General features: G+C 69.8%; 54 protein-coding genes (1 of these 54 running past the window's edge). 19 read left to right on the top strand and 35 right to left on the bottom strand.

Features of this window, described 5'->3' with window-relative positions; translation table 11 throughout:
• The first annotated feature begins 69 nt into the window (after window positions 1-69).
• Together ACZ69M_RS18245 and ACZ69M_RS18240 are read left to right on the top strand one after the other, a co-directional pair.
• Entirely contained in the window at window positions 70-1,701 is a 1,632-nt protein-coding gene (locus tag ACZ69M_RS18245; protein ID WP_470050926.1) for a phospho-sugar mutase, read from the top strand.
• Between the two features lie 183 nt (window positions 1,702-1,884).
• A complete protein-coding gene (locus ACZ69M_RS18240; protein ID WP_470050924.1) occupies window positions 1,885-3,123 on the top strand; it encodes a hypothetical protein in 1,239 nt (412 codons plus the stop codon).
• A 277-nt stretch (window positions 3,124-3,400) separates the two neighbouring features.
• Here ACZ69M_RS18240 and ACZ69M_RS18235 read toward each other — a convergent pair whose 3' ends face one another.
• From ACZ69M_RS18235 to ACZ69M_RS18190, 10 genes are all read right to left on the bottom strand, one after another.
• The gene (locus ACZ69M_RS18235) at window positions 3,401-4,225 is read right to left on the bottom strand and encodes a hypothetical protein (protein ID WP_470050922.1); all 825 of its coding nucleotides are present in this window, start codon (window positions 4,223-4,225) and stop codon (window positions 3,401-3,403) included.
• Window positions 4,226-4,255: 30 nt separating this feature from the next.
• Window positions 4,256-5,089, bottom strand: coding sequence for a phosphate ABC transporter ATP-binding protein PstB (gene pstB / locus ACZ69M_RS18230; protein WP_470050985.1), 834 nt, complete (start codon window positions 5,087-5,089; stop codon window positions 4,256-4,258).
• 75 nt (window positions 5,090-5,164) lie between these two features.
• The gene (locus ACZ69M_RS18225) at window positions 5,165-6,106 is read right to left on the bottom strand and encodes a sortase (RefSeq protein ID WP_470050920.1); all 942 of its coding nucleotides are present in this window, start codon (window positions 6,104-6,106) and stop codon (window positions 5,165-5,167) included.
• 88 nt (window positions 6,107-6,194) lie between these two features.
• A complete protein-coding gene (locus tag ACZ69M_RS18220) occupies window positions 6,195-7,613 on the bottom strand; it encodes an Ig-like domain-containing protein (RefSeq protein WP_470050918.1) in 1,419 nt (472 codons plus the stop codon).
• A gap of 165 nt (window positions 7,614-7,778) precedes the next feature.
• On the bottom strand, window positions 7,779-8,777 hold the full coding sequence (locus ACZ69M_RS18215; RefSeq protein WP_470050916.1) for a hypothetical protein: 999 nt from the start codon (window positions 8,775-8,777) through the stop codon (window positions 7,779-7,781).
• A gap of 170 nt (window positions 8,778-8,947) precedes the next feature.
• Window positions 8,948-11,392 carry a hypothetical protein gene (locus ACZ69M_RS18210; RefSeq protein WP_470050914.1) on the bottom strand — a complete coding sequence of 815 codons (2,445 nt, stop codon included), beginning with the start codon at window positions 11,390-11,392 and terminating at the stop codon, window positions 8,948-8,950.
• Window positions 11,389-13,122, bottom strand: coding sequence for a phosphate ABC transporter substrate-binding protein PstS (gene pstS / locus ACZ69M_RS18205; RefSeq protein WP_470050912.1), 1,734 nt, complete (start codon window positions 13,120-13,122; stop codon window positions 11,389-11,391). The genes ACZ69M_RS18210 and pstS overlap by 4 nt, the downstream gene beginning before the upstream one ends.
• Window positions 13,119-14,435, bottom strand: a complete 1,317-nt coding sequence (gene pstA / locus ACZ69M_RS18200) for a phosphate ABC transporter permease PstA (RefSeq protein WP_470050910.1) — start codon at window positions 14,433-14,435, stop codon at window positions 13,119-13,121. Before pstA ends, pstS begins: the two co-directional genes overlap by 4 nt.
• Before the next feature lie 14 nt (window positions 14,436-14,449).
• Window positions 14,450-15,454 (bottom strand): phosphate ABC transporter permease subunit PstC, encoded by a 1,005-nt coding sequence (gene pstC, locus ACZ69M_RS18195; protein WP_470050908.1) that lies wholly within the window; start codon window positions 15,452-15,454, stop codon window positions 14,450-14,452.
• Between the two features lie 233 nt (window positions 15,455-15,687).
• On the bottom strand, window positions 15,688-15,969 hold the full coding sequence (locus tag ACZ69M_RS18190; RefSeq protein ID WP_352049157.1) for a hypothetical protein: 282 nt from the start codon (window positions 15,967-15,969) through the stop codon (window positions 15,688-15,690).
• Between the two features lie 600 nt (window positions 15,970-16,569).
• Between ACZ69M_RS18190 and ACZ69M_RS18185 the strand changes: the two genes are divergently transcribed.
• Window positions 16,570-17,331, top strand: a complete 762-nt coding sequence (locus tag ACZ69M_RS18185) for a calcium-binding protein (RefSeq protein ID WP_470050906.1) — start codon at window positions 16,570-16,572, stop codon at window positions 17,329-17,331.
• Between the two features lie 477 nt (window positions 17,332-17,808).
• Here ACZ69M_RS18185 and ACZ69M_RS18180 read toward each other — a convergent pair whose 3' ends face one another.
• Window positions 17,809-18,450, bottom strand: a complete 642-nt coding sequence (locus ACZ69M_RS18180; protein ID WP_470050904.1) for a PH domain-containing protein — start codon at window positions 18,448-18,450, stop codon at window positions 17,809-17,811.
• A gap of 451 nt (window positions 18,451-18,901) precedes the next feature.
• On the opposite strand from ACZ69M_RS18180, the gene deoC reads away from it, so the two are divergent.
• From deoC to ACZ69M_RS18165, 3 genes are read left to right on the top strand one after another with little or no spacing between them, the layout of a single operon-like run.
• Complete coding sequence (deoC, locus tag ACZ69M_RS18175) at window positions 18,902-19,852, top strand: deoxyribose-phosphate aldolase (protein ID WP_470050983.1); 951 nt, start codon at window positions 18,902-18,904, stop codon at window positions 19,850-19,852.
• Between the two features lie 5 nt (window positions 19,853-19,857).
• The gene (locus tag ACZ69M_RS18170; protein WP_099920961.1) at window positions 19,858-21,306 is read left to right on the top strand and encodes an aldehyde dehydrogenase family protein; all 1,449 of its coding nucleotides are present in this window, start codon (window positions 19,858-19,860) and stop codon (window positions 21,304-21,306) included.
• The gene (locus ACZ69M_RS18165) at window positions 21,299-22,207 is read left to right on the top strand and encodes an aldehyde dehydrogenase family protein (RefSeq protein WP_470050902.1); all 909 of its coding nucleotides are present in this window, start codon (window positions 21,299-21,301) and stop codon (window positions 22,205-22,207) included. Before ACZ69M_RS18170 ends, ACZ69M_RS18165 begins: the two co-directional genes overlap by 8 nt.
• A gap of 65 nt (window positions 22,208-22,272) precedes the next feature.
• Here the strand turns inward: ACZ69M_RS18165 and ACZ69M_RS18160 are convergent, their stop codons facing one another.
• Window positions 22,273-22,686, bottom strand: coding sequence for a hypothetical protein (locus tag ACZ69M_RS18160; protein WP_470050900.1), 414 nt, complete (start codon window positions 22,684-22,686; stop codon window positions 22,273-22,275).
• 221 nt (window positions 22,687-22,907) lie between these two features.
• On the opposite strand from ACZ69M_RS18160, the gene ACZ69M_RS18155 reads away from it, so the two are divergent.
• On the top strand, window positions 22,908-23,534 hold the full coding sequence (locus ACZ69M_RS18155; RefSeq protein ID WP_403689825.1) for a uridine kinase family protein: 627 nt from the start codon (window positions 22,908-22,910) through the stop codon (window positions 23,532-23,534).
• A gap of 221 nt (window positions 23,535-23,755) precedes the next feature.
• Here the strand turns inward: ACZ69M_RS18155 and ACZ69M_RS18150 are convergent, their stop codons facing one another.
• Window positions 23,756-24,508, bottom strand: a complete 753-nt coding sequence (locus ACZ69M_RS18150; protein ID WP_075028321.1) for a SigE family RNA polymerase sigma factor — start codon at window positions 24,506-24,508, stop codon at window positions 23,756-23,758.
• A gap of 309 nt (window positions 24,509-24,817) precedes the next feature.
• Here ACZ69M_RS18150 and afsQ1 point away from each other — a divergent pair, with 309 nt between their 5' ends.
• The 5 genes from afsQ1 to ACZ69M_RS18125 all read left to right on the top strand — a co-directional run bounded on the left by afsQ1 (window position 24,818) and on the right by ACZ69M_RS18125 (window position 28,808).
• The gene (gene afsQ1 / locus ACZ69M_RS18145) at window positions 24,818-25,495 is read left to right on the top strand and encodes a two-component system response regulator AfsQ1 (RefSeq protein WP_352049150.1); all 678 of its coding nucleotides are present in this window, start codon (window positions 24,818-24,820) and stop codon (window positions 25,493-25,495) included.
• Complete coding sequence (locus tag ACZ69M_RS18140; protein ID WP_470050898.1) at window positions 25,492-27,063, top strand: ATP-binding protein; 1,572 nt, start codon at window positions 25,492-25,494, stop codon at window positions 27,061-27,063. The genes afsQ1 and ACZ69M_RS18140 overlap by 4 nt, the downstream gene beginning before the upstream one ends.
• A complete protein-coding gene (locus tag ACZ69M_RS18135; RefSeq protein WP_470050896.1) occupies window positions 27,060-27,698 on the top strand; it encodes a hypothetical protein in 639 nt (212 codons plus the stop codon). The genes ACZ69M_RS18140 and ACZ69M_RS18135 overlap by 4 nt, the downstream gene beginning before the upstream one ends.
• Window positions 27,699-27,925: 227 nt before the next feature.
• Window positions 27,926-28,477 (top strand): VanZ family protein, encoded by a 552-nt coding sequence (locus ACZ69M_RS18130; protein ID WP_470050894.1) that lies wholly within the window; start codon window positions 27,926-27,928, stop codon window positions 28,475-28,477.
• A gap of 130 nt (window positions 28,478-28,607) precedes the next feature.
• A complete protein-coding gene (locus tag ACZ69M_RS18125; RefSeq protein WP_054233643.1) occupies window positions 28,608-28,808 on the top strand; it encodes a PspC domain-containing protein in 201 nt (66 codons plus the stop codon).
• Between the two features lie 103 nt (window positions 28,809-28,911).
• Here ACZ69M_RS18125 and ACZ69M_RS18120 read toward each other — a convergent pair whose 3' ends face one another.
• Both ACZ69M_RS18120 and ACZ69M_RS18115 read right to left on the bottom strand, forming a co-directional pair.
• A complete protein-coding gene (locus ACZ69M_RS18120) occupies window positions 28,912-29,265 on the bottom strand; it encodes an ATP-binding protein (protein WP_470050892.1) in 354 nt (117 codons plus the stop codon).
• A 141-nt stretch (window positions 29,266-29,406) separates the two neighbouring features.
• Entirely contained in the window at window positions 29,407-30,561 is a 1,155-nt protein-coding gene (locus ACZ69M_RS18115; RefSeq protein ID WP_470050890.1) for an adenosine deaminase, read from the bottom strand.
• A 112-nt stretch (window positions 30,562-30,673) separates the two neighbouring features.
• Between ACZ69M_RS18115 and ACZ69M_RS18110 the strand changes: the two genes are divergently transcribed.
• Window positions 30,674-31,435 carry a dienelactone hydrolase family protein gene (locus tag ACZ69M_RS18110; protein WP_470050888.1) on the top strand — a complete coding sequence of 254 codons (762 nt, stop codon included), beginning with the start codon at window positions 30,674-30,676 and terminating at the stop codon, window positions 31,433-31,435.
• A 23-nt stretch (window positions 31,436-31,458) separates the two neighbouring features.
• Here the strand turns inward: ACZ69M_RS18110 and ACZ69M_RS18105 are convergent, their stop codons facing one another.
• Window positions 31,459-32,421, bottom strand: a complete 963-nt coding sequence (locus ACZ69M_RS18105; RefSeq protein WP_351702310.1) for a LysR family transcriptional regulator — start codon at window positions 32,419-32,421, stop codon at window positions 31,459-31,461.
• Between the two features lie 62 nt (window positions 32,422-32,483).
• Here ACZ69M_RS18105 and ACZ69M_RS18100 point away from each other — a divergent pair, with 62 nt between their 5' ends.
• Both ACZ69M_RS18100 and ACZ69M_RS18095 read left to right on the top strand, forming a co-directional pair.
• A complete protein-coding gene (locus ACZ69M_RS18100; RefSeq protein ID WP_470050886.1) occupies window positions 32,484-33,773 on the top strand; it encodes an MFS transporter in 1,290 nt (429 codons plus the stop codon).
• A gap of 192 nt (window positions 33,774-33,965) precedes the next feature.
• On the top strand, window positions 33,966-34,955 hold the full coding sequence (locus tag ACZ69M_RS18095) for a sigma-70 family RNA polymerase sigma factor (protein WP_470050885.1): 990 nt from the start codon (window positions 33,966-33,968) through the stop codon (window positions 34,953-34,955).
• Here ACZ69M_RS18095 and ACZ69M_RS18090 read toward each other — a convergent pair.
• Window positions 34,857-35,243: an STAS domain-containing protein gene (locus tag ACZ69M_RS18090; protein ID WP_470050883.1), complete on the bottom strand. Its 387-nt coding sequence runs from the start codon at window positions 35,241-35,243 to the stop codon at window positions 34,857-34,859. The two genes, ACZ69M_RS18095 and ACZ69M_RS18090, sit on opposite strands and share 99 nt — an antisense overlap.
• Window positions 35,244-35,388: 145 nt before the next feature.
• Between ACZ69M_RS18090 and ACZ69M_RS18085 the strand changes: the two genes are divergently transcribed.
• Window positions 35,389-36,309 carry an AEC family transporter gene (locus ACZ69M_RS18085; protein ID WP_470050881.1) on the top strand — a complete coding sequence of 307 codons (921 nt, stop codon included), beginning with the start codon at window positions 35,389-35,391 and terminating at the stop codon, window positions 36,307-36,309.
• Between the two features lie 101 nt (window positions 36,310-36,410).
• Here ACZ69M_RS18085 and ACZ69M_RS18080 read toward each other — a convergent pair whose 3' ends face one another.
• The 9 genes from ACZ69M_RS18080 to ACZ69M_RS18040 form a co-directional block, all read right to left on the bottom strand.
• A complete protein-coding gene (locus tag ACZ69M_RS18080; RefSeq protein ID WP_470050879.1) occupies window positions 36,411-37,694 on the bottom strand; it encodes a thymidine phosphorylase in 1,284 nt (427 codons plus the stop codon).
• 88 nt (window positions 37,695-37,782) lie between these two features.
• The gene (locus ACZ69M_RS18075) at window positions 37,783-38,196 is read right to left on the bottom strand and encodes a cytidine deaminase (RefSeq protein ID WP_470050878.1); all 414 of its coding nucleotides are present in this window, start codon (window positions 38,194-38,196) and stop codon (window positions 37,783-37,785) included.
• A complete protein-coding gene (locus ACZ69M_RS18070; protein ID WP_470050876.1) occupies window positions 38,193-39,455 on the bottom strand; it encodes an ABC transporter permease in 1,263 nt (420 codons plus the stop codon). The genes ACZ69M_RS18075 and ACZ69M_RS18070 overlap by 4 nt, the downstream gene beginning before the upstream one ends.
• The gene (locus ACZ69M_RS18065) at window positions 39,452-40,579 is read right to left on the bottom strand and encodes an ABC transporter permease (protein WP_470050874.1); all 1,128 of its coding nucleotides are present in this window, start codon (window positions 40,577-40,579) and stop codon (window positions 39,452-39,454) included. The genes ACZ69M_RS18070 and ACZ69M_RS18065 overlap by 4 nt, the downstream gene beginning before the upstream one ends.
• Complete coding sequence (locus tag ACZ69M_RS18060; RefSeq protein WP_470050981.1) at window positions 40,576-42,390, bottom strand: ABC transporter ATP-binding protein; 1,815 nt, start codon at window positions 42,388-42,390, stop codon at window positions 40,576-40,578. Before ACZ69M_RS18060 ends, ACZ69M_RS18065 begins: the two co-directional genes overlap by 4 nt.
• A 111-nt stretch (window positions 42,391-42,501) precedes the next feature.
• A complete protein-coding gene (locus tag ACZ69M_RS18055; RefSeq protein ID WP_352049135.1) occupies window positions 42,502-43,551 on the bottom strand; it encodes a BMP family lipoprotein in 1,050 nt (349 codons plus the stop codon).
• A gap of 479 nt (window positions 43,552-44,030) precedes the next feature.
• Window positions 44,031-45,098: a BMP family lipoprotein gene (locus ACZ69M_RS18050; RefSeq protein ID WP_470050871.1), complete on the bottom strand. Its 1,068-nt coding sequence runs from the start codon at window positions 45,096-45,098 to the stop codon at window positions 44,031-44,033.
• Between the two features lie 303 nt (window positions 45,099-45,401).
• Entirely contained in the window at window positions 45,402-46,688 is a 1,287-nt protein-coding gene (locus ACZ69M_RS18045; protein ID WP_470050869.1) for an amidohydrolase, read from the bottom strand.
• A gap of 707 nt (window positions 46,689-47,395) precedes the next feature.
• Complete coding sequence (locus ACZ69M_RS18040) at window positions 47,396-47,836, bottom strand: ATP-binding protein (protein ID WP_470050867.1); 441 nt, start codon at window positions 47,834-47,836, stop codon at window positions 47,396-47,398.
• A gap of 238 nt (window positions 47,837-48,074) precedes the next feature.
• On the opposite strand from ACZ69M_RS18040, the gene ACZ69M_RS18035 reads away from it, so the two are divergent.
• Window positions 48,075-48,956, top strand: a complete 882-nt coding sequence (locus tag ACZ69M_RS18035) for a helix-turn-helix domain-containing protein (protein ID WP_470050865.1) — start codon at window positions 48,075-48,077, stop codon at window positions 48,954-48,956.
• A gap of 5 nt (window positions 48,957-48,961) precedes the next feature.
• Window positions 48,962-49,156 carry a DUF397 domain-containing protein gene (locus tag ACZ69M_RS18030; protein WP_470050863.1) on the top strand — a complete coding sequence of 65 codons (195 nt, stop codon included), beginning with the start codon at window positions 48,962-48,964 and terminating at the stop codon, window positions 49,154-49,156.
• A gap of 14 nt (window positions 49,157-49,170) precedes the next feature.
• On the opposite strand, the gene ACZ69M_RS18025 is transcribed toward ACZ69M_RS18030, so the two are convergent.
• The 6 genes from ACZ69M_RS18025 to ACZ69M_RS18000 all read right to left on the bottom strand — a co-directional run bounded on the left by ACZ69M_RS18025 (window position 49,171) and on the right by ACZ69M_RS18000 (window position 53,685).
• Window positions 49,171-49,857, bottom strand: coding sequence for a contact-dependent growth inhibition system immunity protein (locus ACZ69M_RS18025; protein WP_470050861.1), 687 nt, complete (start codon window positions 49,855-49,857; stop codon window positions 49,171-49,173).
• Window positions 49,858-49,870: 13 nt separating this feature from the next.
• Window positions 49,871-50,170 (bottom strand): RNase A-like domain-containing protein, encoded by a 300-nt coding sequence (locus tag ACZ69M_RS18020; protein WP_060900024.1) that lies wholly within the window; start codon window positions 50,168-50,170, stop codon window positions 49,871-49,873.
• A gap of 22 nt (window positions 50,171-50,192) precedes the next feature.
• Window positions 50,193-50,921 (bottom strand): hypothetical protein, encoded by a 729-nt coding sequence (locus ACZ69M_RS18015; RefSeq protein ID WP_470050859.1) that lies wholly within the window; start codon window positions 50,919-50,921, stop codon window positions 50,193-50,195.
• Window positions 50,922-50,931: 10 nt separating this feature from the next.
• Window positions 50,932-52,863: an RNase A-like domain-containing protein gene (locus ACZ69M_RS18010; protein WP_470050857.1), complete on the bottom strand. Its 1,932-nt coding sequence runs from the start codon at window positions 52,861-52,863 to the stop codon at window positions 50,932-50,934.
• The gene (locus tag ACZ69M_RS18005; protein WP_355425535.1) at window positions 52,863-53,177 is read right to left on the bottom strand and encodes a WXG100 family type VII secretion target; all 315 of its coding nucleotides are present in this window, start codon (window positions 53,175-53,177) and stop codon (window positions 52,863-52,865) included. Before ACZ69M_RS18005 ends, ACZ69M_RS18010 begins: the two co-directional genes overlap by 1 nt.
• Before the next feature lie 73 nt (window positions 53,178-53,250).
• Complete coding sequence (locus ACZ69M_RS18000) at window positions 53,251-53,685, bottom strand: WXG100 family type VII secretion target (protein ID WP_470050854.1); 435 nt, start codon at window positions 53,683-53,685, stop codon at window positions 53,251-53,253.
• 172 nt (window positions 53,686-53,857) lie between these two features.
• Here ACZ69M_RS18000 and ACZ69M_RS17995 point away from each other — a divergent pair, with 172 nt between their 5' ends.
• A complete protein-coding gene (locus tag ACZ69M_RS17995) occupies window positions 53,858-54,046 on the top strand; it encodes a DUF397 domain-containing protein (protein ID WP_355425541.1) in 189 nt (62 codons plus the stop codon).
• A gap of 13 nt (window positions 54,047-54,059) precedes the next feature.
• On the opposite strand, the gene ACZ69M_RS17990 is transcribed toward ACZ69M_RS17995, so the two are convergent.
• The 3 genes from ACZ69M_RS17990 to ACZ69M_RS17980 form a co-directional block, all read right to left on the bottom strand.
• Window positions 54,060-54,884 (bottom strand): poly-gamma-glutamate hydrolase family protein, encoded by an 825-nt coding sequence (locus ACZ69M_RS17990; protein WP_470050852.1) that lies wholly within the window; start codon window positions 54,882-54,884, stop codon window positions 54,060-54,062.
• 17 nt (window positions 54,885-54,901) lie between these two features.
• On the bottom strand, window positions 54,902-55,705 hold the full coding sequence (gene pstB, locus ACZ69M_RS17985) for a phosphate ABC transporter ATP-binding protein PstB (protein WP_470050979.1): 804 nt from the start codon (window positions 55,703-55,705) through the stop codon (window positions 54,902-54,904).
• Window positions 55,706-55,848: 143 nt separating this feature from the next.
• Window positions 55,849-55,993, bottom strand: partial view of a sortase gene (locus tag ACZ69M_RS17980; RefSeq protein ID WP_470050850.1) — the 3' end only. It continues 764 nt past the right edge of the window; 145 of the gene's 909 nt are visible here — the last part of the coding sequence; its start codon lies off the right edge, out of view; the stop codon is at window positions 55,849-55,851.

Below are 55,993 nucleotides of genomic sequence, written 5' to 3'. Positions count from 1 at the left end.
CGCGGTCGACCATCGCACCCCTGGCCGGGTACACAGCAAGGGCAGCACAAACAGAGAGGTTCACCCGACGTGCAGGACGAACTCATCGCACGGGCCGAGGCGTGGCTCGCCGAGGACCCCGACCCGGACACCCGCGAGGAGCTCGCCGAGCTCATCGCCGCCAAGGACGTCCCCGAGCTCACCGCACGCTTCAGCGGCACCCTCCAGTTCGGCACCGCCGGCCTGCGGGGCGAACTCGGCGCGGGCCCGATGCGCATGAACCGCGCGGTGGTCATCCGTGCCGCCGCCGGCCTGGCCGCGTACCTCAAGAAGCAGGGCGAGACGGACGGCCTCGTCGTCATCGGCTACGACGCCCGCCACAAGTCCGCCGACTTCGCCCGCGACACCGCCGCGGTGATGACGGGCGCGGGCCTGCGCGCCGCCGTCCTGCCCCGCCCCCTGCCCACGCCCGTCCTGGCGTACGCCATACGGCATCTCGGCGCCGCGGCCGGCGTGGAGGTCACCGCCAGCCACAACCCGCCCCGCGACAACGGCTACAAGGTCTACCTGGGCGACGGTTCGCAGATCGTCCCCCCGGCGGACGCCGAGATCGCCGCCGAGATCGCCGCCGTCGGCAGCCTCGCCGACGTCCCCCGCCCCGACTCCGGCTGGGAGACCCTCGACGAGGGCGTCCTGAACGCCTACCTGGCCCGTACGGACGCCGTCCTCGCCCAGGACTCCCCCCGCACCGCCCGCACCGTCTACACGGCGATGCACGGTGTCGGCAAGGACGTCCTGCTCGCCGCCTTCGCCCGGGCCGGCTTCCCGGAGCCCGTGCTCGTCGCCGAGCAGGCGGAAGCGGACCCCGACTTTCCCACCGTCGCCTTCCCCAACCCGGAAGAGCCCGGCGCGATGGACCTGGCCTTCGCGAAGGCCCGCGAGACCGGCCCCGACCTGATCATCGCCAACGACCCGGACGCGGACCGCTGCGCGGTGGCCGTCAGGGACGGTGCCGACTGGCGCATGCTGCGCGGCGACGAGGTCGGCGCGCTGCTCGCCCAGCACCTGGTGAACCGCGGCGCGCGCGGCACCTTCGCGGAGTCGATCGTCTCCTCCTCCCTCCTCGGCCGGATCGCCGGGAAGGCGGGCCTCCCCTACGAGGAGACCCTCACCGGCTTCAAGTGGATCGCCCGGGTGGAGGGCCTGCGCTACGGCTACGAGGAGGCGCTCGGGTACTGCGTCGACCCGGACGGCGTACGCGACAAGGACGGCATCACAGCGGCCCTGCTCATCACGGAGCTCGCCTCCGAGCTGAAGGAAGCGGGCCGCAACCTCCTCGACCTCCTCGACGACATCGCCGTGGCGCACGGTCTGCACGCCACCGACCAGCTCTCGGTCCGCGTGGAGGACCTGTCGGTCATCGCGAACGCGATGGGCCGGCTGCGCGAGCAGCCCCCGACGGAGCTGGCGGGCCTGTCCATCACCAGGTCCGAGGACCTGACGAAGGGCACGGACACGCTTCCGCCGACCGACGGGCTGCGCTACACGCTGGACGGCGCCCGCGTCATCGTCCGCCCGAGCGGCACCGAGCCGAAGCTGAAGTGCTACCTCGAGGTCGTGGTCCCGGTCGGCTCGCACACCGAGCTGCCCACCGCCCACGCGAAGGCCGCCGAGCTGCTCGCGGGGATCAAGCGGGACCTGTCGGCGGCGGCCGGCATCTGATCCCGCGCCTCGGATCCCGCATGATCCCGCATCTCGGATCCGGGGCTCCGCGAGGGCCCAAGTCCAGGGCCGAGCCACGTACGGGTGATTTACGCCCGGCAGTTGACGCAGCGCTCCGGTGCGCCACCATCCGACCGAGGAACGGTTGGCGGTAGCGCACCGCCGAGCCCCAGGAGCTGCCGCGTGTCCTCGACCGCTTCCCGGCCGACATCCTCCCCACCCCGGAACGCTCCCGGCGAACTCCCCGCGCCCGCGAACACGGACGCGAGTACGGGCACGGGTGCGGGGACGAGCAGCAGCACAGGCATCCTGTGCTCCCTCCGCACCCAGCTGCGCCGGGCGGCCCCCGCCCTGCTCGCCTACGGGGCCGTACGCCTCGTAAGTCTGCTGCTCCTCACCCTGTGGGCGCACCATCAACACCACGGCGTGTGGCCCGTCCTGGCCACGCAGTGGGACGCGGACTGGTACCTGGGCATCGCCCAGCACGGCTACACCCATCATCTGGGCACCCGGTACGACGCGAACAACCTCGCGTTCTTCCCGCTGTACCCGTTCCTGGTCAAGGCGGCCGCGGTCCTGACCCCGGGTACGCGCGCCACGACGGGCCTGGCGATCTCGATCGTCGCCTCCTTCCTCGCCGCGTGGGGGGTCTTCGCCGTCGGCCACCATCTCCACGGCCGGCGCGTGGCCCTGCTGCTGACGTTCCTGTGGGCGGCTCTCCCGGTCGGCCTGGTCCAGTGGATGGGTTACACGGAGTCCCTCTTCACGGCGTTCGCCGCCTGGTCGCTGTACGCGGTGCTCACCGGCCGCTGGCTCTGGGCGGGCACCCTGGCGTCGTTGTCGGGCCTGACCCGCCCGACGGGCATCGCGGCGGCGGCCGCGGTCACCGTCACGGCCCTGCTCTCCCTGCGGCACCGCTTCTCGCCCCGCGTCCTCGCGGCCGCGGCCCTCGCCCCGGCGGGCTGGTTCGCCTACGTCGGCTGGGTGGGCGTGCGCCTGGGCCGATGGGACGGCTACTTCGCCGTGCAGCGGCTGTGGCACAACGACTGGGACGGCGGCGCGGAGACCCTGCGCCGTGTGCGGGAGGTCCTCACGCAGGACTCCAGGCCGGAGCTGTTCCTGGTGATGGTGACGCTCACGCTGATCGTGTCCGTGGTCCTCCACGCCCTGGGCGCCCTGGACCGGCAGCCGCTCCCGCTGCTGGTCTTCACCGGCGTCCTGCTGCTGATCGTGCTGGGCAGCGGCGGCGTCTACTTCCCCCGTGCCCGCTTCCTCCTGCCGGGCTTCCCGCTCCTGCTCCCGCTGGCCCTCCATCTGTCCCGCGCCTCACCCCGCTTCCGGGCCCTCGCCGTGACCACGGCGCTGCTGGGTTCGGCGTACTGGAGCGCGTACATGGCGCTGGTGTGGCCGAGCGCGCCCTGAGCGGGCGTCTGCACGGCACCGCCCCTGGATTCGGTCGTCTCTCGATTCACGGGGAGTTGGGCTGTCGCATGCTCCTCGGCTGCCTGCTCCGTCCCCGCGCGTCTCACGCTGGAGGGAAGCGCGGATGTGCTCCTCACCCCCCCTTGGACGCATCCGCCCGCCAGGTGTCCCGCGCCCCCATCACTGCGATTGGCGGGATGCCGCGCATGGGCCGGACACGGGGTTCAGCCCGCCCCTCAGGCAACTGAACCCCGTGTCGGGCTCCGGTCGCGCCGCCTCACACGCGCATGAGGTAGCTGAATCCCGTGTTCGGGCCGACGCAGGACTGGAGCGTGAGGTCGCCCCAGTACAGGCCCTGGGACGGGGTGCCGCGGCCGGGGCTGACGTAGTGGGCGTACACGCGGTACTCGAACGTGCCGCGTGGCGTCGTGGCCGTGACGACGGTGCCCACGGGCAGCTTGGCGAACCGCTCGAAGCCGCAGTAGTCGTGGCCGACGACGACGGCGGTACGCAGCGCGTAGCCGTCCTCCGTCCCCAGGTCGGGCCCCGTCCACTGGACGGCGTCGCGGCACGCGTCCACCGCCTCCTGCCCACCGCGTACCACCCGGGCCGACCAGGAGCCGATGCGCAGGGTGGTCGAACCGTCCTGGCCACGCCGACCGAACGTCTCGGCACCGGCACCGGCCCTGGCCGACGGCTTCGGTGACGGCTTCGCGGGCGTGGTGCCGGGGCGCGGCGAGTGGGACGTGGGTGGTGTGCGCGACAGGTCCGGGAGCTTCGTCGTCGGTGACACGGTGGGCGCGCTGGGGGACGGCGAGGCCTGCGGAGCGGGGTCGCGGGGCGGTGGGGTGGGAGTGGGTCCGGGCGTGCCGGGGCGGGCCGCTGTCGCGAGCGGGGTGGGCCCGGCCGGGTCCGGGGCAGTCCGCTCGGCGGACGGAACGGACGCGGGTGGGTCCGCCAACGTCTTCTCGGGCGCTCCGGGGACGGCGCAGCCGGCGAGAGCGACGGAGGCGACGAAGGCGACAGCGGCCAGGAAGGCCGCGGTACGGGCCGCCGCGCGGCGGGATCGTCCCTCGCTCGTCGCCCGGAGGGTGTCTGGCATCCGACGCCTCCGTTGGTGTGGTCGGTCGTCCTATCCGAAGCGTCCGTTCACGTAGTCCGTCGTACGCGGGTCCTGCGGGTTGTTGAACATCGCGTCCGTGGTGCCGTGTTCGACGATGGCGCCGGGGGTGCCCTGCTCGGCGAGGAAGAACGCGCACTGGTCGGAGACCCGGGCGGCCTGCTGCATGTTGTGGGTGACGATCACGATGGTGACCTCTTCGGACAGCTCGTGGATCGTCTCCTCGATGCGCCGCGTCGAGGTCGGGTCCAGCGCCGAGCACGGCTCGTCCATGAGCAGGACCCGCGGCCGTACGGCCAGGGAACGCGCGATGCACAGACGCTGCTGCTGGCCGCCGGAGAGCGCGCCGCCGGGCTGCCTGAGCCGGTCCCGGACCTCTTTCCACAGGCCCGCCTTCGTCAGGCACTCCTCGACGAGCCAGTCCTTGTTCTCCCGGCCGGCCTTGATGCCGCCGAGTTTCAGACCTGCGGTGACGTTGTCGTAGATGGACATCGCCGGGAAGGGGTTCGGCTTCTGGAAGACCATGCCGATCTGGCGGCGGGCGTGGGTGATGCGGCGGCCGCGGTCGTAGATGTCCTCGCCGTCCAGCAGCACCCGGCCCGCGAGGGAGGCGGAGCCGATCAGTTCGTGCATGCGGTTGAGGATCCGCAGGAACGTGGACTTGCCGCAGCCGGACGGGCCGATGAGCGCGGTGACCTTGCGGGCGGGCATGGTGAGCGACACGTGCTCCAGGACCTTGTGGTCGCCGAACCAGGCCGAGATGGAGTCGGCCTCCAGGGTCGCCGGGTTGCTCTCGCCGGGGCCGGCGCCGGAGACGGCGGGCCTGCTCGCCTCGGTGCTCCGCATCTTCACCGTCGGGTCGAGGATCTCGTCGACGAGCGTCGGGTTCGTGTCGGACATGATGGTGGAACTCCTCGTCGGTCAGAGCAGGTTGGGCAGCAGGCGGGTGGCGGCGCCGGAGACGGCGAGGCCGAGGGCGGTCAGCACGGGCACGCAGACGATCCAGGTCTGCCAGCGGCCCCACACGCGATACGCGGCCATGGTGAGCAGGGCCGCGCCGAGCAGCCCCTGCGACCAGAGGAAGACCGGGAGCCAGGCGGCGTTCTCCGTGCCCAGGGCCTGCTCGGACTCGCCGATCCAGCCGAACGTCAGCGGGCGGGGCGGGGCGGGCTGTACGGCACTGGCCAGGGTCGCGTCGACGCGGAGGGTGCCGGAGGGGGTGTAGGGCGCGCCGTCGGCGGTGATGAGCGTGAGCCGGCCCTGGCCCTCCTTGAGCGTGGGCGGCAGCGGGTCGCCCTTGCGGCGGATGGAGGAGACCTTGTAGGTGGCGGTGCCCTGACCGGTCGTCAGCCGGATCTCGGAGCCGAGGGGCAGTTGGTGCACGTCGTTGAAGGGGCTGCCGTACCCCCACTGCCGGCCCATGATCACGCTGGTGCCGGCCTGTCCCGGCAGCGGGGTGTCCCGGCGGTGGCCGGGGCCGGACATCAGTACCCCGGAGGTGGTGCCCTCCCCCACGACCTCTTTCAGACCCAGCGCCGGGATGCGCAGCAGGGCGACGGGCGCGCCGGGCTCCAGCATCTTGCCGTCGTACCCCCGCTGGCCCACCGGTGCGGTTCCGAGGGCGAGTTGACGGCGGAACTCGTCGTACGCGGTCTGCTGGTCACGCGCGTGCTGGAGGTGGCCGACGATGGTGAGGTTGGCGGCGAAGCCGAGCAGCAGCGCGGCGAGCACGCACAGCGCGGCCCCGGCGAAGGCGAAGCCGGGGCGCTCGGCCCGCGGCGGCCCCGCGGCGGGCCTGGGCTCGGGTGCGGGCGCCGGCACCGGCGGCGCGCCGGCCGGCGGGGGCGGGGACAACACGGTCACGGGGAGCACTCCTGTGCAGAGGTGTGTGGTGGAGATACGAAGGCGCGGGCGGCGGGGTGGGGGCCCCGCCGCCCGTGCTCCCGAGCCGCTACGAGCGGGGGTCGCCGAACTTCAGCAGCCCCTCGCGGCGGCCGTACCGCACGGCGAGAACGCCGGCCGTGACGAGGATGACGGCTCCGAGTCCGGAGAACAGCGCGATCTGGCTGCCGGTGGAGGCGAGGCCCCCGGTGGGCGAGGTCCCGCCGGAGGTGGAGGCGCCGCCGGTGCCGCTGCCGCCGGAGGTGGTGGTGCCGGACGTGGTGCCGGACGAGTCGCCCGAAGAGCCGTCGGTCGGTTCACTGCTGGAACCGTCCGTGGGCTCGTCGGAGGGATTGTCCGTCGAGGAGCCGGTCGGGCTCGGCGACGGGGACTCGGAGGACGGCTCGGGGACGGTGAAGTCCACTGCGGGCACCGGGTTCTTGCCGCCCGTGCAGTCCGGGCTGTAGTCCCAGTTGCTCGCGCCTGCCACGGCGTCGTCCGGCACCTTCAGAGTGGGCCAGGTCACCGTTCCGCTCGCGTCGGCCGTGGCGGCGGGGAAGGTGGCGTCGTTGTGGAACATGGTCATCGAGTACGTCGCGCTCGGCTGGCAGCCGCGGATGAGGACCTTCACGGTCTGGCCGCGCTGCAACTCGGGGTTGTAGGCCAGCAGCTTCCCCGCGGCGTCGCGCATCTCGTACCTCGGCAGCTGCACGGTCACCTCGGAGGGCGCCGATTCCGAGGCTCCCCACTCGGCGGAGTTCCCCGGAGTGAAGCGGGCCGTGATGCTGTGGCTCCCCTCGGCCAGCGTCGACGTCTTGAACTCGGCCTTGCCGCCTGCGACCGTGGCCTGGCCCAGCGTGGTCGCGCCCTCCAGGAAGGTGACGGTGCCGGCCGCCGCCGCGGGCGACACCGCCGCGGTGAGCGTGGTCTCCTCGCTGGGCGCGACCACCGCAGGGGCGGCGGTCAGGGCGACCTGGGTGGCCTCCGCGCCTTCGCCGACCACCCAGTTGTCGCCGGTGACGGTGATCTTCTGGGTCCAGTACGGGTCGCCCGGCACGATCGAGTCGGGCGGAACGGCCCAGTCGTAGTTGTCCACGCAGCGCAGGCGCAACTCGTAGGTGCCGTCGCCCGTGATGGCGTTCGACAGGCTGCTGACCACCATCCCCGGGTTGTCCGCCGCGACCAGCGAGACCGCCGAGGTCGCCGCGGTGTAGGGGGCCTTGCTGGTGATCCCGTTGAGCGCCTTCACCTCGGTGCCGTCGGCCTTGACGACGTACAGGGCGAGGACGCTGTTCCAGTTGAGGTCTTCGATGGTGGCGGCGGGACACGCGCCGGGGATCGCGATCGAACCGGCGATGGGCTGCGGGTCACTCAGCTTGCCGCCGGTGGGCGTCATGGTGAACTCGCCGACGGACGCCGCCCGGGCAGGCTGGGACTGGGACATGGCCAGGGCCACGAGGCCCAGGGCGAGTAAGGCACAGGCGGCCACGATCGCGGCCGCTCTTCGGAATGGTTGTGGCACTGTCACGGCGATGCCCCCCGGGGGACGGTTGACGGATGACGTTGACGGACGACGTTGACGGACGACAGCGCGTGGGGCCGGGCACCTGGAGGGTGCCCGGCCGTCACGCGAGGATCAGCAGACGATCACGGATCAGCGCTCGCCCTTGAGGGACGCGGTGGTGCTGTCGCCGCAGTTGGACGCGGCGCCGAAGCCGTAGGTCGCGATCGTGGAGGTGGCGGTGCAGACCTTGGAGCCCGTACCGACGAAGGTCTGCGCGATGACGGAGTCGGAGAGGTTGGCGGTCGGGACGACGTTGTAGACGTCACGGAGGAAGCCGGGGTCGAAGGCCGTGTTCAGCGCGATCGCGGAGCCCGTGCCCGTGGTGGGGGCCAGGCTGTTGATGCTGCGCAGACGCGACTCACCGCGACGGTTCGGGACGTCGGAGAGGCCCTTGCCCTGGGCGATCCACTGGGCGATCGAGTACGGCATGAGCTGGTTGCCGTTGGCGATCGCCTCGCCGTTGTGCTCCTGGATGGTGCCGTTGACGCAGGAGCCGACCTGCGCCTCGGTGATGCCGATGGCCGACAGCCAGAAGGTCCGGGTACCGGAGCCGGACTGCGGCAGCAGCGGCTGCGCGTTCGGGAACTCGGTGGAGTTGCACTGGTAGATCGCGGCCAACTGCGCCTTCGTCAGGTTCGTCGGCAGCGTGCTGCCCAGGTCGGTGGCGTAGGTCACACCGTCCTTGGCGTACGGGATCCACGTGAGGTCCGTGGTGGTGGTGTCCACCGGGCCACGCGAGGAGCGGGCGAAGTCGATGCAGTGGGTGCCGGCGGTGATGTCGGCGTTCAGCGCGTTGATACCGGCCGAGGAACCGTCCGGGCGGGCGACGGTGTCACAGCCGGTCGCCTTGGTCTTCACGGTGGCGGTGCCGGTGGCGTTCCACGACGCGACGATCTTGCCGCCCGCGTTCGTGACGGCGTCGCCGATGCCGTTCATGACGTACTGCGTGGTGTCCGAACCGACACCAGCCAGCTGACGGTAGTCAGTGACCGGGCTCGGGTCCGCCGAAGCGGGGGAGGCCAGGATGCCGAGACCGAGAGCCGCGACACCGAAAGCAGCGCCGACCTTGGCGCGAGACTTGACGTTCACTTCTGAACCCCTTGTTTTCTGGATTTCGAAGGCTGGCCGTTCAAGCAAAATCCGGATCTTTTTCCTGCCGGCCCGTCGGTCGGCCACCGCAAACAATTCCAGGATTTCCGCGCGGTGACCAACCAATTCCCCGTGAGAGAAAGGTTACGGGCAGGCTTCCTAGGTGTCTCCTAGGGAGTCCGACGCTGCGCGAAATGCAGCATTATCGGACCCGAAAGTCCTGCCGCTCCACCCAGGAACAGGACGACGAGAAGAATCCAGCGAATAACTCCCAGGATCTCTCCGGGGGTAAATCCCGCCTTGGCTTCCGCGACATTCTGCTGCGGCCCCGAGGAGGGTGGCGCGGAGCTGTTCACGGCTGCGGCGGAGTCCGAGGCCGAGGGGGTGGCACCGCCCCCCGCGCCGCCCGCGGACGCTCCGCCGGTCCCCCCGCCGGAGGAGGTTCCTCCGGTGCCGGCTCCGGATCCGAGCCCTCCCGAGGCACCCTGGTTCGACTCGTCGGACGGGGGGCTGGTCACGGCCTCGCCGCGCTCCAGGGCGTCGGCGGCGGTCCGGGCCTGCAGACGCTGCTGGGCAGGCAACGGCGCGTAGCCGAAGGGCAGCTGGCCCGCCGACACGCCGGGCGTCTGGCCCGATCCCGCGACGTACCTGATGAACTGGGCATACGCCTTGCGGGCCTTCGCGTCCTGGTTCAGCGAGGCCGCGGCGTAGGCGACCGCCGTCAGCGGATACGCCTGCCCCTTGGCGCGCGCCGGGTCGGGCTTGAGCACCGAGGCGTCCGCGGACGAGGGCCGCATGGTCGCGACGTCGGCCGCGAGTGTGGCGGCCGAGGGCTTCACGAAGTTGCCGTCCGCGTTGCGCAGGGCCGCGGTCGTCAACCCGTAACGCTCCGCCGACGCGGCGTCGACGATCGCCATCACGGCACGCTGGCCCGACATGGGCGCGTCGTTGATGAGCTTGGCCGGCGACTGGGCGGTGTCCCCCGACTGCCACTGGATGGTGCGGGTGTTGTTGCCCCGGCGGGTTCGTACGGCCCCGTCGTGCAGGTCGGCCGTGTACGGGTCCAGGTCGGTGATCGCGTAGCTGAGAGGGGGTGTCCCGTTGCCGAGGGCCGGCGTCGTCGTCGGGTCCACCTTGGGGTAGTCGGTCAGCGTGGTGTTCTCCGCCAGCTTCAGGTCCTGGAAATAGCGATTCACCCGCATCCCCCACCGGTCCTTCGTCCCGGAGAGGAAGCCCCGGGCGTCCGTGTCCGACTGGAGCCAGTTCCAGACGATCCGCGTCATGTCGGAGGACTGCAGCGGGACCATGAGGCTCCTCAGCTGGTGATTGCTCAGCTGGGGGAATCCTGGATTCAATTCCCTGAATTCCGGATCCTCGACGAGAGAAGCACTGTTCCCTTTCAGATAATCAGGGGTGGCGCCCAGCGTCACGTCTTCCACATAGGAGTGAGTGAGCATCTTCGCGACGAGCCGCGGGTTCAGTTTCATTCCCTGTACCACGCCGGACGGACCTTCTATGAAGAAGGCGATCGCGAGTCCGGACACCGCCACCGGCGCGTGCACGACCTTGGCTCCGTCTGCCGGCTGGGCGACCGGGTCGACGGTGAAGCCCAGCAGGGGCGCGTCGGCCGATGTGCTCAGGACCTGGCCCCTGGCCTCCTCCTCGCCGCCCTGCGTGAAGGCGAACGTGCTCCCCGTGGACGAGCACAGCTTCGGCTGCCAGGAAGTGACGGCGTCCGTCATCAGTTCGGAGCCGACCGTGGGCAGCTCCGGCTGGCCCTCCGGACAGAACGCGTCGACCGGCTGGAAGTCCAGCCGGACGACCATCCGCTGAGCCCAGTTCGTCGCGGACAGCGGCGAGCTCTGCAGTGAGTTGCCCGACTGGTTCGGTTTGGTGATCTCGGTGCCGTCCGCGTCGTGCGTGCCGCGCGGGACGACGACCAGCCAGCAGTGCCGCGGAACGGGGTCACTCGCGGCGGGCGCCGTGTTCATGCCGCAGCCCAGGTGGGACGCCTGGATGCCGTCCTGCGCCTCGAAGGTCACCTCGCCCGTGCCGTCGGCATAGGTTCTGGCGAACCGCTGCTCGTTGGTGTCCAGCGGACCGAAGTAGGTGAAGTCGTGGGAGGACTTGGTGGGGGGCAGGTCACCGACCGGGCGGAACGGGACGAAGCCACCGGGGTACTGGGTCTCCCCCGGATCGGTGCCGACCAGCCGGCCGTTTCCGGCCCCGAGTATCGAGCCGTCGCCGCCGAAGACGCACTGATCACGGTCGGGCCCGGCCGGATCATCGCCCCAGCACTGCATGATCTGCAGGAAGTTGACGGCGGCGTTCTGCCCGTCGATCGTCGGCGCCCCGCCTTGCCAGGTGACCCGCACGCCCTGCGACCGCAGGTTCTTCGTCTGGTGGACGGTCACCTTCAGCTTGGAGAAGTCGTCGTACTTGCCCTGCTTCCCCGTCACCGTGACCGCGGAGTCCTCCCCCGTGCCGTCCGCCGCGGCGGCGGACGGGGTGGCGGACGGCAGCGGGAGCAGGGCCAGGATCAGCGCGGCCAGCAGCGCGCTCACGGCGGCGACGACACGCCGCCGGGACCGGGGCACGGCGGTGATGGCGGTCATGCCACACCCCCCTTGCGGCGGGCGCGGCTGGACATCATGCGCCCGATCAGGGGTGGCCCGACGACCACGCCGATCAGGAGCACGGCCGACAGTGCCATCAGCGCGGTGCGCAGACCGAGGGCGTCGCCGACGCCGAGGGAGACCGGACTGGCGGCGACCGAGGTGTCGCCGGTGCCTCCGTTGCCGTTGAGCACCTGGCCGGTGTCGGGGTCGACGACGCTGCCTCCCGTCGTCCCGCCCGTACCGCCGGTGCTGCCCGCCGTACCGCTGCCGCCGGTGGTGGTACCGGCCGTTCCCGTCGCGCCCGAGCCGCCCGTCGAACCGGAACCGCCGGACGTGCCCGAGCCGCCGGACGTGCCGGAGCCGCCCGAGCCCGAACTGCCGCCGGACGTACCGGAGCCGCTCGGCGAGGTGTTCTGCTTGGCGCCGCCGGTGCCGGTGGCGCACTGGTCCGAACCCTGCTTGTCGCACGCCGCGGGATACGGGGCGTTCTGGGCCAGGAGGTTCTTCCCGCTGCTGGAGAACGTCGGGTTGTTGCAGTTCTTGATGTTGATGCTGTCCGTCACGGCGCCGGGGATCTTGCGCACCTGCTCCATGGCCGCCTGCACGAGGTTGATCGGCAGCGGCGAGTAGCCGAGCCGGTCGGCCAGTTGCTGGCCCTCACAGAGGAAGTAGTTGTCGAACGCGCTCAGCGTGGCGCCCTTGGCCTTGGTGAACCCCATCTCCTCCTTGGTCGGGACGATCATGTAGCTGTAGCTGGACAGCGGGTAGGTGCGCCGGTCGCCGTACGTGTAGACCCCGTCCAGGTTCTGGGTGAGGTAGTTCGCGGACCGCGAGTCGTTGTTGATCTGCGCCTGGGTCAGGGCGACGGCCACACTGGAGGCGGTCGGCTCGACGTAGTACCCGGACTTGTTGAGGACCTTGACGACCGGGAAGCCCGCGTTCCTGGCGTAGGAGTACTCGACGTAGGTGATGGCGCCCTCGGCCTGGGGCTGCTTGGTGTAGCCCGCGACGCCGAGCGAGCCGGACTGGGCGACGAAGCCCGAGCCCGGGATGTTCGGGAAGTACGAGGTCAGACCACAGGGCGTGGGCTTGCCCGCCCGACGGCAGTAGTCGTCCCACAGGCTGCCGTACTGCTTGGACATCCACAGGGTGAACTGCGCGGTGGTGCCGGAGCCGTCGGAGCGGATGACCGGGACGATACGGCGGGCGGGGAGGGCCAGCTTGGGGTTGTCGGCCTTGATCTCCGGCGCGTTCCACATCGTGAGCTTGCCGGTGAAGATCTTGCTGAGGACCTCACCGGACAGCCGCAGGTTGGTGACCCGGTTGCCGCCGATCCTCAGGTTGTACATGAACGACGTACCGCCGGCCACGATCGGCATGTAGGCGTACTTGCGCTGCGGCGGAGTGTCGGTCGTGCCGAACTCCTTGAGGCCGTAGGGGATCTCGGACACACCGAAGTCGGATGTGCCGTTCGCGAACTGGGTACGTCCCACCGACGAGCCCACCGACGCGTAGTTCACGGTCATGCCCTGCTGGCGTACGTTGCGTCGCCACTGCTCGATGGCGTTGGCGCTCCATGTCGAGCCGGAGCCACTGATCTTCACGTAGGTGACCGCGAAGGCACCTGGCGGATGTACGGCCATGAGCGCGCAGACCAGTGCGACGACCAGCGCCAGCGCCTGGTACACGCGCACGCTGCGCGGACGACGGACGGGTGCGGATATCACGGGGTGCTCCTCGTCGATGCGGGACTGGTCGAGGCGGGGCCGGCCGACGGCCGGCCGGCGGTTGCGTACACGTCGAAGCGCTGCGCGTCACGGCGGGACGCCCTGACCCGGCGGTGTTCCTGGCGGCGGGTCAGCTTGCCCGGCCCACGGCCACCGACGACGCGGGCCGCGACGAACAGGACGAGCACCAGCACCAGAAGCACCGCCGCGGTGCCGAAGCCGCGGGCGATGTAGGCGGGCTCGGGGGACTCGACGAGCTTGAAGGCCGCCAGCGGCAGCGACACCATCGGGTCGTGGAGCGGGTTGGTGTTGAGCTCCTGGGTGAAACCGGCGGTCAGCAGGACCGGCGAGGTCTCGCCCACACCGCGCGCGGTGCCCAGGATGACCGCCGTGGTCAGCCCGGACCGCGAGGTGGGGAGCACCACGTGCCAGACCGTGCGCCACCGTGAGGTGCCGAGCGCGTAGGACGCCTCGCGCAGCGTGCCGGGGACCAGTCGGATCACCACGTCCGCCGCGCGGATGATGATCGGCAGCATCATCACGGAGATCGCGAGCCCGGCGGCGAGGCCGGACTGGCCGAAACCGAGGCTCAGGATGAAGGTCGCGTAGATGAACAGGCCCGCCACGATGGATGGCAACGCTGTCATCGCTTCGACGATGGTGCGGACGAACCGGCTGAAGGCGCCCGGGACCTCGTTGAGGAAGACCGCGCACACCAGCCCGGTCGGTATGCAGATGACCAGGGCGATGGAGATCTGCCACAGCGTGCCGACGATGGCGTGCGCGATGCCGCCGACGCTGAGGGGCTCCAGCGGACCCGCGTCGGCCATCGACTCGGTGTAGAAGTTCAGGTGCGGCAGCGCCTCGCGCCCCTCGTAGAGGGTGTAGACGACCACGAAGGCCAGCACGGTCAGCATCACCAGGCCGAGGCTCTGGACGATCGCGGCGGCCACCCGGTCACGGACCGCGGGACCGTCCTCGTCGAAGGAGACCAGCAGCGCGTACAGGCCGATGAAGAGCGCGTAGGCGATGACGACGAAGCCCAGGGCGCCGTTGAAGGGCAGCAGCCGGTCGAAGATCAGCCAGGTGAGGGCGAGGGACGCGGCACCGGCGCCGACCATGGCGTACACGTCGGTGGCGCGCAGCGTGGAGAGGTTCCGGCGCGAGTCTCCGCGCGTTGAACTCCCGCCTGGCCGGCGTCCGGGCAGGTGCGTGGCCAGGGCCGGGGACGGCGCTTTCGGCGCCCCCGCGGGGCTCGGATCGGCCCCCTGCCCCTGGTCGCCGGGCGGGCTCTGTGGAGCGGTGACGGTCATCGGGCTCGGTCTCCTCAGGAGTCGCTCGTCGCGCCGGAACGGCTGCGGGCGACGATCGACGAAGCGGCGAAGTTGACCACGAGGGTCATCAGGAAGAGCGCGAGGCCTGCGGCCATCAGCGCCGACATGCCCATGGGGCTCGCCTCGCCGTAGCGCAGGGCGATCAGGGACGAGACCGAGCTGGTGCCGTTCTGCAGGATGTGCGGCTGGATCACGAACACCGGCGAGATGATCAGGTACACGGCGATGGTCTCGCCGAGTGCCCGGCCCAGGCCCAGCATGGTGCCGCCGATCATGCCGCCCTTGCCGAAGGGCAGGACGACGCTGCGGATCATGCCCCAGCGGTTGGCGCCGAGCGCGTACGCGCCCTCCCGCTCGCCGACCGGAGCCTGCGAGAAGACCTCCCGCACCACCGAGCAGATGATCGGCGCGACCATCAGGGACACGACCATGCCCGCGATGAAGGTGGACGAGGTGTAGACCGTCGCGGTGGCGAGGGGGTCCTTCGGATCGGCGCCGTCGACCTTGAAGAGGGGGATCCAGCCGAAGTAGGTCGAGATCCAGCGGGACACCGTGACCACGTGCCCCTGGAAGAAGAACAGGCCCCACAGGCCGTAGACGACCGACGGCACGGCCGCCATCAGGTCCACGACGCTGATGAGGGTCTGGCGGATCCGCGGCGGCGCGTACTCGGAGATGTAGAGCGCGGTGCCGAGTGCCAGCGGTACGGCGAACACGATGGCGACCATGGCGATCAGCACCGTTCCGACGAGCACGGCCGCGATGCCGAAGTGCCCGCCTTCGGGCTCCCACGCCTCGGTGGTGACGAAGTCCCACTTCGCGACCGACAGCGCCTGCCAGGCCCGGTACGTCAGGAAGCCGCCGACCAGGAGCATGATCGCGAGGACCAGCCCGCCGCCGCCGCGCAGGACGCCCCTGAACACGCGGTCGGGCAGCCCCCGATCGGGGTGCAGGCGTCTCGGCGGGTCGTCCGCCGGGGCCACAGCTCGCTCAAACATTCGCGTTGTCACATGGGACGACACTCCTGACGCGTGATGGACGCACGCACACACGAACGTGAACGAGACGCCCCCGAGGGGCAACTTCCGATGTTGACGTGAACGCGGCGACAGAAGAACGCGTGAGGGGCCGGGGTGCGCTCTTGTGGCGCACCCCGGCCCCTCACCTTCATGGTCGAGCCGTCAGCCCCGTCCGCTCGCTCGGGGTCGTCCCGTCGCTCGGCGTCGTCCCCTCACTCGGCGTCGTCCCACGGAATCACCCCACCCGACCCGAGCTCGGCCAGAAGAGCCCGGAAACGTTCATAGGCGGCCTGGCACGTCGAGTGCCGCTCGTAGGCACGCGAGGACACGGCCACGGCACCGCCGGTGCCGTCACGCAGCCGCCAGACCCATCCACTGCCTTCCGCGGTGTGATGCACCGCGCCGGGTAATTTCCCGATGTCGGCACACAAGCGCTCGAACGCGGCGCGGCACTCGCCGTAGTTCCGGTACGTCCTCGCGGCCACGGCGATCACCCGCCCGTTCGTGGCAGTGAGCCGCCACGAGTAAGTGCCATCTGCACCTATATCTATTTGGCAGCGCGTGCCCGGTACGGCCGCGCCCCCCATTCTTGCCGCCATCCATCCCCACTCCTGTATCCCCATATCAGGAAGCCGCATGAGTCGACGCGGATTCGTCGGTCATGCGGCACACGCAGATTAGTGAGACTAAAGAGAAACTTGATCCACACGTGAAACACATTTCACGCGAAGGTTGCCCCTCGTTCATACAGTTGACCAACAGGCCACCTCAAGAGTGGGCGAACTCCCCGACGCGCCGGCGGGGTGCCGCCCCCGGGACGCCCGCCCTCCCGGCCCGCCACGAAGAGGGGCGGTACACGTAGGTGGCCTCCAGGTCCGCTGAAATTTGAACCGAATTTCCCCTTCGGCTTTCCACGGAAACGGCACACTCGATATTCGCGCGCATTCCCTTCGGCGGGAAATCAGCGACTTCACTCGGCCCTCATACAAACGTTCCGAAATCCCATGGCAACGAGTACGCTGCACACGTCAATTCGGGCCTGCCGGTGTGAAATTGACAGGCCGCGGCATTCACATTGGGGAATTCGCATGCGTATGAGTTCAGCTGTCGCCGCTGCGTGTGGCGTCGTCGCCCTGTCCGCCCTCACCGTTCCGGCCGCGCACGCGGACGAGAGGTTCGGCGACACCGACATCACCAGCGTGGTCGTCAACGACGGCAACCCCGTCGTCGTCGGCACCGGCGCGAGAACCGTCACCGCCGAGGTCACCGCGACCGACCCGTCCGGTCTCCAGCAGGTCAACGCCACGCTCTACCACGGCCCCTTCGGCACCCCGGACAGCACCGTGGCCTCGACGGCTGCCTGCGGTCCGACGGTCGCCACCACGACCACCTGCACCCTGACCTTCACCCTGACCCCCGGCACCGCCCCGGCCGACAACTCGCTGGCCGGCGACTGGCACCTCAGCGCCTACGCGATCGCTCCCGACAGCGACGCCGTGTTCCTGGACAGCGCCGCCACCGTCAGCGTGCTGCGCGACAGTCAGGTGACCGTCGACGCCACCCCCAAGCCGGTGAAGCGGGGCCGCGTCCTCACCGTCACGGGCGGCGTGCGCAACGCGGACTGGGCGACCGGCACGTCCGTCGGCGCCGAGGCCGGCCGGCCCGTGAGCCTGCAGTTCCGCCCGAAGGGCAGCAGCACGTACTGCACGCTCAAGACCGTGCCGACCACGGCCGGCGGCACCCTCTCCACCACCGTCCGCGCCTACACCGACGGCTCCTACCGCTGGTCCTACGCCGGCACGGCCGACACGGCGTCCGCGGTGTCGACGGGCACCTTCGTCGACGTGGTGCGCTGACCCCCGAGCAAACGGCGCCGGGCCCCTCACGGGCGACCCGGCGCCGTACGGGGCCGGGGGCGCGGGGGCCTGACGGTGTGCGGGACCGGGGGGCGGGGGCGGTATGACGTCGTGCGGGGCCGGGAACACGAGCGGCCTTACTGCGTACGGGACCGGAACACGAGCGACCTGACCGCGTACAGGGCCGGATCACGGGCGGCCTGACCGCGTACGGAACCCGGGCGCGGGGGGCCTGACCGCGTACGGAACCCGGGCGCGGGGGGCCTGACCGCGTACGGAACCCGGGGCGCGGGGGGCCTGACCGCGTACGGAACCCGGGGACACGAGCGGCATGACGGCGTACCGAACCGGAAACACGGGCGACCGGGCGTCGAACGGGACCCGGAACACGGGCCGGCCTGACGCCCAACACCTCGACGGGTCAGGGTCCGCCCCGCGCGACGACGGACACCGGTCCGCCCCCGCACCGCCCTGGCGTCACCCCACCGCCAGCAGGATCGCCAGGACCACGGCCCCCGCGAGCGCGGGACCCATGACCTCGTACGCCCACCGCACGCTCACCTCGCCCTGCGCGCCCTCCGAGGCCGCCCGGGCCTCGGCGAGTTCGCGCAGGTCGTCCATGACCTGGTCGGAGTGCGAACGGGTGGGCCCGCTCGCCACCGAGGAGGTGCGCCCGCTGCTGTCCGCGGCGGCGTTGCGCGCCTGCCGTCGGGCCGCGGCCTTGCGGGCGCGCAGGGAGACGGGGATCGCCCAGAGCTGGAACTTGTTGCCGTCGGCGTCGACCACCTCGTTGGAGTACCCGGAGCGCAGTGAGCCGACCTTGCTCCAGGGCAGCACGACGACACGGAACGGGTTACGGACGCGCAGCCGGTCCTCGTTGGCGTAGACGGCGGGGCGCAGGGTGAAGGCGGCCACCAACGGGACCAGGAGAATCAGCGCGGCGAGTGCCAGCCAGGGGGTGCGGCCGTGACCGGAGACCAGCGCGTCGATGCCGAGCCAGCCCGTGATGCCGAGCAGCAGTACGCCGCCCGCGATACCGGCGTGCGACCGGTAGATCCGGTCCTGCGACTCGGGTCGCGAGGCGTCCGGCACGGGTGGCTGGTCATCCGGGGTCGTCATGCCTCCGATTCTGCCCGACGCCCTCTGAACACTTCCGTCACCCCCGCCCCACGCCGCCGCGTCGCCACGGGCGGGCGGGGATTCGTTCGTCTGCGGGTGGAGGAGGGCTGATCACGCAGTTCCCCGCGCCCCTGGGCACGGGGCCGCGCCCCGAACCCCGTCCGGGCCGAGTGCCTTGCCCGCGGGCCGACGGGCCGACGGGCCGACGAGAACTGATCGCACGGTTCCCGCACCCGGACGGGGCTGCGCCCCGAATCCCCCGCCGCTCCTGGTCGCCCGGCTGCGGGCGGATGGGGACCGGTCGCGCAGTTCCCCGCGCCCCTGAAAGCCTCGGCACCCCCGGCGTTCAAGGGCGAGCCCTCCGGCGGGAACCGCCCGGGCGTGCGCTCCCCCACACGCACCCCTGGGGCTGTACAGCCGCTACGCGCGTAGATATGCTCAGCTCGTGACCATGCCCACCTCTGCACCCGCACTCGGCGACGTAACCGCGTCGGACAGCACGCTGCGCCGCTTCCTCCACGGGCTCCCCGGCGTCGACACGGTCGGCCTGGAGGCGCGCGCCGCCTCGCTCGGCACCCGTTCCATCAAGACGACCGCGAAGGCGTACGCCATCGACCTCGCCATCTCGATGGTCGACCTGACGACGCTGGAAGGCGCGGACACCCCCGGCAAGGTCCGGGCGCTCGGCGCCAAGGCGGTCCACCCCGACCCCACGGACCGTACGACGCCCACGACCGCTGCCGTCTGCGTGTACCCCGACATGGTGGCCACCGCCAAGGACGCCGTCGCCGGCTCCGGCGTGAAGGTCGCCTCGGTCGCCACCGCCTTCCCGGCCGGCCGCGCCGCCCTCGACGTGAAGCTCGCCGACGTCCGCGACGCGGTCGCCGCCGGTGCCGACGAGATCGACATGGTCATCGACCGCGGGGCGTTCCTCGCGGGCAAGTACATGAAGGTGTACGACGAGATCACCGCTGTGAAGGAGGCCTGTGGGACCAGCGCCCGCCTGAAGGTCATCTTCGAGACCGGCGAGCTCTCGACGTACGACAACATCCGCCGCGCGAGCTGGCTCGGCATGCTGGCCGGCGCGGACTTCATCAAGACCTCGACCGGCAAGGTCGCCGTCAACGCGACCCCGGCGAACACGCTCCTGATGCTGGAGGCGGTCCGTGACTTCCGCGCCCAGACCGGCGTCCAGGTCGGCGTGAAGCCCGCCGGCGGCATCCGCACCACCAAGGACGCCATCAAGTTCCTGGTCCTGGTGAACGAGACCGCGGGCGCGGACTGGCTGGACAACCACTGGTTCCGCTTCGGCGCGTCCTCGCTCCTGAACGACCTGCTGATGCAGCGTCAGAAGCTGGCCACCGGCCGCTACTCCGGCCCCGACTACGTGACGGTGGACTGATCACCATGGCATCCGCATCCGCATCCGCTTTCGAGTACGCACCGGCGCCCGAGTCCCGCTCCGTCGTCGACATCGCGCCCTCCTACGGCCTGTTCATCGACGGCGAGTTCACCGAGGCGGCGGACGGCAAGGTCTTCAAGACCGTCTCCCCCTCCACTGAAGAGGTCCTGTCCGAGGTCGCCCAGGCGGGCGCGGAGGACGTGGACCGCGCGGTGAAGGCCGCCCGCAGGGCCTTCGAGAAGTGGTCGGCCCTGCCGGGCTCCGAGCGCGCCAAGTACCTCTTCCGCATCGCCCGGATCATCCAGGAGCGCAGCCGCGAGCTCGCCGTCCTGGAGACCCTCGACAACGGCAAGCCGATCAAGGAGACCCGCGACGCCGACCTCCCCCTGGTCGCCGCGCACTTCTTCTACTACGCGGGCTGGGCCGACAAGCTCGACCACGCCGGCTTCGGCGCGAACCCCCGCCCCTTGGGCGTCGCGGGCCAGGTCATCCCCTGGAACTTCCCCCTCCTGATGCTGGCGTGGAAGATCGCCCCGGCGCTGGCGACCGGCAACACCGTCGTCCTCAAGCCCGCCGAGACGACCCCCCTGTCCGCCCTGTTCTTCGCGGACATCTGCCGCCAGGCGGGCCTGCCCAAGGGCGTCGTCAACATCCTTCCGGGATACGGCGACGCGGGCGCCGCGCTCGTCGAGCACCCCGACGTGAACAAGGTGGCCTTCACCGGCTCCACCGCCGTCGGCAAGGCGATCGCCCGCCAGGTCGCGGGCACGGACAAGAAGGTCACCCTCGAACTCGGCGGCAAGGGCGCGAACATCGTCTTCGACGACGCCCCCATCGACCAGGCCGTCGAGGGCGTCGTCACCGGCATCTTCTTCAACCAGGGCCAGGTCTGCTGCGCGGGCTCGCGTCTCCTCGTCCAGGAGTCGATCCACGACGAGCTGCTGGACTCGCTCAAGCGCCGCCTGTCCACCCTCCGCCTCGGCGACCCCCTGGACAAGAACACGGACATCGGCGCGATCAACTCCGCCGAGCAGCTGTCCCGTATCACCTCGCTCGTCGAGCAGGGCGAGGCCGAGGGCGCCGAGCGCTGGTCCCCGGCCTGTGAACTCCCCTCCTCCGGCTACTGGTTCGCCCCGACGCTCTTCACGAACGTCACCCAGGCGCACACCATCGCGCGCGACGAGATCTTCGGCCCTGTCCTGTCCGTCCTCACCTTCCGGACCCCCGACGAGGCCGTCGCCAAGGCCAACAACTCCCAGTACGGCCTCTCCGCCGGCATCTGGACCGAGAAGGGCTCCCGGATCCTCGCCGTCGCGAGCAAGCTGCGCGCGGGCGTCATCTGGTCCAACACGTTCAACAAGTTCGACCCGACCTCGCCGTTCGGCGGTTACAAGGAGTCGGGCTTCGGCCGCGAGGGCGGTCGCCACGGCCTGGAGGCGTACCTCGATGTCTGAGAAGACCGACAAGACCGAGCAGCAGCGACTGAGCGTCTTCAAGACCTACAAGCTGTACGTGGGCGGGAAGTTCCCGCGTTCCGAGAGCGGCCGGGTGTACGAGGTGACGGACTCCAAGGGCAAGTGGCTGGCCAACGCGCCCCTCTCCTCCCGCAAGGACGCCCGTGACGCGGTGGTCGCCGCCCGTAAGGCGTTCGGCGGCTGGTCCGGTGCGACGGCGTACAACCGCGGTCAGATCCTCTACCGCGTCGCCGAGATGCTGGAGGGCCGCAAGGACCAGTTCGTCCGTGAGGTCGCCGACGCGGAGGGCCTGTCGAAGTCCAAGGCCGCCGCGGTCGTCGACGCGGCGATCGACCGCTGGGTCTGGTACGCGGGCTGGACCGACAAGATCGCCCAGGTGGTGGGCGGCGGCAACCCGGTCGCGGGTCCCTTCTTCAACCTGTCCACCCCGGAGCCGACGGGCGTCGTCACCGTCCTCGCGCCCCAGGAGTCGTCCTTCCTGGGCCTGGTCTCCGTGATCGCCCCGGTGATCGCGACCGGCAACACGGTGATCGTGATCGCGAGCGAGAAGTCCCCGCTCCCGGCGCTGTCGCTGGGCGAGGTGCTGGCCACGTCCGACCTGCCGGGCGGTGTCGTCAACGTCCTCTCCGGCAAGACGGCGGAGATCGCCGCTCCCCTCGCCGCGCACCAGGATGTCAACGCGATCGACCTCGCGGGCGCGGACGACGCACTGGCGAAGGAGCTGGAGATCGCCGCGGCCGACAACCTGAAGCGGGTCGTCCGTCCACAGGCTGTGGATTATTCACGGACGCCCGGCATCGAGCGCCTGACGGCCTTCCTGGAGACGAAGACGGTCTGGCACCCGACGGGCGCGCTCGGCGCCTCCGGCTCGTCCTACTGAGTGGTTCCCCCGTGCCCCGTCCCGGGGCACGGGGCCACGGGGAAGCTCACGCACCCCCCGGTGACTCACGCACCCCCCAGCAACCCCAACGCCCGTCCCACCACCGGCACGCTCCCTACCGACGGCGCCTGCGCCAGCGGCCCCGTCAGGGCCTGCGAGGTCAGCGGCTTGAAGTCCGCGAGCTGGGCGCCGACCCCGTTGTCGAGCGGGTCGGCCCCCGTGCCGGCGAGCGGGTTGGGCTTGAGGCCCGCGATCGGACCGGTGACGTATCCCACCGAGCCGGTCACGACCCCGAGGCCCGACTGCGGGTCGAGGTTGCCCAGCGAGGTGGGCTGGGTGCGCATCAGATCCACGGCGGGGGCCGTGTCCGCGACGGCCGGACTCGCGGCGGCCGCACCGGCGGCGACCACCCCGAGCGCGACGGCGATGCGCGTGGTGGTGCGGGCCAGGGGGGTCTGCTGGTGTGCGTGTCGCGCCATCGGATGTCCTCTTCGGTGAACGTAACGAATGCGAGCGGAGAGCAACGGAGCTCGCACGCAGAGTAGTTGACCCTGATGCCGTTCCGGGCGACGATGGCGGCGGATTCCCCTGTGCGGGTCAACAGACATACGGACGTAACCGCGATAATCCTTCGGGATAATGTTCCGGAGGCCTGCCGAAGCGCGGCGTGGCCCGGCCGAGTCACAGAAGGTACAGAGAATTGGGTTCCCATCCTCCGATACCCACCCGTGTGGTGCTGCTCTGCGGCCCCTCCGGCTCTGGAAAGTCCCTTCTCGCGGCCGACTCCGGACTTCCCGTGCTCCGCCTCGACGACTTCTACAAAGAGGCCACCGACCCGACGCTCCCCCAGGTCGAGGGCAGCTCCGACATCGACTGGGACCATCCGCAGTCGTGGGACGCGGACATCGCGGTCGCGGCGATCGAGGAGCTGTGCCGTACGGGACGTACGACCGTCCCCGTCTACGACATCGCGCAGAGCGCCCGTACCGGCGCGGAGGCGCTGCACATCGAGCGGACGCCGCTGTTCATCGCGGAGGGCATCTTCGCCGCCGAGATCGTCGAGCGCTGCCGTGAACTGGGGATGCTGGCCGACGCGCTGTGTCTGTCGCGCGGCCCGCTGACCACGTTCCGCCGCCGCTTCCTGCGGGATCTGCGGGAGGGCCGCAAGTCGGTCCCGTTCCTGCTGCGTCGCGGCTGGCGCCTGATGCGCACCGAACGTTCGATCGTGGCCCGGCAGAGCGCGCTGGGCGCCCACCCCTGCGACAAGGCCGAGGCCCTGGGCCGACTGGCCGCGGCGGCCGCCGGACGCTGCACGACGCCGGCGTAACCGGGGGCCCTGCGCGAAGACACGCGAAGAGGCCACTCGCCGAAAGGGGCCACCGCACGAAAAGAGGCCCAGGCGAACCCCCCGTCCGCCCGGACCTTTTCTCGTTTCCCCCGTGCTCCCCCGTGCTCCTCAGGGGTCCCCCGACCCCGTTGGTTTTCCCCCCGGTACTGCTCCCCCGTTACCAACCGGTGTCACCGGTTTCCTGCTCCCCCCACAGACCTTCAGGCGACGAGCTCCCCGAAGGACTCCTCCTCGTCACGGCCGAAGCTGAGGACCTCGTCCTCACGCATCCGGCGCAGCGACCGCCAGATGCTCGACTTCACCGTGCCGACACTGATGTCGAGGATCTCCGCGATCTCCGGGTCCGTGCGGCCCTCGTAGTAACGAAGGACCAGCATGGTGCGCTGGAGTTCGGGCAGCCGGGCCAGCGCCTGCCACAGCACGGCGCGCAGCTCGGTGCCGCGCATCGCGTCCGTGTCACCGGCGGTCTCCGGCAGTTCCTCGGTCGGGTACTCGTTCAGCTTGCGGCGGCGCCACGCGCTGATGTGCAGATTGGTCATGGTGCGGCGGAGGTAGCCTCCGACCGCGGCCTTGTCACTGATCCGGTCCCAGGCCCGGTACGTCGAGAACAGCGCGCTCTGCAGCAGGTCCTCGGCCTCGAAGCGGTCCCCGGTCAGGTGGTAGGCGGTTGCGTACAGGGAGGCGCGGCGCTCCTGGACGTAGGCGGTGAACTCCGCCTCCGACACCGAGCGACGTTCCCCCGTGGCCTCCCTGTACGCGGCTCCCCCGTGAGCTCCCCCGTTACCGCCGTTCTCCCCCGTGAAGGCGTCAACCACCGTCATGTACGTGGTGTGCTGACGCCCGGTGCCGCGAGCGCACCCCCGCCCGCTCACGGCACCGGACTTCTCCGAACCCCTGACGTCGTGGAGCCGCGTGACAACTGCGCTAGTGCTGGTGCTGTGCAGCGTGTTCATCTCGCGCCCCCCGTCGTGGAGTTCCGGTTCTTCGGTTCGTTCCGTCGTGCTGTGGTGCCGTCTTGCCGTCGTGCTCTCTTGCTTGTGTCGAAAAGCTTGCCCGGGCGACTTCATGGCCGTGTCCGCCGACTGTCACAGACCTGTCACAGGGCCCCTCCCCAGGCGCGTCACGGAACGATCACAGCGCGGTCACAGAGGAGAGCGGTACGGCTACGCGGATGCCCTTCGGGCGCTCCGTTCTGTGCGAGAGATGGGTGGGAGCGCTCCAACTGTCGAAAGACTCCCTCGCCATGGGCCAGAATGACGTTCGTGCCTTCCCTGTTGCTGATCGAGGACGACGACGCCATCCGGACGGCCCTGGAGCTCTCTTTGACGCGCCAGGGACACCGGGTGGCCACCGCTGCCACCGGCGAGGACGGTCTGAAACTGTTGCGTGAGCAGCGGCCGGATCTGATCGTGCTGGACGTGATGCTGCCCGGCATCGACGGATTCGAGGTGTGCCGGCGCATCCGGCGCACGGACCAGCTGCCGATCATTCTGCTGACCGCGCGCAGCGACGACATCGACGTCGTGGTCGGACTCGAGTCCGGCGCCGACGACTATGTCGTCAAGCCCGTGCAGGGGCGGGTGCTCGACGCCCGTATCAGGGCCGTGCTGCGGCGCGGGGAGCGCGAGGCCAACGACTCGGCGACGTTCGGCTCCCTCGTCATCGACCGTGCGGCCATGACGGTCACCAAGAACGGCGAGGATCTGCAGCTGACGCCCACCGAGCTGCGGCTGCTCCTGGAGCTGAGCCGCCGGCCCGGCCAGGCGCTGTCCCGCCAGCAGTTGCTACGACTGGTGTGGGAGCACGACTACCTGGGCGACTCGCGGCTGGTGGACGCGTGTGTCCAGCGGCTGCGCGCGAAGATCGAGGACGTTCCGTCCTCGCCCGCCCTGATCCGTACGGTCCGCGGAGTCGGCTACCGACTGGACACTCCTCAGTGACCCCACCGCACGACGAGCTCCGCGGCTGGGCCGCGGCGCGCCGGGCGATCCTGGCGGGGCTGCGCTTCACGAGCCTGAGACTGCGGCTGGTCGTGGTGTTCGGACTCGTCGCGCTCACGGCCGCCGTGTCGGCGTCGGGCATCGCGTACTGGCTCAACCGCGAGGCCGTGCTGACGCGTACGCAGGACGCGGTGCTGCGCGACTTCCAGCAGGAGATGCGCAACCACGCGAGCATGCTGCCGGTGCACCCGGCGCAGGACGAACTGCAGCGCACGGCGGGCCAGATGGCCAACAGCAGCCAGCGCTTCAGCGTGCTCCTCGTCGCCCAGGACGGCAACGGCAAGACGGTCATCGGCAACTCCGCGCTGGACACCTTCACGCTGGACGACGTACCCAAGTCCCTCCAGAAGGCCGTGAACAAGGAGCAGCCGCTCTCCTCGAACAACAAGTCGGCCTATCACCTGTACTGGCAGCGCATCACCGACCACGACAAGCCGTACCTGGTGGGCGGCGCGAAGGTGATCGGCGGGACGACGACCGGCTACATGCTCAAGTCTCTGGAGCCCGAGGCCAAGGACCTCAACTCGCTGGCCTGGTCACTGGGCATCGCGACCGGCCTGGCCCTGATCGGCTCGGCGCTGCTCGCCCAGGCCGCCGCGACGACGGTCCTCAAGCCCGTGCACCGCCTCGGCATCGCGGCCCGCCGTCTGGGCGAGGGCAAGCTCGACACCCGCCTGCGCGTCTCGGGTACGGACGAACTCGCGGACCTCTCCCGTACGTTCAACCACACCGCGGAGTCCCTCGAGAAGCGCGTGGACGACATGAGCGCCCGTGAGGAGGCGTCCCGCCGCTTCGTGGCGGACATGTCCCACGAACTCCGTACGCCGCTCACCGCGATCACCGCCGTGACGGAGATCCTGGAAGAGGAACTCGACGCGGAGACCGGCAGCGTCGACCCGATGATCGAACCGGCCGTCCGGCTGGTCGTCAGCGAGACCCGCCGCCTCAACGACCTCGTCGAGAACCTCATGGAGGTCACCCGCTTCGACGCGGGCACCGCCCGGCTGGTCCTCGACTACGTGGACATCGCCGACCAGATCACCGCGTGCATAGACGCGCGCGCCTGGCTGGACGCCGTCGACCTGGACGCCGAGCGCGGCATCATGGCGCGCCTCGACCCGCGTCGCCTGGACGTGATCCTCGCGAACCTCATCGGCAACGCGCTCAAGCACGGCGGCAGCCCGGTCCGTGTCTCGGTCCGGGAAGAGGCCGACGACCTTCTCATCGAGGTCCAGGACCACGGGCCGGGCATCCCCGAGGACGTCCTCCCGCACGTCTTCGACCGCTTCTACAAGGCGAGCGCCTCCCGCCCCCGCTCCGAGGGCAGCGGTCTGGGCCTGTCCATCGCCCTGGAGAACGCGCACATCCACGGCGGCGAGATCACCGCGGCCAACGCGCCCAAGGGGGGCGCCGTCTTCACGCTCCGCCTCCCCCAGGACGCGTCGGAGCTGCTCGCCGACGACGAGCGCGGACGGAACGGGAACGGTACGGAGGGCAGCGCCGGATGACGACCTTGGTACGAGGCCGGGGCGGGCGCCGACGGACGCCTCTCGCCCTCCTCTCGCTCCCCCTCCTCACCGTCCTGCTCGCGGGCTGCGGTATCCGCTCCACCCAGGTCCCGACGGACTTCGGCCCGGCGCCGTCCCGCGTCCCGTGCGCGCTGTCCGGCCAGGACATCACCACCCAGTCCTCCCGTGGCGTCCCGGTCCAGGTCTTCCTGATCTGCTCCGGGCAACTGGTGACGGTCGACCGGTCCGTGCGGATTCCCGACGGTACGGCGGAGCGGGCGCGGCGGGTCCTGGTGGCGCAGGGGCTCCTCGACGAGCTCGCCGAGACACCCTCCACTCCCGAGCAGCAGGCCGGCTACACGACCGACGTGCGGGGCGGGATGACGGTGAGCGGGCCCCGGCCCAAGGACCCCGAGGACGCGCTCCGCCTCAGCACCCCTCCCCAGGACCTGACTTCCGCCGCCCTCGCCCAGATCGTCTGCACCTTCTCCGACTCCGCCGCCGCGCGGGACGACGGTTCGGTCGTCCTCGGCGGCCCCGACGCCACCCCGTTGCGCAGCTACGAGTGCCCCACCGACGTTCGGGCCAACCCCACCACCAAGTCCCCGCCGTCCACGACGGTCGCCGGCGCGTAATCGTTCGCGCCGCCGTTTCCTCGCCCTCAGACGCCGGACGGGCTGAAGGCGTCGGCCGGAGTGCGGGCTTTCAGGGGCGCGGCGAGCTGCGCGACCCGCCCCCACCGGCCCACGGACGCCGAACCGTGCCCGCTCCGCACCGTACGTGTGGCGCATCCCTCACCCCTCAGCCCCAAGCTCACCAACAACCCGGAACCGATCCTGCCGACCCCGGCGTCTTGGGAGTCGTGCAACGTCAAGGCGAAGGCGGCGGCAGCGCCGTGACCCGCGTCCGTGCGGCAGGAGCTCTCCTCCTCGTCGCACATCTCGCGCTCGTCGCCTGGCTCACCCTGCGTCCCCTGGACGTCCCTTGGGTGAGCCCCGCCAACCTCCGCCCGTTCGCCGGCATCAGGGCCGATCTCGCGCTGGGCCCGGCGGAAGCCGCCCGCCGGATAGGCGAGGGCCTCGGCCTGCTCGCCCCGCTCGGCGTCCTGCTCCCCATGGCCGGCGGCAAGCTGACGGCGTCCCCGCTCGGCTCTCTCGTCCGCACGGTCGCCGCCGGCGCCCTGATCTCGATGGGCATCGAACTGCTGCAGACCGGCGTTCCCGGCCAGGTCGTGGACGTCGACTCCCTGCTGCTCAACACGGTCGGCGTCGCCCTGGCCCATCTCGCGATCGTGCCGGCCGCCAGGGTCGGGCTCCGCCGCCGGGCCGAGACCCGGCGCCGCGCGGCCCTCCCCCGGGAGGACACGGCTCAGGGTCGCACCCCGACGATTCCCAGGGTCGGCATCGCCCCATAGAGCGACGCTTCGCCCCCTTCGTCACCGTAGCGTTGAAGACATCGAAGCCGGAGACATCGATGAAGACGCCGAAGAAGGCGTCGATGTCCCAACACCCCGGCATCCCGCCACGGTTCACGAAGGAGCCATCATGACCGCCCTTGCCCGCCCCACCAACGGCCGCATGATCGGCGGAGTGTGCGCAGCGCTGGCGCGGCGCTTCGGCACCTCCGCGACCACGATGCGCGTGATCTTCGTTCTCTCCTGCCTGCTCCCGGGCCCGCAGTTCCTGCTCTACATAGCGCTGTGGATCCTGTTCCCCTCCGAGGACAAGGCCCGCACGGCCTGGTGACCCCCGGCCGGACTCACGGCATGACATGCCGGTGGGGCGCACCCCATCAGGGTGCGCCCCACCGGCGTTCGTACAGGCGAAAGACCGAAACAAGCGGAAGACGTCAGCCGAGCGGCAGACCGTTCACCGGCAGACCGTGCGTCGGCAGGCCCTTCAGCGGCAGCCCCCCGAGCAGCCCGGCCACCGGCGCCGCCGGCCCGTCGGCAAGGACCTTCGCGACGGCGGGCTGGGCCGCGGCCACCCCCGCGCCGAGCGCGCCCTGCCCATGGGTGAGCGCCTCTCCCGCACCCGGGAGCGCCGCCGCGGCGTTCTGCGCGGGCAGCGTCCGGGTAACGGTGTCCAGCGCCTGGGAGGCGTCCGGCACGGCCGGGGCGGCGTTCGCGGCGCCCGCGCCGACGGCGGCGAATGCGGCACCGAGAGCGGCGACACCGAGGGTCTTGGCAGCAGACTGCTTCATATTGAATGCGTCCTTGGATCCGTGTGGCGGGGATGCGAGCGGTCCAAAAACGTAAACACGCAGAGCCACCCTCCGCAAACATAAGAAAGCAGCCGAATCATGGAGAACGAGTGAAGACCCGGCTGCTTTTCGCTCCTTCGATCAGCCCTGTTCCCCCAGGGAACCGCTGGTGGAGGCGGTCTGCTGGAACAGCCATTCGGATTTGAGTTCGGCATATCCAGGCTTGATCACGTCATTGATCATCGCCAGTCGTTCATCGAAAGGAATGAATGCTGACTTCATAGCATTGACAGAGAACCACTGCATATCTTCGAGCGAATAACCGAACGCCTCGACCAGGTGCTCGAATTCGCGCGACATGCTCGTCCCTGACATGAGCCGGTTGTCCGTGTTCACGGTCGCCCGGAAGTGCAGGCGCCGCAGCAGACCGATCGGGTGCTCCGCGTAGGAGTCGGCGGCGCCGGTCTGGAGGTTGGAGCTGGGGCACAGTTCCAGCGGGACGCGCTTGTCACGGACGTACGAGGCCAGCCGTCCGAGCTTCACCGAGCCGTCCGCCGCGACCTGGATGTCGTCGATGATCCGCACACCGTGGCCGAGCCGGTCCGCACCGCACCACTGGAGCGCCTGCCAGATGGAGGGGAGCCCGAAGGCCTCGCCGGCGTGGATGGTGAAGTGGTTGTTCTCGCGCTTGAGGTACTCGAAGGCGTCGAGGTGACGGGTGGGCGGGAAGCCCGCCTCGGCGCCGGCGATGTCGAAGCCCACCACGCCCAGGTCGCGGTAGCGGTTGGCCAGTTCGGCGATCTCCAGGGCACGGGCCGCGTGCCGCATGGCGGTGAGCAGGGCGCCCACCCGGATGCGGTGGCCGCTCTCCCGGGCACGCCGTTCGCCCTCACGGAAGCCCTCGTTGACGGCCTCGACGACCTCTTCGAGGGTGAGCCCGGACTCCAGGTGCTGCTCGGGCGCGTAGCGCACCTCGGCGTAGACGACCCCGTCCTCGGCGAGATCCTCGGCGCACTCGGCGGCGACCCGCACCAGCGCCTCGCGCGTCTGCATGACGGCACAGGTGTGGGCGAAGGTCTCCAGGTACCGCTCCAGGGACCCGGAGTCGGCGGCCTCGCGGAACCAGACGCCGAGCTTGTCGGGGTCGGTCTCGGGGAGCCCGGAGTAGCCGGTCTCCTGGGCGAGTTCGACGATCGTCCCGGGGCGCAGGCCCCCGTCGAGGTGATCGTGCAGCAGGACCTTGGGCGCCCGGCGGATCTGTTCCGAGCTCGGGGTGTTCTGGATCTGGCTCGTCATTTTCGCACTGTAGCCCCTACGCGCGTAGATCTCCTGTCGAGCCGTCCGTCGATATGTAACGGTGACCAGGCGGACGGGTGGCGTACACCGTCACTTCTGACACTGTTCTGTCATGGCACAGCAAGCGACGCCGGTTCGCAGGGCCCGGCTGGGGAGGACGATCGGCCCGGAGCCGACGGCCGTCAGCGGAGTGGTTCTGCTGCTCCCGGGCGGCGACGAGGTCTCCGCGCGCAGACCGTCCCCGATGTTGGCGACCGCTTCCGTACGCGCGCTCGGCCGCAGGCTCATGCGCGCGGGACACACGGAAGGCCTGGCCGCCCACGTCGTGCACTACCGCTTCCGCGGCTGGAACGGCAGCGAGGCGCATCTCGCGAACGACGCCTCCTGGGCCGCCGACGAGGTCGTACGCCGCTACGGGGACGTGCCGGTGTGTCTCGCCGGTGTGGGCATGGGAGGCCGGGCGGCGCTGCGTGCGGCCGGGCACACCGCCGTCAACTCCGTTCTGGCGCTCGCCCCCTGGCTGCCCGAGGACGACGTGGCGGCGCCACCCGAACCGGTGAAGCAGCTCGCCGGGCGGCGCGTGCTGATCGTGCACGGCACCAACGACGAGCGCACCGACCCGGAGTTGTCCTTCCGGCTCGCGGCACGGGCGAAGAAGTCCAACCGGGACATCTGCCGGTTCGAGGTCCACTCCGACGGGCACGGGTTGCACCAGTACCGGTCCGAAGTGCACGCGCTGTCGCAGGACTTCGTGATGGGGGCGTTGTTCGGACACGGGGTGTCGCGCCCTCTGGAGGACGCGTTGGCCGCGCCGCCGCCGTTGGGATTGCGGATGCCGCTCGCCTCCGGCTTCGGGCGGGCGTTGCGTCGCTAGGTCGTGTTTCGTCTGCACGCCCCTCAGTCCGGTAGCAGGTGCCCCCTCCTCGACAGCAGGAATTTCTTGAAGGCCGCCACCGGTGGCGTGTCCGGGTGGCCGTCCAGCCATGCCACTCCGATCTCGCGGACCGCTCTCGGGGCCGTGACCGTCAGTTCGACCACCCCTGGGCGGGGTACGGCCGGTGGGGGCAGGAGGGCGACGCCGAGGCCGGCGGCCACCAGGCCCCGTAGGGTCTCGGCCTCCTCGCCCTCGAAGGCGATGCGGGGCTTGAAGCCGGCCTCCTGGCAGAGGTCGTCGGTGATGCGGCGCATGCCGTAGCCGGGTTCGAGGGTCACGAAGGTCTCGTCGGCGGCCTCGGCGAGGCGGATGCGTTTGCGGGCGGCGAGGCGGTGGTCGGCCGGGACGACGAGCCGTAGCTTCTGCTCGTCGAGGAGACGGCCCACCAGGTCGGGCGCGTCCGGCACCGGCGAGGTGAGGCACAGGTCCAGCTCGCCCGAGCGCAGTCCCTCCAGCATCGCCTCGCCGTAGTTCTGGACGAGGCTGAAGCGGACCCGGGGGTGGTCGGCGCGGAACGCGCGGATCAGGCCGGGGACGGTCTCCGAGCCCATGGTGTGCAGGAAGCCGAACGCGACCTTGCCGGTGGCCGGGTCGGCGTCCGCGCGCACCTCCTCGGCGGCGCGCTCGATCTCGGCGAGGGCCCGCTCGACGGAGGAGAGGAACGTACGGCCCGCGGGGGTGAGGGAGACCGTGCGGCCCCGGCGCGCGAACAGGTCGACGCCCAGGTCCTGTTCGAGCCGGACCATGGCGCGCGACAGGGTCGACTGGGGGACCCGCATCTCCTGCGCGGCGCGTGTGACGTGCTCCGTGCGGGCGACCCCGGCGAAGTACGCGAGGCGTGGGGCGAGCAGTCTCGACATGCCCGCGCTGTCTTCTGTGTCACTGGACGGTGACAGGTGAGGCCCTGACCTTTGCTGATGCACCATGGGAACGATTATGGCGATTCCATGCATTGGACGGATGAACGGCGGCTCTTTAGTTTCGGAGTATGCCTTCCGCCAGTACCGGGGCGTCCATCACCGTGGGCGCCACCTCCTCCGTCACGTCCTCCACCGCCGCCGTCGACTCCCGTCTCACCCCAGGTGGGCCCGGCTACCGCCGCATGAGCTTCGCGCTCTTCCTCGCGGGCGTCGCGACCTTCGCGCTCCTCTACTCCACGCAGGCCCTCCTCCCGCTCGTCTCCACGGACTTCGGGGTCAGCGCGAGCGAGGCGAGCTGGACGGTGTCCGCGGCGACGGGTGCGCTGGCGCTGTTCGTCCTCCCCATGAGCGCGCTGTCGGAGCGGTTCGGACGGCGTACGTTGATGACGGCGTCGCTGGCGGTCGCGGTGACGGTCGGTCTCCTGGTCCCCTTCGCCCCGTCGATCGGCGCGCTGGTCGCGCTGCGGGCGGTGCAGGGCGCGGCGCTGGCGGGCCTTCCGGCCTCCGCGACGGCCTATCTGGCGGAGGAGGTCCGCCCCAAGGCCCTGATCACGGCGATCGGTCTCTTCGTGGCGGGCAACAGCGTCGGCGGGATGAGCGGCCGGGTCATCACCGGCTGGGTCGCGCAGGAGTGGGGCTGGCGGGTGGCCGTGGCCGCGATCGGGATCATCGCGGTGGCCTGCGCGGTCGCCTTCCGTATGCTCCTGCCGGCGCCGAAGCACTTCACGCCCGGCTCGCTGCGGCCGCGGGTGCTGGCCCGTACGGTCCGTGACCACCTCGCGAACCCGCTGCTGCGCCGGCTGTACGCGATCGGCGCGCTGTTCATGATGGTCTTCGGCGGGGTCTACACGGTGATCGGCTACCGCCTGACCGAGGCCCCGTTCTCCCTCCCCCAGGGCATCATCGGCTCGATCTTCCTGGTGTACCTGGTCGGTACGGTGTCGGCGTCCACGGCGGGCAGGCTGGCCGCCCGCCTGGGCCGGCGCGGCTCCCTGTACCTGGCGGGCGGCACCACGACCGCCGGCCTGCTCCTCTCCCTGGCCGACTCCCTCCCCCTCGTCCTGCTCGGCCTGGTGCTGATCACCGCGGGCTTCTTCGCGGGCCACGCGGTGGCGTCCTCGTCGGTCAGCCACACCGCCAAGCAGGGCCGCGCCCAGGCCTCCGCCCTCTACCAGTCCGCGTACTACATCGGCTCCAGCGCGGGCAGCACGCTCGGCGCGGTCGCCTTCCACGCGGGCGGGTGGGCCGGGACGGTGGCACTCGGACTGTTCGCGGTCCTCGGCGTCGTCACGATCACCCTGCTCGGCTCCCACGCGGCCCGCACCCAGGCCCGCCGCGAACCGGCCCTGGCACACTGAACGTCCCGGACGCTCCTACGTTCCCCATGGCCGGACCCTGTTGTCAGTATTTGCTCATGTCCATGAAGCAATTGGTCTGAGCTCCGCTTTTTCCCACTCCTGGGGCCATTGTCAGTGGGCTGCGGTAGCTTCCGAAGTGCCGGTGCAACGAGGCGGCGGTGCGACGGGAACGGCCACAGGGGTGGGTTGGCTATGAGCGACGGTACGGCGACGACGGATCTGGACGTGCGGCTGGAGAAGCACCGGGTCGAGCTGACCGGGTACTGCTATCGGATGCTCGGCTCCTCCTTCGAGGCGGAGGACGCGGTGCAGGACACGATGATCCGCGCCTGGCGGAGCTACGACAAGTTCGAGGGCCGTTCGTCGATGCGGTCCTGGCTGTACCGGATCGCCACCAACGTCTGCCTCGACATGCTGAACGCGGGCAACCGGAGGGCTCGTCCGATGGATCTGAGCGGTCCCTCACCCCTGGCTCAGGCGGCGCTCACCCCGCGCCCGGACAACGTCTGGCTGGAGCCGATGCCCGACACGCGTGTGCTGCCCACGATCAGTGACCCGGCCGAGGCCGCGGTGGCCAAGGAGTCGGTGCGCCTCGCCTTCATGGCCGCCCTGCAGCAGCTGCCGCCCAAGCAGCGCGCCGTGCTCATCCTGCGCGAGGTCCTGGCCTGGAAGGCGTCGGAGGTCGCCGAGCTGCTCGGCACGACGGTCGCCTCGGTCAACAGCGCGCTGCAGCGGGCCCGCGCGACCCTCGCGGAGAGCGACAGCGCCGAGGCAGCCGTCTCCGACCCGCTCGACGAGGAGCAGCAGAAGCTGCTCGAGCGCTATGTCGCCGCGTTCGAGGGGTACGACATGACGGCGCTGACCGCGCTGCTCCACGAGGACGCGATCATGACGATGCCGCCGTTCGACCTGTGGCTGCGCGGCACGGGCGACATCACCGGTTTCATGACGACCCTCGGTGCCTCCTGCGCGGGTTCGCGCCTGCTGCCGGTCGCGGTCAACGGTCTGCCGGGATTCGCGCACTACAAGCCGGATCCGGAGGAGAGCGGCTTCAGTGCCTGGGCGATCCAGGCGCTGGAGATCTCAGACGGCCGCATCACCGGGTTCCACTGCTTCCTGGACACCAAGCGCTGGTTCCCGCTCTTCGGCCTCCCCCTCCACCTCGAAGCGGAGTCCGACTAGATCGAGAAGCAGGAGGAGAGACGGGGCCGCGGCGCGCAGCCGGACGCGGCCCCCGGCCCGGCGGGCGGCGAGCTGCATCCTGGCCAGGGCGTCGACGGTGGCCAGGCCGGGTGGACCGAGGCCCGCGACATCGCAGACCACCACCCCGGCACCGGTCGCCGCCAGCCGCGCGCGCACGTCGTCGCAGAGCCCCGGCACCTGGTCACGGGTGACAGGGCCGGGCAGCACGAGTACGGCGGGTGTCGTGGCGTCCACAGTCAGTAGACCGGCCGGTGGCACGGAACTCATCGCGCAGGACCGACCCGTTCGAGGCGCGCGCCCGCAAAGGATCACATTGACCTGCGACCGTCCCGCCCCAGAGGGTTGGGTGTATGCCCCATGAATCAGCGCCTTCCGTGATACCCGACGGCCTCCTCGGATCGAAGGAGGCACCGTGCAAGGCGTGCTGACGGGCTTCGCGGTCATCGCCGTCGTCATCGGGGTCGGTTACCTCATCGGACGCCGCGGCTATCTCGGGGAGAACGGGCGGGAGGTGCTGACGAAGCTCGCCTTCCACGTGGCCTCCCCCGCCCTGCTGTTCACCACGCTCGCCCGGGCCGACCTGTCGGTGATCTTCTCCAGCCGACTCCTGGTGACGGCGATGAGCACGGCCGCGGCGGCCGGGGTCTTCGTCGCGATCGGGGTCGTACGCGGCTGGGGCGTGGGCCGGACGACGATCGGCGCCCTCTGCTCCAGCTACGTCAACTCGGGCAACCTCGGCATCCCGATCGCGGTATACGTGCTGGGGGACGCCTCGCTCGTCGCGCCCGTACTGCTCTTCCAGCAGATCATGGTCACGCCCATCGCGCTCACCGTCCTCGACCTGTCGGGGGACGGCGAGAAGGGTCCCCTGTGGCAGCGGCTGATCACTCCCCTGCGCAACCCCATCGCGGTCGGCTCGCTGAGCGGGGTCGCGGTGTCGGCGACCGGTCTGACGCTGCCGGGACCGGTCATGGACCCGCTCACGCTGATCGGCAACATGTCGGTGCCCGCGGTGCTGCTGGCGTTCGGCATCTCGCTGTGCGGCAGCACGCTACCCGGCCGCGGCGCGGACCGTTACCCGGTGCTGCTGTCCGTCGCCCTGAAGTCGGTGGGCCAGCCGCTGGCCGCCTGGGCCCTGGCCATGGGCCTGTTCGGGCTGCACGGCGCGCCGCTGCTCGACGTCGTGGTCACCTCGGCGCTGCCCGCCGCCCAGAACCTCTTCACCTACGCCTCGCGTTACCGGGTCGGCGAAACCCTCGCTCGCGAGTCGATCCTCCTGTCGACGATCCTGTCGGTGCCGGTGCTGGTGGTGATCGCGACCGTACTCGGCTGACGGCACACGCACCGGGCACGCGAAAGGGGCCGGCGCGGACACGCCGGCCCCTCCACCGCCGTACGGAATCAGCTGCCGGACGGGGCAACTGCCGTACGGAGTCAGGCGATACGTTCCAGCACGACCGGCGTGGCCTTGTAGTCCGTGCCCGCGGCCGCGATGTCGTAGGAACCCTCGACCGACTCCAGGGCGTACTCGAAGCGCTCGGGGGTGTCGGTGTGGAGGGTCAGCAGGGGCTGGCCCGCGGTGACGGTGTCGCCGGGCTTGGCGTGCAGCTCGACGCCCGCGGCGGCCTGCACCGGGTCCTCCTTGCGGGCGCGGCCCGCGCCCAGGCGCCAGGCGGCGATGCCGATGTCGTAGGCGTCCAGGCGGGTCAGGACGCCGGAGGACGGGGCCGTCACCACGTGCTGCTCGCGGGAGGTGGGCAGCGCAGCGTCCGGGTCACCGCCCTGCGCGGCGATCATGCGGCGCCAGACGTCCATCGCGGAGCCGTCCGCGAGGGCCTTCGCCGGGTCGGCGTCCTTGATGCCCGCCGCGTCCAGCATCTCGCGCGCCAGGGCGATGGTGAGTTCGACGACGTCGGCCGGACCGCCGCCCGCCAGGACCTCCACCGACTCCCGTACCTCGAGCGCGTTGCCCGCCGTCAGGCCCAGCGGGGTCGACATGTCCGTGAGGAGCGCGACCGTCTTCACGCCGTGGTCGGTGCCCAACCCGACCATCGTGGAGGCGAGTTCGCGGGCGTCCTCGATGGTCTTCATGAAGGCGCCGGTGCCGACCTTCACGTCCAGGACCAGCGAACCCGTGCCCTCCGCGATCTTCTTCGACATGATGGAGGAGGCGATGAGGGGGATCGCCTCGACCGTGCCGGTGACGTCACGGAGCGCGTAGAGCTTCTTGTCCGCCGGGGCCAGGCCGTCGCCCGCCGCGCAGATGACCGCACCGGTCGTGTCGAGGACGTTCAGCATCTCCTCGTTCGACAGCAGGGCGCGCCAGCCGGGGATCGACTCCAGCTTGTCCAGCGTGCCGCCGGTGTGGCCGAGGCCGCGTCCGGACAGCTGCGGGACCGCCGCGCCGCAGGCGGCGACCAGCGGTGCCAGCGGGAGGGTGATCTTGTCGCCGACGCCGCCCGTGGAGTGCTTGTCGGCGGTCGGGCGGGAGAGGGAGGAGAACTCCATGCGCTCGCCGGAGGCGATCATCGCGGCGGTCCAGCGGGCGATCTCGCGACGGTTCATGCCGTTGAGCAGGATCGCCATGTTGAGGGCGGCCATCTGGTAGTCGGCGACCTCGCCGCGGGTGTACGCATCGATGACCCAGTCGATCTGCGCGTCGCTGAGCTCGGCGCGGTCCCGCTTGGTGCGGATGACGGAGACGGCGTCCATGGCCATGGCTTTCCTTCCGAAGACTTCCGAAAATCCGCGGCCCCTCCCGATCGGTCGTTTCATCGTCCGGTCGTCGGGAGGGGCCGCGCAGGCGTTACTTGGTGAGATTCTCCGGCCCGAAGGCCTGCGGCAGCATCTCGGAGAGCGGCACGATTCCGGCCGGGGTCTCCAGGAGCAGCTCGGCCCCGCCGAACTCGTACAGCAGCTGGCGGCAGCGACCGCACGGGACGAGGATCTCGCCCTGTCCGTCGACGCAGGTGAAGTGCGTCAGCCGACCGCCACCGCTGTTCAGCAGCTGGGAGACCAGACCGCACTCGGCGCACAGTCCGAGCCCGTACGAGGCGTTCTCGACATTGCAGCCGGTGACGGTCCGGCCGTCGTCGACGAGGGCCGCGACACCGACCGGGAAGCCCGAGTAGGGGGCGTACGCCCGGGACATGGCGTCCCGGGCGTGCTCCCGCAGAGCCTCCCAGTCGACGGCCGTGGGCCCGGCGTCGGCGGACGTCACTTGCCCTGTCCTCTCCGGTACGGCATGCCGTCCGCCTTCGGCATCCGCAGGTGCTGTGCGGACAGCGAGAGAACGAGGAGGGTCACGATGTACGGCGTCGCGCTCACGACCTGCTTGGGGACATCGCTGGTGGTGGCGTACCAGACGAACATCAGCGCCGACACCGCGGCGGTGATCACCGCGGGCACGAGCCGCTTCTTCCACGCGAGGTAGGCGGCGCCGAAGACCAGCAGAATCGCGATCAGCAGGATCAGCGCGTGCACGTTGGTGGTGCCACCGCGCAGGTTGAGGCTGTCGGTGTAACCGAACAGACCCGCTCCGAGGGCGAGACCGCCCGGCATCCAGTTACCGAAGATCATCGCGGCGAGACCGATGTAGCCGCGCCCCGCGGTCTGTCCGTCGAGGTACACGTTGGACGCGACGATCGACAGGAAGGCACCGCCGAGGCCGGCGAAGCCACCGGAGATGATCACGGCGAGGTACTTGTACTTGTAGACGTTGACGCCGAGGGACTCGGCGGCCATCGGGTTCTCGCCGCAGGAGCGCAGCCGCAGGCCGAAGGACGTGCGCCACAGCACCCACCACGTCACCGGTACGAGGGCCACGGCGACGACCGTGAGCGGCGACAGGTCGGTGACCAGCCCGCCGAGCAGACCCGCGATGTCCGAGATCAGGAACCAGTGCTTCCCGTTGAGCGTGTCCAGACCGCTCGACAGCCCCGGAATGTCGAAGGTGCCGAGCGAGTCGATCGGCGGGGACTGCTTGGAGGAGCCCTGCGGCGCGTTCTCGAAGGTGAACTTGGAGAGGTAGCGGGTGGTGCCGAGCGCCAGGATGTTGATGGCCACACCGGACACGATGTGGTTGACGTTGAAGGTCACCGTGGCGATGGCGTGCAGGATGCCGCCGAGGCAGCCGCCGATGATGCCGAAGGCGACACCGGTCCAGGGACCCCACTGGTAGCCGGCCCAGGCACCGAACCAGGTGCCGAGGATCATCATGCCTTCGAGGCCGATGTTGACGACGCCCGCGCGCTCGGACCACAGGCCGCCGAGGCCCGCGAGGCCGATCGGCACCGCGAGGCGCAGCGCCGTGGACATCTGTCCGGTCGAGGTGATGCCGTCCGCGCCGGTGATCAGGCGGACGACCGAGGTCAGGATGAGTACGCCCGCGATGATCAGCAGGAGCACGGGGAGCGAGAATCGGCGGCTGCCCTTGCCGGGCTGCTGCGCCTGCGGCTTGGCGACGGTCGCGGTGCTCATCGGGCAGCCACCTCCTTCGGGGAGTTGTTGTTGGCGGCGGCCGCGGCCAGTTCCTCACCGACCCGCTTCTGCTGGCGGCGCAGGCCCCAGACACGTACGGCCTCGTAGGAGATGACGACCGCGAAGACGATCAGGCCCTGCATGATCGTGGCGATCTCCTTCTCGTACGCCACCGGGGTCGCGTAGTCGAGCGCCGGGGACGCCTTGTCGAGGAAGGCGATCAGCAGGGCGGCGAAGGCGATGCCCACCGGGTTGTTGCGGCCGAGCAGGGCGATCGTGATGCCGGTGAAACCGAGTCCGGTCGGGAAGCTCAGGCTGTAGCTGTGGGCGTCGCCGAGCAGCAGCGGCAGACCGGAGAGGCCCGCGACCGCGCCGGAGATCAGCATCGCGGTGAGCACCATCTTCTTGGCGTCGACACCGGAGGCCGCGGCGGCGGTCTCCGAGGCACCGGTGGCGCGCAGGTCGAAGCCGAAGCGGGTGCGGTTGAGGACCACCCAGTACAGGACGCCCATGAGGACGGCGAGGAAGACCAGGCCGTAGATCTCGCCGACGTCCGAGCCGAGGTTGATGCCGGGAACCCAGCCGGACTTCTTCATGACGCCGGTCGTGTTGTTGTTGCCGACCTGCACACCCCAGATGTTGTCGAGGGTGAGGTAGCCGATGAGGCTGGTGGCGATCGCGTTGAGCATGATCGTCGCGACGACCTCGCTCACTCCCCGGGTGACCTTCAGGACACCCGCGATACCGGCCCAGAAGGCACCGGTGAGCATGCCGACGAGCAGCAGCATCGGCACTTGCAGGACGCCGGGCAGCGCGATGTGCGTGCCGACGACCGCGGTCATCATCGCGGCGAGGCGGTACTGACCGTCGACACCGATGTTGAACAGGTTCATGCGGAAGCCGATGGCCACCGCGAGCGCCGCCAGGTAGTACAGCGACGCCTGGTTGAGGATCAGCACCTGGACGTCGGAGTACGTCGCCTGCTGGAGCATCAGCGAGTACGGCTCGAACGGGCTCTTGCCCGAGGCGAGCAGCACGACCGAGGTCAGCGCGATCGCCGCGACGAGCGCGATGACCGGGCCGGCCACCGCGAGGAGCACGCGCTCCTTGTCGAACTTCTTCATCGGGCCTCGTCCTCCGGGGCGGCGCTTTCCGCTACGTGCTCCAGGTGTCCGGAGGCGGCGCCGGTCATGGCCGAGCCGAGTTCCTCCGGGGTGACGGTCGCCGGGTCGGCGTCCGCCACGAGCCTGCCGTTGTAGATCACCCGCAGGGTGTCCGACAGGCCGATCAGCTCGTCCAGGTCGGCCGAGATCAGCAGCACGGCCAGGCCCTCGCGGCGGGCCTCGCGGATCTGGTCCCAGATCGCGGCCTGCGCGCCGACGTCCACACCGCGGGTGGGGTGGGCGGCGATCAGGAAGCGCGGCTTGTGGCTCATCTCGCGGCCGACGATCAGCTTCTGCTGGTTGCCGCCGGAGAGCGAGGCGGCGGTGACGTCGATGCCGGGGGTGCGGACGTCGTACTCCTCGACGATCCGCCTGGTGTCCTCCTGGGCGCCCTTGATGTCGAGCCAGAAGCCCTTCGCGTTGGGGGCCTCGGTGACATGGCCGAGGATGCGGTTCTCCCAGAGCGGGGACTCCAGCAGCAGGCCGTGACGGTGGCGGTCCTCGGGGATGTACCCGATGCCCTTCTCACGGCGCTTGCGGGTGGCCCACCCCGTGATCTCGTCGCCGAGGAAGGTGATGGCTCCCGCGTCCGCGGACTTGAGGCCGATCAGCGCGTCGATGAGCTCGGTCTGACCGTTGCCCTCGACACCCGCGATGCCCATCACCTCACCCGCGTGGATGGTGAAGGTGACGTCGTCGAGGATGCGCCGCACCGCGGCGGCGGTCTCGGCGGTGTCCTCGGAGAGCAGACCGGCGCCCGTCGGCTCGGCGAGCTCGCCGAGGGAGGGGGCACCGCTGGCGAAGACCGTGAGGCCCTCGACCTGGATGACCGGCTTGTCCGTGACGGTGGACTCGGCGGTCTCCGGGGTCGGGAGCTCGCTGCCGACCATCATCTCGGCGAGCTGGCGGGGGGTCGTCTCGGCGGGGACGGCCGTGCCGACCGTCGTACCGCGCCGGATGACCGTGATCTCGTCGGCGACCGAGAGAACCTCGCCCAGCTTGTGCGAGATGAAGATGACGGCCAGGCCCTCGGACTTGAGCTCGCGCAGGTTGTCGAAGAGTGCGTCCACCTCCTGCGGCACCAGTACGGCGGTGGGCTCGTCCAGGATCAGGGTGCGGGCGCCGCGGTAGAGGACCTTGAGGATCTCCACGCGCTGACGCTCGGCGACACCCAGGCCCTCGACCAGGACGTCCGGGCGGACGTTCAGGCCGTATCGGTCGGAGATCTCCTTGATCTTCTTACGGGCGCCACCGCCGATGCCGTACAGCTTCTCGCTGCCCAGGACCACGTTCTCCAGGACGGTGAGGTTGTCGGCGAGCATGAAGTGCTGGTGGACCATGCCGATGCCGCGCACGATGGCGTCGGCGGGCGACGAGAAGCTGACCTGCTCACCGTCGATGGCGATCGTGCCCTCGTCCGGCTTCTGCATGCCGTAGAGGATCTTCATCAGCGTCGACTTGCCGGCACCGTTCTCGCCGACGAGGGCGTGGACCGTGCCCTTGCGGACCGTCAGGTGGATGTCATGGTTGGCCACCACACCGGGGAAACGCTTGGTGATCCCCGCCAGCTCGACCGCGGTCGACTGCGCGGTGAGCGGAGGGCTGCTGGACGCGTCGATGGCGCACTCTCCTTGGAAAAGGGGCCTATCTACGCGCGTAGCGCCCCTGCTTTGAATTCCACTCGGACGGACCGGGTTCTTTTCGGACTGCTTTCGGTCCGATCCGATCCGATCCGAGCATTCTGCCGCGCGAACGGGGCACGAGGAGGTCATCCTCCCCACGCCCCGTTCCGTGGCCGTAACGCTGCCATTACAGCGTTGCCATGGCCATGGTTTCGACGTCTGGTGATGACGTCGTGACCTGGGCCGGGATCAGGGCTCCGGTCAGGAGGTCTTGACCGTGATCGAGCCGTCCTTGATACCCGCCTCGGCCTTCTTCAGCGCGGCCTGCAGGTCGGCGTTGTTCTTGAACGCCGGGTTCGAGTCGGCCAGGCCGACACCGCCGGTGGCGAGGCTGGCACGGACGACGCCGGTCTCGGGCTTGCCGTCCGCCACGGACTTCGCGAGGTTGTAGACCGCCCCGGCGACGTCCTTGGTGGCCGAAGTCAGGATGTAGTCCTTGTACTTGGCCAGCGCGTCCTGCTTGTACTGGTCGGAGTCGACGCCGATGGCCCACACCTTGTGCGAGGCGGCGGACTGGATGACACCCTGGCCCGACAGACCCGCGGCGGCGTAGATCACGTCCGCGCCCGCCTCGATCTGACCCTCGGCCGCGTCCTTGCCCTTGTCGGGGCTGGAGAAGCCACCCTCCTGGGGCGTCTGGGTCAGGTACTGCTTCTCTATCTTGATCTTCGGGTTGACCGACTGGGCGCCCTGGACGTAACCGGCCTCGAACTTGTGGATCAGCGGGATGTCCACGCCGCCGACGAAGCCGATGTGGTCCTTCTTGGTGGCCTTCGCCGCGGCGACACCCGCGAGGTAGGAGGCCTGCTCCTCGTGGAAGACCATGTCCGCGACGTTCGCGGCCTTGTCCTGCTCGTCGTCGATGATGCCGAAGGTGATCTTCGGGTACTTCGCCGCGACCTCCTTGATGGCCGGCGCGTACACGAAGCCGACGCCGATCACCGGGTTGTAGCCGGACTTGGCGAGCTGCTCCAGGCGCTGCACCTTGTCGGCGTCGGACTCGCCGTCCTGCGGCTCGATGTCCCGGCCGCTGATCTTGAGGTCGGTCTCGGCCTTCTGGAAACCGGCGAACGCGGCGTCATTGAACGACTGGTCGCCCTTGCCGCCGATGTCGTACGCAAGGCCGATGCCCTTGGTCTTGGCCGAGCCGCCACTGGAGGCTTCGGTGGACGAGCCGCCACAGGCGGAGAGAGCAACGGCGAGGGATGCGGTCGCAACGCCCGCAACCGCGATTCGGGACACCCGGCGCATGAACGTGACTCCTTTGTGCAGGCGCCCAAACCAGGCGCTGATTCCGCCGCAGCGTAACGCGCGTAGACATAGCAGAGAACCCACGTCGCCAGAGTGTTATCCGACCGTTTTGAACCCTCGGCGAACAATCTCCGAACACCTAGGACGCACCTGGGGCGCACCTGGGGCTTCTGCTCGGCAAAGGCGCCCGGCTCCCGGGCGCGGTGTCGACGCGGTACCGACGCGGTACCGACACACCATCGACGTGACATCCATGTATGCGATGCCATGTACCAGACCATGGTACTTTGCGAGATTCTGGCCCGGTTTGATCTTTCCCCAGGATCACCGTCGCGCCAGAACGACCCCGCATGAACGCATGCACGTGCTGCACGCCCGCACGCATGAATGAGGGAGCCCCCAGCCCGTACGTCGGGCGGGGGGCTCCCTCATCGGTGATCAGTGACGCGAGGCCGGTGATCAGTGACGACAGGCGCGACTCACTGGGTCGTCTTGACGGTGACCTTGCCGTCGATGATGTCCTGCTTGGCCTTGTCGACCGCCGCGACCACGTCCGTCAGGGCCTTGTACTTCGGGTTGGAGTCGGCGAAGCCGACGCCGCCCGACTTCAGGTCGCCGCGCACGACACCGCTCAGCGGCTTGCCGTCGACGACGGACTTGGCCAGGTCGTACACCGCGCCGCCGACGTTCTTCAGGGCCGAGCCGAGGATGTAGTCCTTGTACTTGGCCAGAGAGCTCTGCGCGTACTGGTCGGAGTCGACGCCGATGGCCCACACCTTCTTGGACGCGGCCTCGGAGATCACGCCCTGACCGGACAGGCCGGCCGCGTGGTAGAGCACGTCGGCGCCCTTCTCGATCTGGCCGGCCGCCGCGTCCTTGCCCTTGTCGGGGCTGGCGAAGCCACCCTCCTGGGGAGTCTGCGTCAGATACTGCGACTCGATCTTGATGCTCGGGTTGACCGACTTCGCGCCCTGGTCGAAGCCCGCCTCGAACTTGTGGATCAGCGGGATGTCCACGCCACCGATGAAGCCGATGTGGTTCTTCTTGGTGGCCTTCGCCGCCGCGACACCCGCGAGGTAGGAGGACTGCTCCTCGTGGAAGACCAGGTCGGCGATGTTCGCGGCCTTGTCCTGCTCGTCGTCGATGATGCCGAAGGTCACCTTCGGGTACTTCGCCGCGACCTCCTTGACGGCCGGCGCGTACACGAAGCCGACGCCGATCACCGGGTTGTAGCCGGACTTGGCGAGCTGCTCCAGGCGCTGCACCTTGTCGGCGTCGGACTCGCCGTCCTGCGGCTCGATGTCCCGGCCGCCGATCTTGAACTCGGTCTCGGCCTTCTGGAAACCGGCGTACGCGGCGTCGTTGAAGGACTGGTCGCCCTTGCCGCCGATGTCGTACGCGAGACCGATGCCCTTCCCGGTGTAACCCGACGAGCTCTTCTTGGAGTCGCTGCTCGTGTCGGTGCTCGACTTGCCACAACCGACCGCCGCGAGGGCGATGACCGAGACGGCCACCGCTGCTTGAGAGAACCTGGTCCTCCGAGACATCAGACGCACAGCAAGCACCCTTCATCCCCACGGCCGTCGCCGGTCCGCTTCCCCAACACGCCGCCGACGCAGCGATTTCGGCGCACAGTAACGCGCGTAGAAGGGGAGGGGAACGGGGTTTCTCCGGGCCGTTACCGAACCGTGCCGCCACCGGGTTACGTTTGCCCGCCACCCGTTACGGCGGGGTGACGCAAGTGGACGAAGGGGTGCCGATCGGGGCATCGGGCGGACCGGCGGACCAGGTACCCCTACGTCACTTGTGCAGCGTCTCCGACTGAGCGTCCCGCGCTCACGGGGGCACGTCTAGCGGATCGCGTCCAGCAGGGCCGCCGCGGTGAAGAGCTCGACTCCGACCGTGATGGCCGACTCGTCGGCGTCGAAGTCGCCACGATGCAGGTCACGGGTGGTGCGCTCGCCCGGCGTACGGACGCCGAGGCGCGCCATGGCACCGGGCACGTGCTCCAGGTACCAGGAGAAGTCCTCGCCGCCGAGGCTCTGCTCGGTGTCCTCGACGGAGTGCGGGCCGCGCCGCGAGGTCATGGCGTCATGGAGGAGCTCCGTGACCGCCGGGTCGTTGACGACCGGCGGGACGCCCCGGATGTAGTTGATCTCGGACTTGGCGCGGTACAGGTTCGCGATCTCGTCGATGGCCGCGTGCACCAGGTCGGGCGCCTGCCGCCAGGCCTCGAGGTCGAGACAGCGGACGGTCCCGGAGAGCTCGGCGTGCTGCGGGATGACGTTGCAGGCGTGCCCGGACTCGACGCGTCCCCAGGTCACCGCGAGCCCGCTGCGGGCGTCCACGCGCCGGGCGACGAGGGACGGCACGTCGGTGACGACGCGCGCGGCGGCGGTGACGAGGTCGGTGGTGAGATGGGGGCGCGCGGTGTGGCCGCCGGCGCCGTCGAGTGAGACTTCCAGCCGGTCGCAGGCCGAGGTGATGGGACCGTGGCGCAGCCCGATCCGTCCGGCGTCGACCTTCGGGTCGCAGTGCACGCCGATGATCCGCCCCACGCCGTCCAGCACTCCGGACTCGATGGCGTCGGGCGCGCCCCCGGGCAGCACCTCTTCGGCGGGCTGGAAGATCAGCCGTACGGGATGCGGCAGGAGTCCCTGGCGATGCAGCTCGGCGAGGACGAGCCCGGCGCCGAGGACGACGGTCGTGTGCACGTCGTGGCCGCAGGCGTGCGCGCGGCCGGGCACGGTCGAGCGGTACGCGCAGTCGCTCTTCGTGTCCGGGATGGGCAGCGCGTCGATGTCGGCGCGCAGGGCGAGCATGCCGCGTCCGCCGTCGACCGCACGGTCCCGTACGCGGTCGCGTGCGCCGTCTCCTTCGTCCGCCGCCGCACCTTCACCGGCGTCGATCCCGATGTCACAGATGAGCCCGGTTCCGATGTCGAGCACGCGGGGCTTGAGGCCCGCCCGCTCCAGGCGTGCCTTGAGTGCCGCGGTGGTGCGGAACTCCTGGTTGCCGAGCTCCGGGTGCATGTGCATGTCGCGCCGGAACGCGATCAGCTCGGCACGCAGGGCGTCGGGCAGGGTGCCGGGGAGCGGTGCTCCCCCGGGGACATCGGCCTCGTACTCTCGGGACATCAATTGGTTCACCCTTTGAAGGGTAGGGCGGCGGGGCGGCCAACTGACCCACGATCAACAAAACTTCAGCCCGTTAGGGGAAGAAACTTGGCCACGCGCCGCATAGGTTTCCGGTGGGATGGGTATGCTCGCCCGCCTTTCCGGACGATGGGATCTTGAGCCAGACGGTATGCGCGCCCCGCCCGGACCGCATCCGGGCCGAAGGCCGACTGTCGCGTCCGGGACGATGGCCGACTGCCATGTCCGCCACGATGGCCGACTGCGGTGACGGCCCGTGACCACGGGGTGACGCGGGCCCTTGATGCGGGCCGCCGCCCCTCTCCCGATCCAGTCCGCCGGGGCTTCCGGCGCACTCCCATAGGGGAACGCTCGGGGTGTCCGAGCCCATTCCCGTGCCCTACGGTCCCACAGACCTGACCAAGATCATGCGCACGGATGCAGGAACACCACTCCCTGTCGACCCGGGCGCGAGGGGCCACCGGGGTCCGGGGCCATCGGGGCGAGGGGATGCCCCTGGGCTCCCTGAACAGTCGCCGGGGTCAGGCAGCCGTGCTGCCGACCATGAGGATCTTGATCGCGACGGCGCCTTCGCCATTCCCTACGTGGCCCCGTGTACGTGGCCTTTGTGCGTGGCCCCGCATGCGTGGCCCCGCAGGCGCCGTCACACAGCCGCCGCGGAGTGGTCCTGCCGATGACGGCTCAGCAGGTCAGGCATCAAGATCCCCGCGCATGTCCAGCTCCGCCCAGACGGTCTTGCCGACGGTGAGTTTCTCCACGGACCAGCGGTTCGCGAGTGTGCGGACGACGAGGAGGCCTCGGCCGAACTGGTCATCCGCGACGGGCGTGCGGGGAGACGGAAGCCGCTCGCCCCTCGGGTCGGTCACGGCGACGCGCAGCGCGTTGCCGATCAGCGAGGTCTCGACGCGGAACAGGCGGTCCCGTAAGCATCCGTGGAGCAGGGCGTTCGTGCACAACTCGCTTGCCAGCAGCGCCGCGTCCCCGGCGATGTCGGGGTGACCCCAGTCGACGGCGAGTTGGGCGACATGTCTGCGGGCGCGGGGGATGTTGCTCGGGTAGGGGGTGTAGTCCACGGAGTCGTAGCGGTCGTCGCCCTTGGGGAGGCGAGGGGGAGGGCAGGAGTTGGTCACGGGGGGCGTCTCCTTGCGCGAGGGGGGTGCCAGGTGGGGTGACTCTGCCGCGCGGTACCCGTTTGGGAGCACGGTGCGCTTCCGCCGCCTGGCGCCGTTGAGTAACCGTCCGAACACCAAAAGTAGCGTCATTCGTGAGGGCCATCAACTATGAGGCCATAAATTTCTACTCGAACTTGCTTGCTCACAGTGCGTCGACGGCACAGACTGTGACCAACTCGGCTGGAGGGAACGCGAGATGGCAGGCAGAAGCCCTGATCGTGGCGTGTCCGTGTCGACCGTGCTGGCGCGACGACTGGGCGGCGAGCTGTTGCGCATGCGCGAGGCGCACGGGCTGCGTCAAGCACACGCGGCCGAGGCACTGTCGGCGTCGGTGGCCAAGGTCGCCAAGATGGAGCGCGGGTTGGTGCCGATCCGCGACCCGGACATCCGTGCGTTGTGCCATCTGTACGGCGAGACCGGCGAGCACGCGATCGGGAGGCTGCTGACCCTGGCCCGCACGGATCGCGAGCGACGCAAGGCCCACGGCTGGTGGAACCAGTACCCACAGCTTCCCGCCATGGTGGAGTACGTCGCCCTGGAGGACATCGCCACCAGCATCCGAACCTGGCAACTCGCCTTCATCCCTGGCCTGTTGCAGACCCCCGACTATGCGCGGGCGGTGGCCGTCGGAGCCGGTTCGTGGGAGGACCCGAGCGAGATCGAGCCATTCGTTGAGGCGAGGCTGGCCCGTCAGGCGCGACTGCGGTCGGAACGACCTTTGGAACTCTGGGTCGTACTCCACGAGGGGGCGCTGCGCCAACTCGTTGGCGGTCGCGAGGTGATGAGGGAGCAACTGGGGCAACTGCTCGACCTGGCGCACATGGATACGGTGAAGGTGCAGGTGGTCCCCTGGCTGGCAGGGGCGAACCCCGGCATGACCGGGTCGTTCAGCGTCGTCTCGTTTGCCGAGCTTGGCGCGCTGGACGTCGTACATATGGACGTACCGTCTTCTACGCTCTGGTTGGAAAGCGAGGAGGATGCCGCCCGGCACGGCCGGATCTTCGACCGCATCGCGCGGATCGGGCTGGCGGAACGCAACGCCCTCGACCTCATCGAAGCCATTCGCAAGGAGATGTAGCCCCGGTGACCGAGTTCGATTTCGCGTTCGTCAAGTCCAGCTACAGCGGCGGCGATGCCGGCCAGGAGTGCGTCGAAGTCGCCCGCAACATACCCGGCGCCGTCGCGGTCCGTGACTCGAAGGACAAGGACGTGGACGGGCCCGTGGTCGTGGTCGCCCCGGCTGCCTGGGCGGCGTTCGCGGCGTACGTGGGGCAGTGAACGGGCCGCGCGCCTCACTGACCGGCGTCAGGCCCGTAGTCCGCTCGCGGCGTCGCGAGTCGTTCGGCGACGAGGGTGAGCCAGCCGCTGGGGCTGTAGGGGGCGGGCGGGTCGACCTCCATGCCCAGTTCGGCGACGGCCAGGGCGTAGTCGGGCTCGTCCAGGTCCAGGGCGAGGAGTTCGCGCAGTTCGCCGACGAGGCGGGCGATGAGTTGCGGGTGGGTGCCCGTGACGTAGTCGTCGAGGGCGGCGTCGTGGTCGTCGAACTCGTCCGGCATGTCCTGGGAGAACCAGCCGCCGAGGAGCTGAGCGAGTTCGGGGAAGCGGGCGTGCCATTCCCAGTGGGTGTCGGGGGTGGCCGGGGGCGGGGCCTCGCCGGTCTCGACGCTGTCCTTGATGTGGTCGGCGAGGCAGGACAGCCACTCCTGGATGTCCGACTCGGGAAGCCCGACGTCCGGGATCGCGTAGAACTCCCCGAGGCGAAGGCGGAGCCGGCCGGGTGGATTACGGGCGTACTCCCTCAGCTCGGCCTCCGCCGTGGCCAGCGCCCAAGGGCGGGTGTGCCAGGTGTGGCGGAGGTAGGCCGTCAGGGCCTGGCTGGGCTTGTCCGGGGTGTCGTCCGCCGACTGTCCGGCGTAGGCGCGGATCACCTGGTCCAGTTCACCGTAGCGGCGGTCGTGTTCTAGGGGGCTCAAGGGCACGGCAGTCGGCCTTCTACAGGTAGACGGGGAAGGTGGCATGGACGACGAAGCCGTGCGGCCGGGACGCGTCCCGCTTCAGGATCACGCGCGCGGCACGTACGTCCACGGGCTCGCGACCCGCCAGCATCATCGCCTGGAGCAACACCCGGCCGACCGGGTCGGGGCGGCTCGGCCAAGAGGCCTCGATGGCCAGGCGGGGGCGAGTGCCCTGGGCCAGCCAGCGGTGGATGAGCTGCTCATTGGCGGTGACGACGAGCTGGGTGGCCCACTGGGCGGTCTCGCGGTCGGGGTAGGTGGCGGAGCGGGTACGCATGATGGACCGATTGTCTCCTGCCCTAGTTCTGTTCAGGTTCCCACAGGGGTGAGTGGGCTTCCTTCAGGTGCTCGATACACAGGCGGGCAAACAACGGGAAGAAGTCGAGGAAATCCTCGCTACCGGAGCCGCCGGCCATCGCCGCATGGCTGAAGAACCGGTCCATTTGGTGCTCCGTGTGGAACAGGGCAAGTGCCTGGTAACACTCGGCGACAACACTGGGCAGGTACCACGGGCAGCGCGGATGCGTCTGATCGATGTACATGCGGATTCCTTCTTCCACCGTGGCGTCCTGCATGTCGTCACTGATGGCCATGCCGTCCTGACCGAAGTAGATCGGCAGGATCTGACTGAAGCGGGGGAAACGGAGACCCAGCTCCCAAACATCCATGGGTGTTTCCCCGTACCTCCTCCAATCGGCGTTCCAGTCTTCAAGATGGCGAGCGATCTCTCGCAGAACTTCGGACGTGCGCTCCTCGGTTTCCGCACACGGAATCCTGTTCAGCGCCTTGTGAGATCCACCGGGAAATTCCTCGAAGAGTTCTGCCGCCAGCCGCAGTTCGGTAGCGATCTCGCGCAGGTTTCGACCGCCGTCCTGTTCTGCGGTCCGTATTCCGCGAATGAGCGGAAACAGCTTCTTCTGCCACTCGGACGGTTCATCAGGAATCCTTCTGCTCCAGCCGTAGTACGGCTCCAAGAGCATGCGAGCGCCTGCGAAATTCGAGTATTCGAGAGCTTCCGGGTGCGTCATGCGACTCATCCTACTTCTTCACGTTCTTCGGCATCGAGGTCATCACTGTGAAGGGCGGGTCGAGGTCGGGGTCGTAGAGAATTCGGGTCTCAACGCCGTCCACATATTTCGCCTTGTCGACCGGGAAGGGGTCGCCCTGGATTTCTTCCTTGCCAATACTCCGGCCGCTGTGGCCGTACGGGGTCTCGGGCACCGCGATGTCCATCCGATCCCCTTTCTTGGGCTTGTCCTCGGCGATCCAGTTATTGATGACATCGGCGTTCTCGTCGATGTTGTACTGCGTCATCTTCTGCGCCGATTCCAGGTTCCTGAAAGTAGACGCCTCGGCGACCTTGGGTTGGCCGTTGGGCCAAGCCGACCCTTCCCGCGGCGGCTTCTTCAAGTCGTCCCGCAGTCGCTGTGCCAACTGGTCGTCCGTGAGACCCACGTGCTTACTGACCGTATGAGAGTTCTCCAGCCACTCCGTGGAAGCCAGGTCCAGTTTGTAGACCCCGCGGTCCGCGTCCCCCGGAGTGGACCACTTGTGCTCGGGCTTGAATTCATTCAAGGACCGCGCGCCGAAAGCTTCCGCGCGTGCCTCTTCCGCCTCGTAGGTGGGAGCACTGAGCGAGGCCTCCCTGAGCTCCGGGAGGAGTTTGCGGAGCTGCTCCGCACCGTCGTGGAACGCCTTGTGGCAGGTCTCGACCGCCGCGTCGGCTCCCGACTTGTCCATGTGCGAGCGGAAGACGGCGGTGATCTCCACGACGGTGAGCACGGCCGCCATCTTGGTGAACTCCTCCCAGCCGAAGCCATCCGGGACGAGGTCCCTGACCGTCGCCTTCGTCGCCTCCGTCGCCAGGTGTTCGGTGGTCTTCCGGCACTTGTCGGCGGCGTCCGCCACATCGTGGAACGCCTTCTTCATATCGTCACCGGTCTTCTTCAGGACCTCGATGATGGGGCGGCGTGCGGAAGGATTCTCCTTGAAGTTGGTGCGCCAGTCCCGACCCCCTGACTGGCTCGGGGGTACGGCGTTGTTGTCGGTGTCCCGGCGCCCGCCCCACGCCGTGGTACCCCAGATCGACTGGCAGAAGCCGTTCATGGCGCTCTGCCAGTCACTGTTGCTGCCGTCGGTCAGATACTCGATGCACTCGGTGAAGTGGTCGGCGGACTTCTGCGCCGACTTCCCCGCGGCTTCCCAGGCGTTTCCGATGTCGCGCAGATCGTCGGTCTCGGCTCCCGGGGTGATCTCGTGGGTCTTGCCGAGCCTCAACCCGTCCTCAACAGCCGGCTTGATCAAACCTGCCAGTAGGTCGGGCAGTTCACCGATTCCGGCCCAGAAGGCGGTGTCTGTGCCGTCGCCGGTGCCGGTCCATTTGATGGAGGCCACCGGACCGTACAGGACTTTACCGACGCCGATCGGGGCGTCCCTGCGAGGGGGTGGCCCCTGTATTCCGCGTGAGTGCCAGTCTGCGGCCGCGTAGTTGTTCGCGGTGTTGGTCAGACCGAGCGAGACGCCTCCGATGCTGCCGACAGCCTTGGCCCACACGTCCAGGAATGCCTTGGCCACCTCGTCGTACGTCTCGGAGAAGTCGTCGGCACCGCTGCCCTTTCCAGCCGCCTGCCGACGGTGCACGTCGTCCACGAGCCCCGTGGCCGCCTTGTGAAAGGTGAACTGCTCGTCACGGATCAACGCGGACGTGTAGTAGACGTGCGCGGTCTTCACGTCGAAGCCGCCCCCACTGTCGGGCGCGGGCTGTCTGAGTTGCTCGCGCTCCCACGCTCGGCGGGCGTCCGAGGGACGGCCGTCATGGCCGGTCGGTGGTGGGGGCGGGGGCTTGTAGTTGGGGTCCGGGGAGGTACCAGGACTCGGCTCGGGCTCGAGGTCGGTGGGCTTCGGAGCGGGATGGGTGTCGCCGGCAGAGGGGCTGGCCGACGCACTGGGTTCGGGAGTGGGAGTGGCCATCAAGCGGCCCCCCAGCCCCGCAACACGGCCCGGTGCGCCGCCGCATAGTTGGCGTGGCCGGTGGTCACGTACGCGTGCAGCCATTTCTGGGCGGCTTGGAGGTCCTGGGCCGAGCGGTCCCACTCGTCGAGCTTGTCGACGAAGACCTCGCGGGCTTCGCCCTCCCAGGACAGCACGACCGGTACGACGCGGTCGTACAGGCCGTCCAGCTTGCCGTTGAGCTTCTTGAGGATGTCCTCCAGCTCGGCGGCGAGGTCGTGAAGGGTCGCGAACGAGACGGCTATGTGGTCGTCGTCGGAGTTCCCGGTCGACATGGTCCCCCTTGGTCGTTGGCCGTTGGTCGTTACGGCTGTGCAGTGCGCTTCTTGACGGCTTCTGGCAGAAATCTCAGAACGAGTCGAGGCTGCTGCGCGACGGCGCGGACGGAGTGGCCGAGGCCGCGTCCGGGTGCGGTGTGGACAGCCTGGCCGCCTCGCTCGCCACGTCCACCCGGATCTGCCGCATCTGCTGGAGCACGTCCAACTCCTGCTCCGTGAAGCCGTCCCGGCTCAACCGCACGGCCTGTTCGAGGTGCTTCATCACGTCACGGATGCGTACGGCGTCCTCGGCGGCCGCCCGGTGGAACTCTCGGTATGCCGTCGCCGCCGGGCCGTGCCAGCCCGCCTCGATGCGGTCCACGATCGCGTCCATGCGCTTCACCTGCTGGTCCAGGTGGTCCTGTACGTCGTCGAGATCGTCGGCCAGCTTCGTCAGATCGTGGCTGGATACGCGCAGATCAGAACGGCCGCCCTGACCGGATCCGCTGTTTCCCTGTGCCCCCATGGCTCATCCCGTCCCCGTCGCACCGGCATCACAAGTACCGCTGCTCTCAGGGCAATCGTACGAGTGGGTGCAACAAGGCGTACGGCAGGCCGCTCAGCAAGCCGCGTCCGTCTCGCCCTTGTCCGTTTCCTTCGCGCGCGCAACAAATCCCGAGGCGCCCAGGCCGAAGTCCATGCCCGAAATCAGCCGGCAGAAGTTCGCTTACGGCTCGGAGGTCTCCTCCTGCGTCAGGATGGCCGCCGCCCCCGACGGAACCATCCGCCTCCGCGAGAACGACGAACCGGACGTCGTCCTCACGGTCTCCCCCGCCCAGTTCGGCACTGTCATTGACGCCGTCAGGAACGGACATACGCGCGGGTAGCCCGTCCTCGGCGTCACAGCACCGTCTGCCCCGCCTCCACCCGGTCGATCGCCTTGCGTGCCGCTGCCACGAAGGTCCAGAAGGAGGGGAGCAGGTTGGTCGCGCGGTCGGCGACCGTGTTCTTGCCAGCGGCGAACATCGAGGTCCGTAGAGCCGTCGTGATCTCCAGTTGGGCGCCCATGCCGAGCAGGGTGCGGTTGCAGATGTTGTCGGGGGAGATTCCGGCGATCTCCTCCTCGCCCGAGGCGGTCACCGCGCGGATGCCGACCGCGGTGAACTCCTCCAGCAAGTACTGCCGGAAGGTCGGGTTGAGGCCGCCGATCAGGACCGCCTTGGCGCCGGCCTCCAGGCCCGCCTGTTCGGGGGTGCACCCGTGCAGGGAGACGACGTTGAGGCTGCCCGCGCACAGGGAGCGGGCGATCGTGTCGTCGCAGTGGGTGGAGGTGACGTGCAGCGCCCCGTTTCCGCTGCTCATCAGGCCCTCGAACATCCAGAAGTCGTGCACCGGTCCTGCCGCCGGGGTGGGTGCGAGGTCGGCGGGGTGGTAACCGGCTGTCGCCAGGCAGAGTTCCGAGGTGCCCCCTTCGATGCCGCCGCCGTGCGGGGCGATGACCGTGGAGCGGAGGAAGGGGGCGTGGCCGGTCGTGCTCTGGTCGTCGATCAGGTGGCGTCTGGAGCGGCGGGACCAGTCCACGCCCTCGGTCCAGGTGGGGTCCGCGTAGAGGGCCGTGTTCGAGGCGGGTTCGGCGGCCACCGCGGGGGTGGCGGTGGTGGCCGCGACGCCGCCCAGGACTGGGGTCGTCGCGAGCGCGGCCAGGAGAGTTCGGCGTCTGATCATCACAGAAGCCGAGGATGTCAGCCGAAGCGGCCCGCCACATAGTCCGCCGTGCGCTGGTCCTCGGGGTCGCCGAAGATGTGTTCGGTGGCGCCGTGTTCGACGATGCCACCGGGGGTGCCCTGTTCGGCGAGGAAGAACGCGCACTGCTGCGAGACGCGGGCCGCCTGCTGCATGTTGTGGGTGACGATCACGACGGTCACCTGGCCCGCGAGTTCGTGGATGGTCTCCTCGACCCGGCGGGTGGACGTGGGGTCGAGCGCCGAGCACGGTTCGTCCATCAGCAGCACCTGGGGACGTACGGCCAGGGCGCGGGCGATGCACAGGCGTTGCTGCTGGCCGCCGGAGAGCGCGCCGCCGGGCTGGCGGAGTCGGTCCCGTACCTCCTTCCACAGGCCGGCCCTGGTCAGGCTCTCCTCGACCAGCTCGTCCTTCTCTCGACGGCCGACGCGCGTGCCCGTCAGGCGCAGACCCGCCACCACGTTGTCGTAGATCGACATGGCGGGGAACGGGTTGGGCTTCTGGAAGACCATGCCGATCCGGCGGCGCGCGTCGGTCAGACGGCGCTCGGGGGCGTAGATGTCCTCGCCGTCGAAGAGCACCTCGCCGCCCATCGCGGCCGAGGGGATCAGCTCGTGCATCCGGTTGAGCGTGCGCAGGAAGGTCGACTTGCCGCAGCCGGAGGGGCCGATCAGGGCGGTGACCTGCCCGGCGGGCATCGTGAGGGAAACCTGTTGCAGCACCTGGTGGCTGCCGAACCAGGCCGAGACGGCGCGGGCCTCGAGGGTCGCCGGAGCGACGGCCCCCTTCGCGGCTCCCGTCACGGTCCCGACGGGCGCGACGGGCGCGACGGGCGCGACGGGCGGCAGGACGACGGTGTCGGTCGCCGTCGTATCGAGGGAAGCGGTCGCATCGGTCACGTCGGGCACCTCGGGGTGATCGTGGGTCTCGGGAAGGTTCACAGGGTTCACGTCAGGTTCGGCAGCAGTTCGGTGGTGCGGACGGCCACCTGGAGGCCCAGGACCGCGACCACGGGGGCGAACACGATCCACGTCTGGTGCCGGCCCCAGCGGTGCCAGGTCCACACCGCGGCGACGGCGGCGGCCACCAGC

This window comes from Streptomyces sp. NPDC107454 (assembly GCF_055582885.1).
Note: the sequence above shows the minus strand (reverse complement) of the source record. Positions and strands in the feature narration are given on the sequence as shown.

Excerpts from the sequence above, each read along its gene's own strand:
- ACZ69M_RS18235 (WP_470050922.1), bottom strand. The coding sequence starts at position 4,225 with ATGCCAGACACCCTCCGGGCGACGAGCGAGGGACGATCCCGCCGCGCG.
- pstB (WP_470050985.1), bottom strand. The coding sequence starts at position 5,089 with ATGCGGAGCACCGAGGCGAGCAGGCCCGCCGTCTCCGGCGCCGGCCCC.
- ACZ69M_RS18210 (WP_470050914.1), bottom strand. The coding sequence starts at position 11,392 with ATGACCGCCATCACCGCCGTGCCCCGGTCCCGGCGGCGTGTCGTCGCC.
- pstA (WP_470050910.1), bottom strand. The coding sequence starts at position 14,435 with ATGACCGTCACCGCTCCACAGAGCCCGCCCGGCGACCAGGGGCAGGGG.
- pstC (WP_470050908.1), bottom strand. The coding sequence starts at position 15,454 with ATGTTTGAGCGAGCTGTGGCCCCGGCGGACGACCCGCCGAGACGCCTG.
- ACZ69M_RS18185 (WP_470050906.1), top strand. The coding sequence starts at position 16,570 with ATGAGTTCAGCTGTCGCCGCTGCGTGTGGCGTCGTCGCCCTGTCCGCC.
- ACZ69M_RS18180 (WP_470050904.1), bottom strand. The coding sequence starts at position 18,450 with ATGACGACCCCGGATGACCAGCCACCCGTGCCGGACGCCTCGCGACCC.
- deoC (WP_470050983.1), top strand. The coding sequence starts at position 18,902 with ATGCCCACCTCTGCACCCGCACTCGGCGACGTAACCGCGTCGGACAGC.
- ACZ69M_RS18170 (WP_099920961.1), top strand. The coding sequence starts at position 19,858 with ATGGCATCCGCATCCGCATCCGCTTTCGAGTACGCACCGGCGCCCGAG.
- ACZ69M_RS18165 (WP_470050902.1), top strand. The coding sequence starts at position 21,299 with ATGTCTGAGAAGACCGACAAGACCGAGCAGCAGCGACTGAGCGTCTTC.
- ACZ69M_RS18160 (WP_470050900.1), bottom strand. The coding sequence starts at position 22,686 with ATGGCGCGACACGCACACCAGCAGACCCCCCTGGCCCGCACCACCACG.
- ACZ69M_RS18150 (WP_075028321.1), bottom strand. The coding sequence starts at position 24,508 with ATGAACACGCTGCACAGCACCAGCACTAGCGCAGTTGTCACGCGGCTC.
- ACZ69M_RS18135 (WP_470050896.1), top strand. The coding sequence starts at position 27,060 with ATGACGACCTTGGTACGAGGCCGGGGCGGGCGCCGACGGACGCCTCTC.
- ACZ69M_RS18125 (WP_054233643.1), top strand. The coding sequence starts at position 28,608 with ATGACCGCCCTTGCCCGCCCCACCAACGGCCGCATGATCGGCGGAGTG.
- ACZ69M_RS18120 (WP_470050892.1), bottom strand. The coding sequence starts at position 29,265 with ATGAAGCAGTCTGCTGCCAAGACCCTCGGTGTCGCCGCTCTCGGTGCC.
- ACZ69M_RS18115 (WP_470050890.1), bottom strand. The coding sequence starts at position 30,561 with ATGACGAGCCAGATCCAGAACACCCCGAGCTCGGAACAGATCCGCCGG.
- ACZ69M_RS18110 (WP_470050888.1), top strand. The coding sequence starts at position 30,674 with ATGGCACAGCAAGCGACGCCGGTTCGCAGGGCCCGGCTGGGGAGGACG.
- ACZ69M_RS18105 (WP_351702310.1), bottom strand. The coding sequence starts at position 32,421 with ATGGTGCATCAGCAAAGGTCAGGGCCTCACCTGTCACCGTCCAGTGAC.
- ACZ69M_RS18100 (WP_470050886.1), top strand. The coding sequence starts at position 32,484 with ATGCCTTCCGCCAGTACCGGGGCGTCCATCACCGTGGGCGCCACCTCC.
- ACZ69M_RS18095 (WP_470050885.1), top strand. The coding sequence starts at position 33,966 with ATGAGCGACGGTACGGCGACGACGGATCTGGACGTGCGGCTGGAGAAG.
- ACZ69M_RS18090 (WP_470050883.1), bottom strand. The coding sequence starts at position 35,243 with ATGAGTTCCGTGCCACCGGCCGGTCTACTGACTGTGGACGCCACGACA.
- ACZ69M_RS18080 (WP_470050879.1), bottom strand. The coding sequence starts at position 37,694 with ATGGCCATGGACGCCGTCTCCGTCATCCGCACCAAGCGGGACCGCGCC.
- ACZ69M_RS18070 (WP_470050876.1), bottom strand. The coding sequence starts at position 39,455 with ATGAGCACCGCGACCGTCGCCAAGCCGCAGGCGCAGCAGCCCGGCAAG.
- ACZ69M_RS18065 (WP_470050874.1), bottom strand. The coding sequence starts at position 40,579 with ATGAAGAAGTTCGACAAGGAGCGCGTGCTCCTCGCGGTGGCCGGCCCG.
- ACZ69M_RS18060 (WP_470050981.1), bottom strand. The coding sequence starts at position 42,390 with ATGACCTCCTCGTGCCCCGTTCGCGCGGCAGAATGCTCGGATCGGATC.
- ACZ69M_RS18055 (WP_352049135.1), bottom strand. The coding sequence starts at position 43,551 with ATGCGCCGGGTGTCCCGAATCGCGGTTGCGGGCGTTGCGACCGCATCC.
- ACZ69M_RS18050 (WP_470050871.1), bottom strand. The coding sequence starts at position 45,098 with ATGTCTCGGAGGACCAGGTTCTCTCAAGCAGCGGTGGCCGTCTCGGTC.
- ACZ69M_RS18045 (WP_470050869.1), bottom strand. The coding sequence starts at position 46,688 with ATGTCCCGAGAGTACGAGGCCGATGTCCCCGGGGGAGCACCGCTCCCC.
- ACZ69M_RS18035 (WP_470050865.1), top strand. The coding sequence starts at position 48,075 with ATGGCAGGCAGAAGCCCTGATCGTGGCGTGTCCGTGTCGACCGTGCTG.
- ACZ69M_RS18020 (WP_060900024.1), bottom strand. The coding sequence starts at position 50,170 with ATGCGTACCCGCTCCGCCACCTACCCCGACCGCGAGACCGCCCAGTGG.
- ACZ69M_RS18015 (WP_470050859.1), bottom strand. The coding sequence starts at position 50,921 with ATGACGCACCCGGAAGCTCTCGAATACTCGAATTTCGCAGGCGCTCGC.
- ACZ69M_RS18010 (WP_470050857.1), bottom strand. The coding sequence starts at position 52,863 with ATGGCCACTCCCACTCCCGAACCCAGTGCGTCGGCCAGCCCCTCTGCC.
- ACZ69M_RS18005 (WP_355425535.1), bottom strand. The coding sequence starts at position 53,177 with ATGTCGACCGGGAACTCCGACGACGACCACATAGCCGTCTCGTTCGCG.
- ACZ69M_RS18000 (WP_470050854.1), bottom strand. The coding sequence starts at position 53,685 with ATGGGGGCACAGGGAAACAGCGGATCCGGTCAGGGCGGCCGTTCTGAT.
- ACZ69M_RS17995 (WP_355425541.1), top strand. The coding sequence starts at position 53,858 with ATGCCCGAAATCAGCCGGCAGAAGTTCGCTTACGGCTCGGAGGTCTCC.
- ACZ69M_RS17990 (WP_470050852.1), bottom strand. The coding sequence starts at position 54,884 with ATGATCAGACGCCGAACTCTCCTGGCCGCGCTCGCGACGACCCCAGTC.